Origin of the sequence: Nostocoides veronense, assembly GCF_039531185.1 — a bacterium.
Taxonomy (GTDB): Bacteria; Actinomycetota; Actinomycetes; order Actinomycetales; family Dermatophilaceae; genus Nostocoides_A; species Nostocoides_A veronense.
In genome coordinates this window covers 1-57,193 of the sequence record NZ_BAAAPO010000015.1, presented here as the reverse complement: position 1 = coordinate 57,193, position 57,193 = coordinate 1, and the positions used below count along the sequence as shown (strand labels likewise).

At 66.1% G+C, this 57,193-nt stretch carries 56 protein-coding genes, 1 tRNA gene and 1 pseudogene (1 of these 58 cut by a window edge); 25 read left to right on the top strand and 33 right to left on the bottom strand.

Annotated elements, in window-relative coordinates; all coding sequences use genetic code 11:
- Together ABD225_RS04125 and ABD225_RS18660 are read left to right on the top strand one after the other, a co-directional pair.
- Nucleotides 1-1,076, top strand: partial view of a toll/interleukin-1 receptor domain-containing protein gene (locus ABD225_RS04125; protein ID WP_344081695.1) — the 3' portion only. Its footprint begins 91 nt before the window's first position; the window shows 1,076 of its 1,167 coding nt (coding positions 92-1,167); its start codon lies off the left edge, out of view; it ends in the stop codon at nt 1,074-1,076.
- A gap of 21 nt (nt 1,077-1,097) precedes the next feature.
- On the top strand, nt 1,098-1,307 hold the full coding sequence (locus ABD225_RS18660; protein ID WP_425564330.1) for a helix-turn-helix domain-containing protein: 210 nt from the start codon (nt 1,098-1,100) through the stop codon (nt 1,305-1,307).
- A gap of 279 nt (nt 1,308-1,586) precedes the next feature.
- Here ABD225_RS18660 and ABD225_RS04120 read toward each other — a convergent pair whose 3' ends face one another.
- From ABD225_RS04120 to ABD225_RS04095, 6 genes are all read right to left on the bottom strand, one after another.
- Nucleotides 1,587-2,588 carry a radical SAM protein gene (locus tag ABD225_RS04120; RefSeq protein ID WP_344081692.1) on the bottom strand — a complete coding sequence of 334 codons (1,002 nt, stop codon included), beginning with the start codon at nt 2,586-2,588 and terminating at the stop codon, nt 1,587-1,589.
- The gene (locus ABD225_RS04115) at nt 2,585-3,754 is read right to left on the bottom strand and encodes a Rossmann-fold NAD(P)-binding domain-containing protein (RefSeq protein WP_344081689.1); all 1,170 of its coding nucleotides are present in this window, start codon (nt 3,752-3,754) and stop codon (nt 2,585-2,587) included. The genes ABD225_RS04120 and ABD225_RS04115 overlap by 4 nt, the downstream gene beginning before the upstream one ends.
- A 130-nt stretch (nt 3,755-3,884) precedes the next feature.
- The gene (locus tag ABD225_RS04110) at nt 3,885-4,205 is read right to left on the bottom strand and encodes a cupin domain-containing protein (RefSeq protein ID WP_344082018.1); all 321 of its coding nucleotides are present in this window, start codon (nt 4,203-4,205) and stop codon (nt 3,885-3,887) included.
- A 55-nt stretch (nt 4,206-4,260) separates the two neighbouring features.
- Nucleotides 4,261-6,606, bottom strand: coding sequence for a formylglycine-generating enzyme family protein (locus ABD225_RS04105; protein WP_344081686.1), 2,346 nt, complete (start codon nt 6,604-6,606; stop codon nt 4,261-4,263).
- 292 nt (nt 6,607-6,898) lie between these two features.
- Complete coding sequence (locus ABD225_RS04100; protein WP_344081683.1) at nt 6,899-7,216, bottom strand: hypothetical protein; 318 nt, start codon at nt 7,214-7,216, stop codon at nt 6,899-6,901.
- Nucleotides 7,186-7,623, bottom strand: a complete 438-nt coding sequence (locus ABD225_RS04095; protein ID WP_344081680.1) for a site-specific integrase — start codon at nt 7,621-7,623, stop codon at nt 7,186-7,188. Before ABD225_RS04095 ends, ABD225_RS04100 begins: the two co-directional genes overlap by 31 nt.
- A 275-nt stretch (nt 7,624-7,898) precedes the next feature.
- On the opposite strand from ABD225_RS04095, the gene ABD225_RS04090 reads away from it, so the two are divergent.
- Together ABD225_RS04090 and ABD225_RS04085 are read left to right on the top strand one after the other, a co-directional pair.
- On the top strand, nt 7,899-8,228 hold the full coding sequence (locus ABD225_RS04090; protein WP_344081677.1) for a hypothetical protein: 330 nt from the start codon (nt 7,899-7,901) through the stop codon (nt 8,226-8,228).
- A 156-nt stretch (nt 8,229-8,384) separates the two neighbouring features.
- Entirely contained in the window at nt 8,385-8,945 is a 561-nt protein-coding gene (locus ABD225_RS04085; protein ID WP_344081674.1) for a tyrosine-type recombinase/integrase, read from the top strand.
- Nucleotides 8,946-9,088: 143 nt separating this feature from the next.
- Here the strand turns inward: ABD225_RS04085 and ABD225_RS04080 are convergent.
- The 12 genes from ABD225_RS04080 to ABD225_RS04025 form a co-directional block, all read right to left on the bottom strand.
- Nucleotides 9,089-9,162: transfer RNA gene (locus ABD225_RS04080), tRNA-Pro, on the bottom strand.
- 78 nt (nt 9,163-9,240) lie between these two features.
- Nucleotides 9,241-10,707, bottom strand: a complete 1,467-nt coding sequence (gene der / locus ABD225_RS04075) for a ribosome biogenesis GTPase Der (protein ID WP_344081671.1) — start codon at nt 10,705-10,707, stop codon at nt 9,241-9,243.
- Between the two features lie 46 nt (nt 10,708-10,753).
- On the bottom strand, nt 10,754-11,431 hold the full coding sequence (locus ABD225_RS04070; RefSeq protein ID WP_344081668.1) for a lysophospholipid acyltransferase family protein: 678 nt from the start codon (nt 11,429-11,431) through the stop codon (nt 10,754-10,756).
- Nucleotides 11,428-12,141 (bottom strand): (d)CMP kinase, encoded by a 714-nt coding sequence (cmk, locus tag ABD225_RS04065; protein WP_344081665.1) that lies wholly within the window; start codon nt 12,139-12,141, stop codon nt 11,428-11,430. The genes ABD225_RS04070 and cmk overlap by 4 nt, the downstream gene beginning before the upstream one ends.
- 22 nt (nt 12,142-12,163) lie before the next feature.
- Nucleotides 12,164-13,300, bottom strand: coding sequence for a prephenate dehydrogenase (locus ABD225_RS04060; protein WP_344081663.1), 1,137 nt, complete (start codon nt 13,298-13,300; stop codon nt 12,164-12,166).
- A complete protein-coding gene (locus ABD225_RS04055; RefSeq protein WP_344081661.1) occupies nt 13,297-14,256 on the bottom strand; it encodes a pseudouridine synthase in 960 nt (319 codons plus the stop codon). The genes ABD225_RS04060 and ABD225_RS04055 overlap by 4 nt, the downstream gene beginning before the upstream one ends.
- On the bottom strand, nt 14,253-14,867 hold the full coding sequence (scpB, locus tag ABD225_RS04050) for an SMC-Scp complex subunit ScpB (RefSeq protein ID WP_344081658.1): 615 nt from the start codon (nt 14,865-14,867) through the stop codon (nt 14,253-14,255). Before scpB ends, ABD225_RS04055 begins: the two co-directional genes overlap by 4 nt.
- Nucleotides 14,864-15,754, bottom strand: a complete 891-nt coding sequence (locus ABD225_RS04045; RefSeq protein ID WP_344081655.1) for a segregation and condensation protein A — start codon at nt 15,752-15,754, stop codon at nt 14,864-14,866. The genes scpB and ABD225_RS04045 overlap by 4 nt, the downstream gene beginning before the upstream one ends.
- An 11-nt stretch (nt 15,755-15,765) precedes the next feature.
- A complete protein-coding gene (locus ABD225_RS04040; protein ID WP_344081652.1) occupies nt 15,766-16,656 on the bottom strand; it encodes a ParA family protein in 891 nt (296 codons plus the stop codon).
- A gap of 31 nt (nt 16,657-16,687) precedes the next feature.
- The gene (gene xerD / locus ABD225_RS04035) at nt 16,688-17,623 is read right to left on the bottom strand and encodes a site-specific tyrosine recombinase XerD (RefSeq protein ID WP_344081649.1); all 936 of its coding nucleotides are present in this window, start codon (nt 17,621-17,623) and stop codon (nt 16,688-16,690) included.
- A gap of 27 nt (nt 17,624-17,650) precedes the next feature.
- Nucleotides 17,651-19,315 carry a DUF349 domain-containing protein gene (locus tag ABD225_RS04030; protein ID WP_344081646.1) on the bottom strand — a complete coding sequence of 555 codons (1,665 nt, stop codon included), beginning with the start codon at nt 19,313-19,315 and terminating at the stop codon, nt 17,651-17,653.
- Nucleotides 19,316-19,318: 3 nt separating this feature from the next.
- Nucleotides 19,319-20,125 (bottom strand): peptidylprolyl isomerase, encoded by an 807-nt coding sequence (locus ABD225_RS04025; RefSeq protein WP_344081643.1) that lies wholly within the window; start codon nt 20,123-20,125, stop codon nt 19,319-19,321.
- A gap of 65 nt (nt 20,126-20,190) precedes the next feature.
- Here ABD225_RS04025 and ABD225_RS04020 point away from each other — a divergent pair, with 65 nt between their 5' ends.
- The 3 genes from ABD225_RS04020 to ABD225_RS04010 all read left to right on the top strand — a co-directional run bounded on the left by ABD225_RS04020 (nt 20,191) and on the right by ABD225_RS04010 (nt 23,458).
- A complete protein-coding gene (locus tag ABD225_RS04020; RefSeq protein ID WP_344081640.1) occupies nt 20,191-20,898 on the top strand; it encodes an MBL fold metallo-hydrolase in 708 nt (235 codons plus the stop codon).
- The gene (gene hisS, locus ABD225_RS04015; protein WP_344081637.1) at nt 20,895-22,229 is read left to right on the top strand and encodes a histidine--tRNA ligase; all 1,335 of its coding nucleotides are present in this window, start codon (nt 20,895-20,897) and stop codon (nt 22,227-22,229) included. Before ABD225_RS04020 ends, hisS begins: the two co-directional genes overlap by 4 nt.
- Before the next feature lie 149 nt (nt 22,230-22,378).
- Nucleotides 22,379-23,458, top strand: coding sequence for an IS110 family RNA-guided transposase (locus ABD225_RS04010; RefSeq protein ID WP_344081634.1), 1,080 nt, complete (start codon nt 22,379-22,381; stop codon nt 23,456-23,458).
- 332 nt (nt 23,459-23,790) lie between these two features.
- Here ABD225_RS04010 and ypfJ read toward each other — a convergent pair whose 3' ends face one another.
- Nucleotides 23,791-24,708, bottom strand: a complete 918-nt coding sequence (gene ypfJ / locus ABD225_RS04005; RefSeq protein ID WP_344081631.1) for a KPN_02809 family neutral zinc metallopeptidase — start codon at nt 24,706-24,708, stop codon at nt 23,791-23,793.
- Nucleotides 24,709-24,864: 156 nt separating this feature from the next.
- Here ypfJ and ABD225_RS04000 point away from each other — a divergent pair, with 156 nt between their 5' ends.
- The 8 genes from ABD225_RS04000 to ABD225_RS03965 all read left to right on the top strand — a co-directional run bounded on the left by ABD225_RS04000 (nt 24,865) and on the right by ABD225_RS03965 (nt 33,556).
- Nucleotides 24,865-26,463 (top strand): ABC-F family ATP-binding cassette domain-containing protein, encoded by a 1,599-nt coding sequence (locus ABD225_RS04000; protein ID WP_344081628.1) that lies wholly within the window; start codon nt 24,865-24,867, stop codon nt 26,461-26,463.
- Nucleotides 26,464-26,607: 144 nt separating this feature from the next.
- The gene (locus ABD225_RS03995; RefSeq protein ID WP_344081625.1) at nt 26,608-26,829 is read left to right on the top strand and encodes a type II toxin-antitoxin system Phd/YefM family antitoxin; all 222 of its coding nucleotides are present in this window, start codon (nt 26,608-26,610) and stop codon (nt 26,827-26,829) included.
- A complete protein-coding gene (locus ABD225_RS03990) occupies nt 26,820-27,215 on the top strand; it encodes a type II toxin-antitoxin system VapC family toxin (protein ID WP_344081622.1) in 396 nt (131 codons plus the stop codon). Before ABD225_RS03995 ends, ABD225_RS03990 begins: the two co-directional genes overlap by 10 nt.
- A gap of 76 nt (nt 27,216-27,291) precedes the next feature.
- Nucleotides 27,292-28,962: a nitrite/sulfite reductase gene (locus ABD225_RS03985; RefSeq protein ID WP_425564329.1), complete on the top strand. Its 1,671-nt coding sequence runs from the start codon at nt 27,292-27,294 to the stop codon at nt 28,960-28,962.
- The gene (locus ABD225_RS03980) at nt 28,959-29,681 is read left to right on the top strand and encodes a phosphoadenylyl-sulfate reductase (RefSeq protein WP_344081619.1); all 723 of its coding nucleotides are present in this window, start codon (nt 28,959-28,961) and stop codon (nt 29,679-29,681) included. Before ABD225_RS03985 ends, ABD225_RS03980 begins: the two co-directional genes overlap by 4 nt.
- On the top strand, nt 29,678-30,946 hold the full coding sequence (cobA, locus tag ABD225_RS03975; protein WP_344081617.1) for a uroporphyrinogen-III C-methyltransferase: 1,269 nt from the start codon (nt 29,678-29,680) through the stop codon (nt 30,944-30,946). Before ABD225_RS03980 ends, cobA begins: the two co-directional genes overlap by 4 nt.
- Nucleotides 30,943-31,644, top strand: coding sequence for a sirohydrochlorin chelatase (locus ABD225_RS03970; RefSeq protein WP_344081614.1), 702 nt, complete (start codon nt 30,943-30,945; stop codon nt 31,642-31,644). The genes cobA and ABD225_RS03970 overlap by 4 nt, the downstream gene beginning before the upstream one ends.
- Before the next feature lie 37 nt (nt 31,645-31,681).
- Nucleotides 31,682-33,556, top strand: coding sequence for an ABC transporter ATP-binding protein (locus ABD225_RS03965; RefSeq protein WP_344081612.1), 1,875 nt, complete (start codon nt 31,682-31,684; stop codon nt 33,554-33,556).
- Nucleotides 33,557-33,560: 4 nt separating this feature from the next.
- On the opposite strand, the gene ABD225_RS03960 is transcribed toward ABD225_RS03965, so the two are convergent.
- Nucleotides 33,561-34,349, bottom strand: coding sequence for an SURF1 family cytochrome oxidase biogenesis protein (locus ABD225_RS03960; protein ID WP_344081609.1), 789 nt, complete (start codon nt 34,347-34,349; stop codon nt 33,561-33,563).
- 32 nt (nt 34,350-34,381) lie between these two features.
- On the opposite strand from ABD225_RS03960, the gene moaA reads away from it, so the two are divergent.
- The gene (gene moaA / locus ABD225_RS03955) at nt 34,382-35,422 is read left to right on the top strand and encodes a GTP 3',8-cyclase MoaA (protein WP_425564328.1); all 1,041 of its coding nucleotides are present in this window, start codon (nt 34,382-34,384) and stop codon (nt 35,420-35,422) included.
- Here the strand turns inward: moaA and ABD225_RS03950 are convergent, their stop codons facing one another.
- The gene (locus ABD225_RS03950) at nt 35,423-35,743 is read right to left on the bottom strand and encodes a DUF3099 domain-containing protein (protein ID WP_344081606.1); all 321 of its coding nucleotides are present in this window, start codon (nt 35,741-35,743) and stop codon (nt 35,423-35,425) included.
- A 95-nt stretch (nt 35,744-35,838) separates the two neighbouring features.
- On the opposite strand from ABD225_RS03950, the gene fabG reads away from it, so the two are divergent.
- From fabG to ABD225_RS03935, 3 genes are read left to right on the top strand one after another with little or no spacing between them, the layout of a single operon-like run.
- On the top strand, nt 35,839-36,549 hold the full coding sequence (fabG, locus tag ABD225_RS03945; RefSeq protein WP_344081603.1) for a 3-oxoacyl-ACP reductase FabG: 711 nt from the start codon (nt 35,839-35,841) through the stop codon (nt 36,547-36,549).
- 31 nt (nt 36,550-36,580) lie between these two features.
- On the top strand, nt 36,581-37,339 hold the full coding sequence (gene fabI, locus ABD225_RS03940) for an enoyl-ACP reductase FabI (protein WP_344081600.1): 759 nt from the start codon (nt 36,581-36,583) through the stop codon (nt 37,337-37,339).
- Nucleotides 37,340-37,348: 9 nt separating this feature from the next.
- A complete protein-coding gene (locus tag ABD225_RS03935) occupies nt 37,349-39,544 on the top strand; it encodes a tetratricopeptide repeat protein (RefSeq protein WP_344081597.1) in 2,196 nt (731 codons plus the stop codon).
- Nucleotides 39,545-39,547: 3 nt separating this feature from the next.
- Here ABD225_RS03935 and cphA read toward each other — a convergent pair whose 3' ends face one another.
- From cphA to glgC, 4 genes are read right to left on the bottom strand one after another with little or no spacing between them, the layout of a single operon-like run.
- A complete protein-coding gene (cphA, locus tag ABD225_RS03930) occupies nt 39,548-42,331 on the bottom strand; it encodes a cyanophycin synthetase (RefSeq protein WP_344081594.1) in 2,784 nt (927 codons plus the stop codon).
- A 32-nt stretch (nt 42,332-42,363) separates the two neighbouring features.
- Nucleotides 42,364-43,218, bottom strand: a complete 855-nt coding sequence (locus ABD225_RS03925) for a cyanophycinase (protein WP_344081591.1) — start codon at nt 43,216-43,218, stop codon at nt 42,364-42,366.
- A 47-nt stretch (nt 43,219-43,265) separates the two neighbouring features.
- Complete coding sequence (gene serB, locus ABD225_RS03920) at nt 43,266-43,937, bottom strand: phosphoserine phosphatase SerB (protein ID WP_344081588.1); 672 nt, start codon at nt 43,935-43,937, stop codon at nt 43,266-43,268.
- Between the two features lie 48 nt (nt 43,938-43,985).
- Complete coding sequence (glgC, locus tag ABD225_RS03915) at nt 43,986-45,239, bottom strand: glucose-1-phosphate adenylyltransferase (RefSeq protein ID WP_344081584.1); 1,254 nt, start codon at nt 45,237-45,239, stop codon at nt 43,986-43,988.
- Nucleotides 45,240-45,338: 99 nt separating this feature from the next.
- Here glgC and glgA point away from each other — a divergent pair, with 99 nt between their 5' ends.
- Nucleotides 45,339-46,538, top strand: a complete 1,200-nt coding sequence (gene glgA / locus ABD225_RS03910; protein WP_344081581.1) for a glycogen synthase — start codon at nt 45,339-45,341, stop codon at nt 46,536-46,538.
- Nucleotides 46,539-46,560: 22 nt separating this feature from the next.
- Here glgA and argA read toward each other — a convergent pair whose 3' ends face one another.
- Nucleotides 46,561-47,919 (bottom strand): amino-acid N-acetyltransferase, encoded by a 1,359-nt coding sequence (argA, locus tag ABD225_RS03905; RefSeq protein ID WP_344081578.1) that lies wholly within the window; start codon nt 47,917-47,919, stop codon nt 46,561-46,563.
- Between the two features lie 54 nt (nt 47,920-47,973).
- Between argA and ABD225_RS03900 the strand changes: the two genes are divergently transcribed.
- From ABD225_RS03900 to ABD225_RS03880, 5 genes are all read left to right on the top strand, one after another.
- The gene (locus tag ABD225_RS03900) at nt 47,974-48,792 is read left to right on the top strand and encodes an ABC transporter ATP-binding protein (protein ID WP_344081574.1); all 819 of its coding nucleotides are present in this window, start codon (nt 47,974-47,976) and stop codon (nt 48,790-48,792) included.
- A complete protein-coding gene (locus tag ABD225_RS03895; protein WP_344081571.1) occupies nt 48,792-49,256 on the top strand; it encodes an NfeD family protein in 465 nt (154 codons plus the stop codon). Before ABD225_RS03900 ends, ABD225_RS03895 begins: the two co-directional genes overlap by 1 nt.
- An 88-nt stretch (nt 49,257-49,344) precedes the next feature.
- Nucleotides 49,345-50,523 (top strand): SPFH domain-containing protein, encoded by a 1,179-nt coding sequence (locus ABD225_RS03890; protein WP_344081568.1) that lies wholly within the window; start codon nt 49,345-49,347, stop codon nt 50,521-50,523.
- A gap of 53 nt (nt 50,524-50,576) precedes the next feature.
- Complete coding sequence (locus ABD225_RS03885; protein ID WP_344081565.1) at nt 50,577-51,350, top strand: sulfite exporter TauE/SafE family protein; 774 nt, start codon at nt 50,577-50,579, stop codon at nt 51,348-51,350.
- Between the two features lie 25 nt (nt 51,351-51,375).
- Nucleotides 51,376-52,185, top strand: a complete 810-nt coding sequence (locus ABD225_RS03880) for a TrmH family RNA methyltransferase (protein WP_344081562.1) — start codon at nt 51,376-51,378, stop codon at nt 52,183-52,185.
- A 9-nt stretch (nt 52,186-52,194) separates the two neighbouring features.
- Here the strand turns inward: ABD225_RS03880 and ABD225_RS03875 are convergent, their stop codons facing one another.
- From ABD225_RS03875 to ABD225_RS03845, 7 genes and pseudogenes are all read right to left on the bottom strand, one after another.
- Nucleotides 52,195-52,590: a DUF3037 domain-containing protein gene (locus ABD225_RS03875; protein WP_344081559.1), complete on the bottom strand. Its 396-nt coding sequence runs from the start codon at nt 52,588-52,590 to the stop codon at nt 52,195-52,197.
- On the bottom strand, nt 52,587-53,351 hold the full coding sequence (locus ABD225_RS03870; RefSeq protein ID WP_344081556.1) for a HipA family kinase: 765 nt from the start codon (nt 53,349-53,351) through the stop codon (nt 52,587-52,589). Before ABD225_RS03870 ends, ABD225_RS03875 begins: the two co-directional genes overlap by 4 nt.
- 376 nt (nt 53,352-53,727) lie before the next feature.
- Nucleotides 53,728-54,492 carry a DNA glycosylase AlkZ-like family protein gene (locus tag ABD225_RS03865; RefSeq protein WP_344081553.1) on the bottom strand — a complete coding sequence of 255 codons (765 nt, stop codon included), beginning with the start codon at nt 54,490-54,492 and terminating at the stop codon, nt 53,728-53,730.
- Nucleotides 54,493-54,500: 8 nt separating this feature from the next.
- A pseudogene (locus ABD225_RS03860) lies at nt 54,501-54,884 on the bottom strand (DNA glycosylase AlkZ-like family protein); the annotation flags it as partial.
- Nucleotides 54,885-54,892: 8 nt separating this feature from the next.
- A complete protein-coding gene (locus ABD225_RS03855) occupies nt 54,893-56,416 on the bottom strand; it encodes an ATP-dependent DNA ligase (RefSeq protein ID WP_344081550.1) in 1,524 nt (507 codons plus the stop codon).
- A 46-nt stretch (nt 56,417-56,462) separates the two neighbouring features.
- A complete protein-coding gene (locus ABD225_RS03850; RefSeq protein WP_344081547.1) occupies nt 56,463-56,585 on the bottom strand; it encodes a hypothetical protein in 123 nt (40 codons plus the stop codon).
- Nucleotides 56,579-56,992 carry a CARDB domain-containing protein gene (locus ABD225_RS03845; RefSeq protein ID WP_344081545.1) on the bottom strand — a complete coding sequence of 138 codons (414 nt, stop codon included), beginning with the start codon at nt 56,990-56,992 and terminating at the stop codon, nt 56,579-56,581. Before ABD225_RS03845 ends, ABD225_RS03850 begins: the two co-directional genes overlap by 7 nt.
- Between the last annotated feature and the right edge of the window lie 201 nt (nt 56,993-57,193).

The window sequence follows — 57,193 nt, the reverse complement described above, 5'->3', positions numbered from 1 at the left end:
TAGCCAAAGACATCGAGAAAGAGTACGAGTTGCTCTCGGGCAACACTTTAGAAATCTTTCTTGACGTTGACGACATCAAGTGGGGCGAGGACTGGCAAGACAAGCTAGCCTTCTCAATTAATGGTATCGCCTTCCTAATCCCCGTTCTGACGCCCAACTACTTTACCAGCCAAAACTGCCGCTGGGAGCTCGAAAGCTTCTTGTCGAAGGCACGAGCAATCGGATTACAAGACCTCGTTCTCCCGATCCTTTACGTGGACGTTCCTGAGCTTCACCAAGTGGAACCAATTGATCCGCTTGTTAGAATCATAAAGAAATACAACTGGATGGATTGGCGTGATCACAGACTGGTTGACTGCAACAGTAGCCAATACCGCCAAGCCTGCAACAAGGTTGCGAGTCGTCTGATTGAGATCACGCAATCAGCAGAACTAGTCCAATCGCCAATTGTGCCGGCAGGTGACAATTCGGCAGACGAGGATGATGCTCCGGGCGCCCTTGATAAGATGAGTGAAGCCGAAGACAAGATGTCCACCATGGGCGAGAAGGTGGAACGCATCGGTGCCATAATGGAGCAGCTCGGCCAGACAGTCAGTCCGGTTGGCGAGCAAATCGAACAAGCGAATGACACAACAAAGCCTATTGCTGCGCGCCTTACAATCTTAAAGAAACTGTCATTTGCGATTCGCCCCATAGCTGACGAGATGCTGAATGCGGGTGGCGAATTCGGGAGCGACCTCCGGGCTATGGACGACGGAGTGCAGGAGCTAATCTTCGCGGCCCAGCGTGAGTATGGTGGCCCAGACACGGAGGCCATAGACAGCTTTCTACAGAGCCTTATCGATCTGGGTCACGCCTCCGAAGAAGGGCTGAGTCAGGCAAAGTCACTTGCAGATACAATCCTCCCAGTTGAGAGTTTGTCGCGAGATCTACGGGGCCCCCTCCGCGACGTTCGCAAAGGGCTTATGCTTGCGTATGACGGGCTCCCTATAATTCTCCATTGGCGAGACATGGCCGTGGACGTTCAGTCGGACCGGCCAGGAGCTATCGGACGGAAGCAAGGGCAGGACGACTAACTTAAATCCTCCATTGTCAGGATGGGTATGGCTGTTCCAGTCGCGTCAGTGGCGTCGGTGGTTCCACCTCATCGAGTCCTGGAGAAGGACAAGGATCGGATTATGGAGTTATATCAGGCAGGGAAGACAAGCCTTCAGGTTGCCGAGGTGGTTGGGGTAGCGAAGTCGACAGTGTTACGGGTACTGCATGAACGTGGCGTGTCGATCCGTCCGTGGGGGAGACATCGCTGACTCGCTGAGCTGCCATCTGCTCGATCTGGGCGCTGAGGACCTTGGCAATCCGCTCAACATCAATGTCAGGACGCAGCACACTGCGGACGGATAGGTGGCGCTCATGGTGACGGTGCAAGCTATGTCTGTTCGGGGCAGTGTGACAAGCGGAGACCGGTGCCGAGACTCGGGTATGTTCCAGTGCTCGTTTCAATCGACGGTACGCCCGGCCAGCACAGTGCGGCAGCGCCAGCGAGATGCACCGACTTGATAATGCAAGAAAAGATGACAGACAACTGCCTATCGAGCACGCATTGGCCCTGACGCCATCTCATACATGCCCAAGCAATCAACACTCAAATGGCCGCACTCATGACGTCTCTCATCCTTCACAGAAAAATCCGCTGACTCCCAGCGCTGGCCAACAGAGACGTGCGCCTTTACTGGGCAGTTGAACACTACCCCGTTCGGTGAAATATAGGTATATAAGTGCTGGTCCGCGAAGCAGTTGGCGGCAGTAGACTTCCCCGTCCTGGATAGAAGCCACTTTGCAGTATCCCTCGCGCCCTGACTCGAAACCCTGACGCTCCCCGAACGCAAAATACTAAAGAAATCCTGAAACACCTCCCAAGCGCTCGAGTTGAGCACGCTCCCGCTTGGCCCTTCGCTCCCCGGAGAAAAAGCTGGTTGAAGATTAACATAGTCCACACCAAGTTGAACCAGATTTTCCGCCAGCTCCCGCAATCCGTGGACGTTTCTGTCGTGAGCAACTGTATAGACACCAACATGAGCACTCATGGATCCGCTGATTCTCTTGTCAATTAGCCTTTTCAGAGTGCGCAGCGCATCCTGAGATCTTTCGCGCATCGAATTTCCGACCTGTGCGTCGAAAGAGTCTATCGAAACCGCCACCAAATCGAGTGCTCCAGACTCTACTACCCTATCGAGGCTCTTCCCTCGAATTGTCCCGTTGGTCAATAGCCACACCCGGGGGCGGACGCCTATCGCGACCCAATTTTCAAGGATAAACGGAAGATCCTTACGAAGCAGAGGTTCTCCACCATTGATATGCACACCATCGAAGTGGTCGTTGAGTTTTGCAGCTAGATCGACGCACTGAGCTGTATTCAGCTCCATGGGATGAAACCCGAGCTGCTTATAACTGGCACCTGAAAAGGAGCCATAACAGTACTTGCACTCAATATTGCAGGCTCGAGTGATGTGCCAAAGCGCCCATCGCTCCCTTGCAACAAATGATAACTCTTCCTCTCCATCGAAAAGTATGGAAGTCGCCGTCTTCATTGACCAGTATCCCCTTTCAACAGTCGCTCACACGGATGCACACTGTATAGGCCGTGCGTTATGAGAACCTCCCTCGGATCCTCAGGGCCATGAGAAAGCCCAAGTTCCGAGACCAAATTTCGCAGAATGACTTCTTCAGATACTCCCAAATCGCTGCCCGCTTTGTCGAAACTAGCCCAATCGTAAACCTCGGCTCTAAGCGCTGGCGACGAAGTCAGCGCCCAAGCAAGCCCCTCCATCAGCCGAAAGTTGATCAGATGTGCCACGGGGAAAGGCAAGCTTAGGCCGCGGCCAAAAAAATTCAACGGTCTTCCATCCGCCAACATATTAAAATCCCTACCGTACTCGTCAAAAGCCAGCAAGCCCCAGGGATACTTCTGCGCCTTCATCTCTTGCTTGAGAATGTCTTGAAATTCTACCTCCCCGGAAGATACGCTGACAAGCGTAAGTCTGACCCCGTTCACGTGGCCCCTTTTGTCCAAGATCAGATGAAGATCATCGCGTGCTAGCGACGAAGTGCCGGACGCACCGACGATGATGTCGACGCACTCGAGAACATCTTGAATGCGTGGGTAGCTGATGAACCCCTCAGACCGCGCTGCATTTCTACATTCCTCAAGTGGTTCGACCACCGTTACGTCTGCGCGATATGCAGCACGAAGGCGCCAAGAAAGGGCCCGGCCCAGAATGCCGTATCCAAGTATCATAATCCGCTTACCCAGAAGGCTCGGGGCATCGGTGTATAACAAGTATTCAGAAAGCAGTTCAGCCAATCGAATTGCGAGGAAATGAGGTTCCGCTCGACATTTCTCAATCGCACGAGCACAACTAATAACGGGAATTCTTAAGTCTCCCGCGGTGCTTAGAGCTACGGCACGACGTCTCCCAAACATAGTTTGTTCGACACAGAGTTCTGCGTTCATGTCGAGCTGCAACGTGTGCAATGCCTCAAGAAAGTAGCCACCATCTTCGATCACTACGATCGGTCTGCCGTGGGCAGCAGATGAAGCTCGTTCCCCAACTATGCGTACGAAGTCAGCGCGCCAAGTCGCACCACGGGACGAACTTCGGTCATGGTACGGAACCGGAATGAACTCGACATCAGCGTAGCGCTCCAAATACTCATTAAAGCGCACGACGTCGGGCAGCTCATGGTTGACGTGCACGACTAGTTTCCCTTGGAGCTCCTGACCCATCACCTCGGGACTTATCGCCCAGGTTGGATCAAAACCACCCCAACGCGCGCTAAAGAGGCGAGTGGCGCCGAAGCCACCTTCATTTCCGTGAATCTCCTGCTCAGCTCTCGAGTGCCGGCATCTGAACCTCGTAAGTGTCTTCAGGCACCCAAGCTGGCGCGGAAATCGTGAGGAAGTCTAACTGGCCATCCGTGTCGTTGACGATTTGGTGAACTTCACCCGGCATGATCGCTATTGCCATCCCCGGAGTGGCGCGCCAGCTATTACCATCAATGGTCATCTGCGCCTCCCCCGAGAGAATGTAGTAGGTCTCCTCTGAGACGCGATGTATATGACTCGGCGAGCACTTTCCAGGTGGAATCACCACATGAACTAAAGAGTGCGAGACGGTGCCTCCCAGATGCTGTGGCCTCCCGATCATTTCGTAGATTTCTTCGCCCAGTGGCGCCCGAAACGGCTCGCCACACTCTTCCATTCTAATAACGCGCACTACTACCTCCTCTTATGCCGGTCTCTCCAAGTTCACTGAACTTCAACTCTATTCTACCTCCGTCTTGTGCATCCTGCCAAGGCCCCTCTATCCGAAGGAAGGGGCGCATCCCAACATCGGGATATGGCACGTCGGGGGGCAGTACGCAAGCGCACGTAGGTCCACCTTCACAAAATAGCCAAGAACCCCCTCGAAGCAGGCGATAGACCGACTGTCGATCATCAGTGTCATGCTCCCCGCTGGGTTCATAGATTGAAGCGAAACCCGGTTGCGCCAATGACTCTGACCCCCACGACGTGCTCGTCCACTCCATAACGTTACCGTAAACGTCAGATATACCGAAGGTCGATTGTCCGCTGATGCCAACAGGGATTGGGCGTTTGGGGGAGGAGGGAGTGGCTGGTCCGTGAATTAGTTCCTTGCCTGGGGCGACACCAGTATCCAGGAGGCTCCATTCGCCCATGGTAGGAAGAAATGCAGTGATCTTAACGTCACTAAGTTCAGATAGTACCTGGGTAAGCGCTAGGCAGACTAACTTTGCACCGTTATACGTTAGGCCGACCACAGGGTCATTGCGGTGCTCGGGAACAGGCTGCATCGGTACTGTTGCTTCTGACCAGACTTCGGGTCTGCAGGTGTAAACCTCACGGACAACCTGCTCCGGAAGCAGGTCCACCAGACATGCAAACTGAACCAGGGTTAAAGGCGTTTCCGCGGTCCATGCGCCGCTGACCATGTCGATATCTATGTGCTCAATTGCACCATTTGCTTTTGGGAATCTAACTAAGGCCGCTTGGGGGGGTAGATACTGAAACGCAATAGCCGCTTCACGTGCGAGGAGGGTATCCGTTCGCGCTATCAGCCGACTGAGACTTTCCAACTCGCTTATGTGATTCTCGCTAATCTCTGGGCGAAGGTCCTCAGCCAGTGCGGCCGCAGGCGCAAGTTCGTCCCTAATAAGCTCGTGACTCACGCCGAGTTCTTCAAGCGAAACCAGAAGGTGAAGGCGCAATAGCGCATGGTCAAACCTGTCGGGGACCACCATTGTGTCACCGAATAGTTTCCTGCTATTGGCTGCTAGCCAGTCCCGGTTTTGAGGACCACAAAGCTCGAGAAGTTCACCCATGCTCGCAGGCCGCTCGGTGATGAACGGGAAGAGTTCCGTCCGTTCAAAGGCATCTGACGCTAAACTCCAGGCAATTTCGATGTTACCGGCCCTGTATCTTTGACCATCTTGGGTGAGAAATCCCTTACGCGCAAGAGTGCTCAACACGAGGTCAGCTGCGGCTCCCTTCTCTTTGTCACCGTCCGTTAGAATATCCATTGCCTGATAGTAGGTTATGCCAATTGGTTCGGCCTTGAGGAGCCGCCATGCGAGTTTAGGTATCGCCGTTCTGAACCCGTCTGAAATAGCTGGCGTCATGTTTAGATCGCGAAGATAACCGGATACTTCGTCCTCTGGAACTACTTCGCTTTGAGGTAGATTATCACTTATGAGTTCGCCGGGGGTTTGATTTGCTTTTGTTCGGACGCTGGTAGTAGGGAACTCCAGTGCAACATTGCGGGCGTAGACGATTTGTCTTGCCAATTCTGGGTTAGGTGGCAGGATGGCCGCATAAGTGAAGCCAGGGGGGTTTGCATGACTGCCGGTATACGGGCGACTAGTGATCACGTGTTCGGTATGGTCAAACCATTGATCGAGTGACCGAACAAGTCCTGGTACGGACGATTGAATCTCGGGGGAGAGAAGGTATAGGTGGTCCCACATAAACTTCGGCGGTCGCTTCCATCTTCTTATGTCGCGCAAGCGGAGGCCCATGTACCCTTCCAGCCAATTCGAAAAGGATGCAACCGATACGTCACTTGCGGATGACAGCCAAGCTCCAAAGTCTCCGCGAGCATCCAAAAGAATGGGTATCGCGGAATTTTCTTGGTTCGTGCACAGGGTGTAACTGTGGTGAGCAATGGCGAGGGATTTTCCTCCTTGGCGTGGGGCCGTGAGTATTAGTCTGGGCGTCGTCACCAAGAGTTCGCTTACATAGAAGCGGGCCGGCTTGGTTGTGTCGTATGGGCGCATCGCGTCCGACAAAAGGTCTACGTACAGAGCGATTGCGCTCGTGTGTCGGAACGAGTTGTCGTTCCAAATGCTCGCGGAAAGGGAATCGAGGTGGAGCTTGAGGTCTGTTTCTGGGTCGGTTCCGAAGACGATCTTATCGCGCCCGACGGCATCGCCATGGATTGTTACTTCCCCGTTCTCCGAGTACGCGACATATGTCTGTGCGCCTGGAGGCATTGAGTTTGGGTCTTCGGGGACGCGTTGATTGGAACTCACTTTAGATCATCCAGGCTTCCTGAGTGATCAGGCCGATGGTTTTCGAGGACTGCCCAAAAGCAGTCGTCCTGCATTCCGCTGGCAAGGACCTGCTCTCTCGCCAGGAGCGGCATTAATTGCATCTGCATTGCATGTGCTCGGTTGGGCTGAGGCCTACAGATCAGAACAGTATGCTGCTTCCACGTGGATATATCGTGGCAGGCGATCGTGCGGAAACAACCAAATTCGAGATCGGTTGCGAAAGATTCAGTTCGGAACCGATTTGTAAGTACCGTTGGAATCATGTGGCGAATCAGCCGTTCTTGTAAATGTCTCTTCCGGCTGCATCCCCGTCGACTCGAACTTTTCCTCTCCCCTCGGCATATGCGACTCGAGTCGCAGTGACGTCGACTCCCTCGTTGCGCATCATGCGTTCTAGGGTTCCTGGGGGGAGTGCTCCAAGGATGCGTAGCAGGTCGTCAACGCGGATATCGTTTCCGGGCTTAGTTGACTCAAGCGTCTTCTGAATTTCCGGGTCAGAAGAAGGATTGCTCTTGAACCAGTCTATGATGTGGGACCAGAGAGCGCGGCTGGCCTCTGTCACGGCGATTTTGACGAGGTCGACTCCCAAGTCGGCTGCATTCCCAGTGAGAATTGCTGCGGCTGTTCCGATGATGGACATGGTATTTCACTTTCCTGGGTTTTTTTGTTTTGGTTTTGTGAATAGAGACGATCTAGTCTAGCGAGCGGTACTCTCCGTCTGCGTATTGCACTCTCGCTATACCCCCGTCGCCGCAGCAGCGCACAGTACTGCTTCGCATCCTTCTCGCTGAGATTCAGCACATCCTTCTCCCGCTCGACCGCCCACTCGAACCAGTCCTGAAGGTCGCCCCAGTAGGCCCGGGCGGTGTTGTAGCCGTAGTCGAGCAGCAGCTCTTCGCGCAGATCGAAGAAGCGCTGCCATGCCTCGGGAATGTCGTGCGCGTAGGCAGGCGGGAACATCATCCGGTCCTCGGGGTAGCGGGCGACAGCTCCCATGAGGGGATGGTAGCGCGCACCACTTCGGTGTGGGGGAGTCCTCAGATTGAGGGACATCACAGGTGGCCAGATTCTTGTCTGTCCGGCCGATCTGAGGTCGATGTGCGGCGTGGCCGTGCTGCGTGCGGACGCTCCTCCATCTTGGTCGCTTGTGTTATCACGCTCATGCTTGCAGGCCGTTGACCTGGCCTTTTACGGTCGTTCTTGTCACCTTCGCTTCATCGGAGCCCACCAGGACTCGGGCAGAGGGTGGCGGAAGGAGGCGCTCTCTCGCCATGTCCCAACTCCAGCCCTACTCAGACACCTCACTCTCACCCGGCGCGTCCCTGACCCGTCAAGGCCGCGCCATCTCGCGCATCATCGCCGGTGCCGAGCTGTCCACCGTCCGGGTGGCAGCGGCCGCACACGTCGAAGATGCGCGGATCGATGCCATCGATCACGTCACCAACCGCGCCATGCAGGGCGTCGCTCTTGTGGCGCTGGCAGAAGCACAGCTCGCCAGCGCTGTGCCGCATGCCGCCGGCCGGCTGCAACTCATTGCCAACCAGCACACCATGCTCATGGCTGGCGAGGTCGCCGGCTTCTCGCGGCGGATGCCGTCGTGAGCACGCTTCTCCTTCTTGGCGGTCTCATTCTGGTCGTCGGTCTCGGTCTCTTCATCACCGTCAGGCGACTCGGGTCGGGCGCGATCTTGAGCACTGGCAGCCCGAGCAGTTGCTCACGTTCCGCCAGCACGCCGACGCGGACACGTTCGCGGCTGCGTGGCGGCTCTCGCTGTGCGCTCTGTCCCGGGCCGACGTGCTCGGCCTGCGGTGGTCCGACGTCGACCTAGACGCCGGGCTCGTGACCGTCTCGCAAGGGCGGGTGCAGTTGCGCGTGACGGGCAGCGGTCGCACATCGACGAACCCAAGAGCGAGCAGCGTCGGCGAACGGTCCCGGTCGAGGTGATCCACCCGGGCACGGTGGCTCTCCTGCGCTCACTCATTGCACGGCAGGCCGCCGAACGGCTCAGGGCGGGCGAGGCCTACACAGACAGCGGCCTCGTGGTCGTGGACGCGCTCGGGGTGCCGGTGCGCCCCGAGTGGTACTCGGACACGTTCCGGGGACTGTGCAGCGAGGCAGAGGTGCCCTTGATCCGTCTGCACTCGGTGCGCCACTCGCTCGCGTTCTGGCTGCACAAGGTCGGGGTCTCCCCTGCCGACGCCGCTGCCCTGCTCGGGCACACGGTCGAGGTCCACCTCTCCACCAATCTGCCCGACTCAGGGTCGGCAGGCATCGCGGCAGCAGCCGCAGCCCTCGGGAGGGCCGCAGCGTCGGAGTGAAAGCCGCGCGCTGCGCTCAACTCGGCCGTTTGTGAGAGGTCTTGTGAGAGGGCATAAGGAACGGGCTGTGTTTGGTGAAAGTCAGACACAGCCCGTTCCGGTGTTTCGCAGGTCAGCGGCCTAAGCCGCCTCTCTGCCCAACGTCGGGCTGACAGGATTTGAACCTGCGACCCCTTGACCCCCAGTCAAGTGCGCTACCAAGCTGCGCCACAGCCCGTGGCAATGGCCCTCCGTGAACCGGAAGGCCTCGCATAGCCTACCTCAGCGCCGCGGCGGCGCAGAACCGGCTCGCCCGTCAGCGCTTGCGCTTCTCCCGGACTCGGACCGAGACCTCGATGGGGGTGCCTTCGAAGCCGAACTCCTCACGCAAGCGCCGTTCCAAGAAGCGGCGGTAGCCCGCTTCGAGGAAGCCGGAGGCGAAGAGCACGAAGCGGGGCGGGCGGGTGCCGGCCTGGGTGCCGAACAGGATCCGTGGTTGCTTGCCGCCGCGCACGGGGTGGGGGTGGGCGGCGACGACCTCGCCGAGGAAGGCGTTGAGACGGGCGGTCGGGATGCGCCGGTCCCACGACTCCAGCGCGCCCTCGAGAGCCGGGACGAGCTTGTCCGTATGCCGCCCGGTCCGGGCCGAGATGTTCACCCGCGGCGCCCACGGCACCTGCACCAGCTCGCGCTCAATCTCCCGCTCCAAGTAGTAGCGGCGCTCCTCATCGAGGGTGTCCCACTTGTTGTAGGCGATGACCAGCGCCCGCCCGGCGTCGATGACCTGCTGGACGACGCGAATGTCCTGCTCAGTGATGGAGGTGCCCGCGTCGATCAGGACGACGGCGATTTCGGCCTTCTCCAAGGCGCCCTGCGTGCGCAGCGAGGCGTAGAAGTCCGCGCCCTGCGTCTGGTGGACGCGGCGCCGGATGCCCGCGGTGTCGACGAAGCGCCACGGCACGCCGCCGATCTCGATGACTTCGTCGACCGGGTCGCGGGTGGTGCCCGCCAGGTCGTCGACGACAACCCGCTCGGCGCCGGCCAGTTTGTTCAGCAGCGAGGACTTGCCGACATTCGGGCGCCCGATCAGGGCCACCCGGCGGGGGCCCCCCTCGGCACCCGAGGCCGGGACCTGGGAGCGCTCGGGCAGCAACTCGACCACCCGGTCCAGCACATCACCGGAGCCGCGGCCGTGGAGGGCGGAAACGGCATACGGCTCCCCCAACCCCAGATTCCACAGGGCCATCGCGTCGGCCTCGAAGCGGTCATCATCGACCTTGTTGGCGACGAGAACGACCGGCTTGCCGGAGCGACGCAGCATCCGCACGACCGCCTCGTCGTCGTCCGTCGCCCCGACCTTCGCGTCCACGACAAACATGACGACATCCGCCAAATCGACAGCGACCTCGGCTTGCTCGGCGACCCGCAGGTGGATGCCGGTGGCGTCGATGCTCCACCCGCCTGTGTCGACGATGGTGAAACGGCGGCCCGCCCATTCGGCTTCATACGAGACCCGGTCCCGGGTCACGCCCGGCACGTCCTCGACAACCGCCTCGCGGCGGCGCAGGATGCGATTGACGAGGGTGGACTTGCCGACATTGGGCCGCCCGACGATGGCGACCACGGGCAGCAGTTCGGTGGTCGGACCGTCCTCGCCCGGCAGGCCGTCACCGTCGAGGAGGGCGCGGTCCTCTTCGGTCAGGTCGAAGTCGTCCAGGCCGACCCGCAGGGCGGCATCGAGGGCCTGCTCGTCCGGGCCGGTGGGCGGCGGGGTGCTCGTCATACCTCCAGTGTCCCGTATCCGAAGCCGCGGCCCGACACGCCAGCCGTCAGTCCCACAGGTCGGGCGGCACATCCTCAGGCAGGGGTATGCCGTGCTCCCGGGATGCCGCCGCAACGTGCGCCGCGAGCCCCTCGCGGATCTGGTCCGCGACCAGTTGGACGCGACGGCGCCCCGGCACGCCCTGTGGGATGTCGAACGCCAACGCTTCCCCGAAGTCCACGACCAGCTTCGAGCGCGGCGCCGGCACCGAGTCCGCGAGCGCACCCGTGGCCCGCGTGCCCAGACAAGCCGTGGGTATGACGTCCGCCCCCGACTGGATGGCCAACCAGGCCACTCCTCGCTCGGCATCGGCGAGGTCCCCTCGCCCGCGCGCCCCCTCCGGGAAGATGCCCAGCACTCCCCCACGAGACAGGACGTCGAGCCCGGCATGCAGCCCGGCCCGGGCGCCACGATCCATCGCCAACGGAATCTGGCCCGAGGCCCGCAGGATCGACCCAACCCAGCGCTCAAAGGACTTGTCATAGACGAGGAAGTGCACCGGCCGCGGCGCGAGCCCGACGATCACGGCGCCGTCGAGGAAGCCGGTGTGATTGGCCGCGAGGATCACCGGGCCCGAACGGGGCACATGTGCGGCGCCGACGGAGCGACCGGCATACAGCGTGCGGAAGATCGCCGCACCGACCGGCCGGGCCCAGCCGGCCCGCCACGAGTCGGGGCTGCTCACGCCGGCGAGCCGCCGGCGGCCGCGCACTCCAGGCCGGCGGTCACGATGGCGATGGCTGCCGCGACACTGCCCTCGAAGTCCAGCTCGGAGGTGTCGAGCAGGACCACGCCATCGGCGGCCTGGGTGAACTGCGAGACGGTCGAGTCATCGCGGTCCCGCCGCACGACCTCATCATGGGTGGCCGCGACCGTCGCCGCATCGGCGCTGCCATGCAACTGGGTGCTGCGTCGGGCCAGCCGCGCCGCCTCCGAGGCGGTGAGCAGGATCCGCACAGCGGCATCCGGCGCGACGACCGTCGTGATGTCCCGGCCCTCGGCCACCACGCCGCCGAAGTCGTCGGCGATCAACTCGATCAGGTCGCGTTGCGCCTGTTGCAGGACGGCGCGAACCCCAAGATTGGTCGCGACGGCGGACACAACGCCCGACACCTCGCTGGTGCGGATGGCGTCGGCGACGTCTTCGCCGTCCAGTTCCACGGTGGTCTCCGTGGGATCCACCCCCAGCCCGAGCGGCAAATCCTCCGCCGCCGCGACGACGGCCTCCTGGTCGGCGAGATCGACGCCGGTGCGCAGGCACCACAGCGTGACGGCGCGATACATCGCGCCGGTGTCGAGATAGCCATAGCCGAAGTGCGCGGCCACGGCTTTGGCGACGGAGGACTTGCCGGAGCCGGAGGGGCCATCGATGGCGACGACGACAGGATCGGACATGGCGGCAGCGTAGTGGTCGGGCTCAGGCATGAATGCGCCAGCCACGCCCGGTGAGCCATTGCGCCAATTCGCCGGCGACGGCCGGCAGGACGGAGAGTTCGAGTTGCCCGAAGGGCTGACCGAGGTTGTGCTCGAGGTTGAGCTCTTCGAGGTTGATGCCGGCGTCGCCGACATCCTGGAAGAGCCGCCCGAGCTGGCCAGGTTGGTCCGGGATCAAGACGGTGACGATGCTGTATGCCGCGGGCGCGGCCCCGTGCTTGCCCGGGATCCGCGCGTGGCCGGTATTGCCTTTCGCGATCGCCGTGGCGAGCACCGCCCGCGCGCCGGGAGCCTCGATCCGGCCGTCGGCGCTGGTGCCCGTGGCCAGGTCGTCGAGGGCGGCGACGACCTGTCCGAGGTCGTCGGCGAGGCCCCGCAGCACCTCAGCCACGGCCCGTGCGTTGCCGGTGAGGATCTGCGTCCACAGCACCGGATCGCTCGCTGCGATGCGGGTGACATCGCGAATCCCGGTTCCGGACAGGCCGACGGCGTCCTCGCTGAGGTCGGCGAGCCGAGCGGCGACCAGGCTCGCGGCGACCTGCGGAACATGCGAGACCGCGGCCACCGCGGCGTCATGCTCGGCGGGTGTGAGCAGGCGGACGACCGCACCGGTCGCCTCGGCGATGCCGCGCACCAGCGCGACGGCCTCGTCGCTGCTCGCCTCCCCAGCAGTCACGACCCAGGGGCGCCCCTCGAAAAGGTCGATCCGTGCCGCGATCGCCCCGGACCGCTCTCGACCGGCCATCGGGTGCCCACCGACATACCTCTCCAGGCCCTGCACGCCGGTGGCCACGAGCTCGGCCTGCACGATCTCCTTGACCGACGCGACATCGGTGACCACCGCATTCGGCCACTCGGCCAGCGCGGCCGTGATGACCTGCGCCGTCACATCCGGCGGAGTCGCGACGACGACCAGGTCGACCGGATCGCCCGCCCCGAGGCGGGCACCGCTTAAGTCCGAGGCCAGCGCCTCATTGGTCGGCGAGGCGTCGGCGACGCTGACAACGACCCCGGCCCGCACGAGGGCCATGGCCAAACTGGTGCCGATCAGGCCTGAGCCGATGATGTGCACGCGCTGCGGCAGCACAGGCGCAGGCAGCCGCCGGCGCTCAGCGCTCACAGACCCACCGCGTCATACAGCGCGCTGATCTCCTGGGCACTGAGGGCGCGGAACTTGCCGGCCTTGGTCGCCCCGAGCCGCACCGGACCGAACTCGGTGCGCGCCAGCGCGACGACCGGGTGGCCAACGGCCTCGAGCAGGCGCCGCACGATGTGATTGCGACCCTCGTGCAGCACCACCTCGACGACCGCCTTGCCGGGGAAGGAATCCACGAGCTTGAAGCTGTCGACGCTTGCGGGCCCGTCGTCCAACTCCACCCCGGCGCGCAATTGCTTGCCGAGATCGCGCGGCACCGGGCCGGGAATTTGCGCGACATAGGTCTTCAGCACGCCATAGGACGGGTGGGCCAGCCGGTTGGCGAGCTCACCGTCATTGGTGAGCAGCAGCAGGCCTTCGGTGTCCGCATCGAGCCGACCGACGTGGAAGAGTCGCTCGCGGCGGCCCGCGACATAGTCCCCGACGCACGGCCGGCCGAGATCGTCCTGCATCGTCGTGACGACGCCGAGTGGCTTGTTGAAGGCGAGATAGACCTTCTCCGGGTCGGTCTGGACCCGCACTCCGTCGACATGGATCAGCTGACGCGACGGATCGACCCGCACGCCGAGCTCCGTGACGATCTGCCCGTCGACCTCGACCCGACCCTCGCTGATCAGCTGCTCGCAGGCTCGGCGCGAGCCGATCCCGCACGCGGCGAGCAGCTTTTGCAGTCGGATGCCCTCCGGATCGTGCACATCGATCTGCGGCCGTGCCGGCTCCTTGGGTATGCGGGTCGGCTGGCTCTTCTTGGTCGTCCCGGCATGCTGTGGTCCCCGCCGCCGCCCGGGTATGCCGCCCGTCCCGCCGCTCGGCCCTCCGGACCGGCCACCGCGCGCACCGCGGCCACCGGCGCCGCTGCTGCCGCCGCGACCACCGCCGCCACTGCTGCTACCGCCGCCGCGGGGCTTCGGGGGCGTCATGCGCGTCCCTGTTCGGCGAGTTCGTCCAAGACATCCACCTCGGGCAGATAGGGGGCCAATGCGGGCAGCTCGGCCAGATCACGCAGGCCGAGTCGTTCGAGGAAGTATCCCGTGGTGCCATAGAGCAAGGCACCGGACTCCGGCTCCGACCCAACCTCTTCGATCAGGCCGCGGGCAAGCAGAGTGCGCACGACGCCATCGACATTGACCCCACGTACCGCTCCGATCCGTCCCCGGGAAATCGGTTGGCGGTAGGCCACGACGGCCAAGGTCTCCAGGGAGGCCTGCGTCAGCTTGGCGGTCGCGCCCTCGAGGATGAAGCGCTCGACGGCCGCGGCATACTCTGGGCGGCTGTAGATCCGCCAGCCGCCGGCGACCTCGCGCAGGGCGAAGCCGCGGTCCGCATACTCCTGCTCCAAGGTGGCGAGGTGGCCCAGCACCTGCTCGAGCGTCACCTCCAGGGCGGTCGCGAGGGCGACCGGGGTCACTGGCTCGTCGGTGACCATGAGGATGGCCTCGATGGCCGCCTTCGCACCGCCGGGCATGGCGTCGATGTCCAAAGCCAGCGGTCCGTCGTCGGTCTCCTCCGGAGGCACCGGGTCCTGCGTCATGACTGGTCCTTCCTCGCCGGTTCGGCGGGGATGTCGTCGAATTCGTCGCTCACGGAGATCTCGCCCTCATCGCTGCCTGTCCAGCGAATCGTCAACTCCCCCAAGGCTTCTGCTTGCTCGAAGGCGATGCTCGCCTCGCGATAAAGCTCCAGCACCGCGAGGAAGCGCGCTACGATGACCAGGGTCGACTCGGCATCGGCGACCAGGGTGCGGAAGGTCGCCACCTGGGCGCGTCGCAGCCGCATGCCGATGATGGCCGCCTGTTCTTGGACGCTGACGGCTGGGGCGTGCAAGTGGTCGAGTCCGACCGTCGGCGCGGCCTTGGGGGTCAGGGCCCGGGCCGCGACCATCGCCAATTGTTCGGGGGTGATGCCAAGGACGAGTTCGGGCAGCAGGGCGGCATACCGCGGGTCGATGCCGGCCCGACGGGCCACCATGGCGCGGTTGACCGCGAGACGCTCCTCGAAGTCGTGGGCGATGTGCTTGAAAGCGCGATATTGCAGCAGCCGGGCGAAAAGCAGGTCCCGAGCCTCGATGAGCGCGAGATCCTCCTCGTCCTCGGGATCCAATTGCGGCAGCAGCCGGGCCGCCTTCAGATCCAGCAAGGTCGCCGCGACCAGCAGGAACTCGCTGGCCTGATCGAGATCCCAGTCGCCGCCCTCGCGCATCGTGCGCAGGTGCGCGAGGAACTCATCGGTGACCTTGGCCAGCGCGATCTCGGTGATATCGAGTTTGTGTTTGGCGATCAGGCCGAGCAGCAGATCGAAGGGTCCCTCGAAATTGTCGAGGTGCACCGAGAAAGAGTTCTGCGGAGCTCGGCGCGTGATGACCCCGCCCGGCACGGCCTGCGCGTCATAGGCCTGCGTGGGCAGGAGGGACTGGCTCACCGGCGCGGCCTCTAGGGGGCGCTGCCGCGGGCGATCAACTCGCGGGCGAGTTGACGGTAGGCATTGGCGCCCGAGTGTGCGCTGGCATAGCTCGTGATGGGTTCGGCCGCCAGGGTCGCGTCCGGGAACTTCACCGTCCGGGAGATGACGGTATGCAGCACCTGGTCCCCGAAGTGGGCCACCACCGACTCCACGACCTCGCGCGAGTGCAGGGTGCGCCCGTCATACATCGTCGCGAGGATGCCGTCGATCTGCAGGCGAGGATTGAGCCGGTCGATGATCTTTTCGATCGTCTCCACGAGCAGGGCGACGCCGCGCATCGCGAAATATTCGGTCTCCAGCGGGATGAGCACGCCGTGCGCGGCCGTCAGGGCGTTGACGGTGAGCAGCCCGAGCGAGGGCTGGCAGTCGATGAGGATGACGTCGTAGTCGTCCATGACCGGGCGCAGCACGCGGGTCAGGACTTGCTCGCGGGCGACCTCGCCGACGAGCTGGACCTCGGCCGCGGAGAGGTCGATATTCGCGGGGACGATGTCGATATTGGGCGTGCGCGTGTGCTGGATGACTTCGCGGATGTCGTGCCCGCGCTCGATCAGCAGGTTGTAGATCGTGACGTCGAGGTCGTTGCTGTTGACGCCCAAGCCAACCGAGAGCGCGCCTTGCGGGTCGAAGTCGACGAGCAAGACCTTGCGGCCATATTCGGCCAGCGCCGCGCCGAGGTTGATCGTCGTCGTCGTCTTGCCAACGCCGCCCTTTTGGTTGCACAAGGCGATGACGCGGGCCGGACCGTGGCTGGTCAGCGGCGCAGGCGCGGGGAAGGCGGGAAGCCGGCGCCCGGTCGGACCGTACTGGCCGATCTCGGCGTCCTCGGTGCCGGGCAGATGCTGCTCGGTTTGCTCCACCCGGTGACCTTATCAACTAGGCCGCTCGCGCTCAGCGGGCGCGTGGGTGGCTCCCGGCATACACCTCCCGCAACTGGGCGATCGTCACCTTGGTGTAGATCTGCGTGGTTGTGACCGAGGCGTGGCCGAGCAGTTCCTGGACGATCCGCACGTCCGCGCCGCCCTCCAGCAGATGGGTGGCGAAGGAGTGCCGGAGGGTATGCGGAGAGATCGCCTCCCCCAGGCCGGCCCGGTCGGCGGCGGCCTTGAGCAGGCCCCAGATGCCTTGCCGGGTCAGCCGGCCGCCGCGCTGGTTGAGGAAGAGGGCAGGGGTGCCGCGGCCCTGGACCGCGAGGGCCGGACGTGCGCGGGTGCGATAGGCGTCGAGGGCGACGGCGGCATACGACCCAAGCGGAACGATCCGTTCCTTCTCGCCCTTGCCGCGCAGCCGCAGGATCTCCCCGTCCCGGTCCAGGTCGTCCACATCAAGAGTGACGACCTCGGAGACGCGGGCGCCCGCGCCATACAGGACCTCCAGGACCGCCCGGTCGCGCAGGGCGGCCGGGGTGTCCCCCACGGCGGCCGCGTCGAGGAGGGCCTCGACCTGATCCAGCGGGATGGCTTTGGGCAGGCGCAGTGCGGCGCGCGGAGGGACGATGGGCTTGGCCGGGTCAGCGCTCAGGTCCCCCTCGATCGCGAGGAAGCGGTGGAAGGCGCGGACCGCGATCAGCGCGCGGGCGGAGGAGGAGGCGGCGAGCGGCGGGTGGTCCTCGTCGCCGGTGCGCAAAGCCGCGAGGTGATCGCTGACGTGGGCGCTGGTCACGTGGGCGGGGTCGGTGATGCCCAGGGCGTTCAGGCGTGCCACATAGCGCGACACATCGCGCTGATACGCGGCGAGGGTATGCCGACTGAGCCCGCGCTCGACGTCGAGGTGGGTCAGCCAGTCCCGCAGGGCCCGATCCAGCGGGTCTGTTGTCGCACCTAGCATGACTGGACCCGGCGGGGCGAGGTGGGCTTAGCCGAACTCGGCCAGACCGCCGCGAGCTTGGTCGAGCCAGGCGCGCTGTGCATCCAACTTGGCCTGCACGTCGGCGATCTTCTTGGCATTGCCCTTGGCCTGGGCATCGGCGAGATCGGTCTCCAGTTTGGCGACCGAAGCCTCCAACTGGGTGGCGAGCGACTGGGCTCGGGCGGTGACTTCCGGATTGGTCCGGCGCCACTTCTTGTCCTCGGCCTCGCGGATCGCGGCCTCGATGCGGCGCAGGCCCTTTTCGGTGCGCTCGATGTCGGCGCGCGGCACCTTGCCGGCGGCCTCCCAACGGTCTTGGATGCCGCGCAGTGCGGACTTCGCCGACTCCAGATTGGTCACCGGAAGCAGCTTCTCGGCTTCGGCGAGCAGGCCCAGCTTGACATCGAGGTTCTTGCGGAATTCCTCGTCCTCGGCCGCAACGACCTGGTCCTTGGCCGCGAAGAAGCTGTCCTGGGCGGCCTTGAAACGGGCCCAAAGGGCGTCGTCCTCGGACCGCGAGGCACGCCCCGCGACGCGCCACTGGTCCATCAGCCGCTTGAAGGCGCCTGCTGTCGGGGCCCAGTCGGTGCTGGTCGAGAGCTTCTCGGCCTCGGCGACCAGCTTCTCCTTCGCGCCCTTGGCGGCGCCGCGGGTCGCCTCGACCTCGGCGAAGTGGCTGCGCCGGGCCTTGTCGAAGGAGTTGCGCGCCTTGGAGAAGCGCTGCCACAAGGCCGCCTCGGACTCCTTGTCCAACCGGGCGCCCGAGCGCTGCTGCTCCTTCCACGAGTCCAGGAGGGAGCGCATGGTGGCACTTGAGGTCTTCCACTGGACCTTCTCCAGCGGCTGCGCGGCAATCGCCTCAGCCTCGCTGACCAGTCCTTCGCGCACGGTCAGCGCTTCGGCTCGGGCGGCAGCGCGGGCGGCGGATTCGGTTTCGCGGCGGACGCTGATCTGGGACTCGACACCCTCGACAAGGGTGTTCAAGGCGGCGAGGTCGCCGACGACATTGGCCTCGCCGATGTGCGTCCGCAGGCCCGATAGGCCCTCGGCGAGATCCTTGCTCGTGACCTCCGGCAGTCCGGCGCGTTGGTGCAGCAGGTCGGCGGCGGCATACAACTCGTCATACTTCCGGGCGAAGTACTGCAGTGCGTCGTCCGCCCCCGCGCCGGGATAGGACCCGACGGCCCGCTCGCCCTCGCCATCGCGGACATAGACCGTGCCGTCCTCGCCGACGCGGCCGAAGCGCGCCGAATCCGACGGGGTGTGGGCCTGGACCACGGACGCGGCCGGTGGCTTGGGTCGGGCCGCGAACATCTTCGGGCTGGGCGCCGCGGGGGCGGCGGCCGGTGGTGGGGCCTGGGCCTCGGACGCCTGCGCGACCGGCTCCTCGTCGGGCGCTTCCTGCGCGACCGGCTCCTCGTCGGGCGCTTCCTCGGCCACCGGCTCGGCAGAGTTCACATCGGCCTCGGGTGCTGCCTCGGGCTCCTCAACAACGAAATCGGTGACCGATGCCTCGGCCGTCGGCTGTGCAGCGGCGCCCTCGACCGTGTCCTCTGCCAGTGCCGCGGTGGATGATTCCGCCTCGACGGCGGGCTCTGCGGGCGCGGTCAGCTCGACCTCTGGGGTCGGGTCGGTCGGCTCGGCACCCGGGGTGCTCGGGTTGTCGGTCACTGCTCAGCCCTTCGTTTCGGTCGTCACCGAGAGCGTACTGATCGGCAGCGCCGGCGCGACGCCGTCCGTTCCAACCCCGCCCGCGGCGATCTTGTCCACAATATCCATCCCCGCCGTGACGGTTCCGAATATGGAGTAGCCGCCGCCATCGGTCGGCAGGTCGGAATCCTTGTAGACGATGAAGTATTGACCGCCATTGCTGTTCGGGTCATCGGTTCGTGCCATGGCGACCGTGCCTCGCGGATACGTGCCGTCAGCCGGCGGGTTCTCGATCCCGTAGCCGTACCCAGGATTGCCCGAACCGCCTCCGGTGGGGTCGCCGCACTGCAGAACGAAGATGCCTTGCACCGTGAGCCGGTGGCAGGGCGCATCCTTCCAATAGCCGACCTGCGCTAGTTGGACGAAGGACGCCACGGTCTTGGGTGCCTTGGCCCCGTCCAGCGTGAGTTCGATTGTGCCGCAGTTGGTTTCCAGCTGGGCGACGACGGTCTTGCCCGTCACAGCGCTCACCTCATCCGCGCTCGGCGCGCTCAGCTTGCCCTCGGTATTCGGCACCGCGGGAGGAGCCGTGCAGCCGGCCGCGAGCGAGGCAGGGGCCGCTGAGGTCGAGGAGGACGAGGCGCCAGCGGACTTGTCGTCCTTGCCCAGTTTTCCGGCCAGCAGAATGAAGCCGCCGATGACCGCAAGCAGCGCGACCACCACCGCCGCGACCTGCGCATTCCTCTTACGTTCCGCCTCTTGGCGCACCAGATTGGCCTGCTGACGTTCATACCGCCGCTTGGCCCGAGCGCGCTCCTGCTCCTTCGTCACGCGCCACAGTGTATGGAGCCGCGCGGGCACGACCGCGCGATAACCGCCGGATAGGGTCGGGCCTCGTGTTCATGTTGAGCTTCCCGGCGGCCGCCTTCGCGACCAATTGCTATGTCATCGCCACAGCCCCCGGTCAGGAGTGCCTGGTCGTCGATCCGGGCATCGGGGTGCTCGATAGCCTGCAAGCGGTCTTCGCCGAACACCGATTGCGTCCCGCCGCCGTGCTCCTGACCCACGGCCACCTGGACCACGTCTATTCCGTCACTCCGGTATGCGGTGGCGAGGCTCCCGCGGTGCTTCCGGCATACATCCACGAGCAGGACCGCTATCGCCTCCAGGACCCGATCCGCTTGCTCGACCCCATGCTCGTGTTGGCCTTTGAGCAGCAGTTCGGCGCGAAGGCGACGTGGAGCGAGCCGAGCGAGGTCGTCACGGTCGGAGATGACGAGCGAGTCAGCATTGCCGGGATCGACCTGCGCACCCTGCATGCCCCCGGCCACACCGAGGGCTCAGTGATGTTCGGGATCGAGGCGGTGCCGGGCGGCATACCCGAGGGCCTGGATCGCACGATGCTCACCGGTGACGTCCTGTTCGCCGGCGCGATCGGGCGCACCGACCTGCATGGCGGCAGCGACGTGGCGATGCAGAACTCGCTGCGCGAAGTGGTCTATCCGCTGCCCGACTCCACCCTGCTGCTGCCCGGCCACGGCCCGGCGACCACGATGGAAAGGGAGCGCGCCACCAATCCGTATTTGCGAGGATTGCGCCCGTGAGCAAGATCGCCCCGATTTCCGGTTTCCCGGAGTACTCCCCCGCCCAGCGCATCGTCGAACAACGCTTCCTCGACGTCATCCGGGAGACCTTCGAGCTTCACGGTTTCGCCTCGATCGAGACCCGCTCCATCGAGCCGGTCGAGCGGCTTGCGAGCCAGGGCGAAGACGCGGATAAGGAAATTTATGGCGTGCAGCGCCTGGCCGACGGCGCGAGCGACGCGAAGTGGGGGCTGCACTTCGACCTGACCGTGCCCTTTGCGCGCTATGTCCTCGAGAATGCCGGGACCCTGGAATTTCCGTTCCGCCGCTATCAGATCCAGAAGTCGTGGCGCGGCGAGCGGCCCCAGGAAGGGCGGTATCGGGAGTTCACGCAAGCGGACATCGATGTCGTCGATGTCGGGGCGTTGGCGCCGCACTTCGAGGCCGAGATGCCGCTGGTGATCGCCGATGTCTTCGCGAAGTTCCCAATCGGTGAGTTCGTCATCCGGGTCAACAACCGCAAGCTCGCCAATGGCTTCTATGCCGGGCTGGGCATCAAGGACTTGCAGGGCACGCTGCGCGCGGTCGACAAGCTGGACAAGATTGGTGCTGAGGCGGTACGTGCGCTGCTCCTGGAGCGTGGCCTGACGGCCGAGCAGGCCGACGGCTGCCTGCGGCTGGCGCAGATCAGTAGCGTCGACACCTCCTTCGTTGAGCAGGTTCGCACGCTCGGCGTGTCGAATCCGATGCTCGACGAGGGGCTGGAGTCGCTGGCGCAGGTCGTCGAGTTCGCTGCCGCGAATGCGCCGGGCAAGGTGGTGGCCGATCTGAAGATCGCCCGCGGCCTCGACTACTACACGGGCACCGTCTATGAGGTGCAATTGGTCGGGCGCGAGGATTGGGGCACCGTGAGCGCGGGCGGCCGCTATGACGCCCTCGCCTCCGACGGCCGCACGACATACCCCGGGGTCGGCATCTCGATCGGGGTCACCCGCATCCTCGGGCTGCTCTTCGGCGCCGGCGAACTCAGCGCCTCCCGCTCCACCCCGGCGGCCGTGCTCGTCGCCGTCAACGACGAGGCCGGGCGGGCCAACTCCACGGCCATCGCGACCGCGCTGCGGGCCCGCGGCATACCCTGCGAGGTCGCGCCGAAGGCGGACAAATTCGGCAAGCAGATCCGGTATGCCGACCGCCGCGGCATCCCTTACGTCTGGTTCCCCCGCGACGACGGCGACCAGGTCAAGGACATCCGCTCCGGCGATCAGGTCGCCGCCGACCCGGCCACCTGGTCCCCGCCCCCTGCCGACCTGCGCCCCGCCGTGCTGGCGGCCGGGGTCGGCGGGGTCGACTAACCTCTGCTAGACGGTATGGGGGTGCCCCCGGGTTGGGGGTTGCGGGCCGGGGCCTCGCGCACAACGCTCGTGGGTTACCGAGCGGAGGGTTTCTCGGCTCGGCCTATCCGACAATGTGGGAGGCCCCGGTGAGTGGTCATCGTACGAGTGTGGGTTTGGATGTGCATGCGCGGTCGGTGGTAGCGGCGGCGTTGGATGGTGCGACGGGTCAGGTGTGGCAGGCCCGGTTCGGCGGGCCGCATGAGGTGGATCCGTTGCTGGCGTGGCTGGGCGAGCTCCCGGGGCCGGTGGCGACGGTGTATGAGTCGGGTCCGACGGGGTTCGGGTTGTATCGGGCGTTGACGGCGGCCGGGGTGACGGCGTCGGTGGCGGCCTCGTCGAAGTTGTTACGGGCTCCGGGTGATCGGGTCAAGACCGATCGTCGGGATGCGTTGTTGCTGGCGCGGATGCTGCATTTGGGTGAGGTGACGCAGGTCGTGGTGCCCAGTGTCGCGGTCGAGGATGCCCGGGAGTTGGTGCGGGCTCGTGAGGACGTGCGCGGGGTGTTGCAGGCGGGGCGGCAGCGGCTCTCGAAGATGCTGTTACGGCAGGGGCTGCTGTATCCGGGGGCGACGACCTGGACGGTCGCGCATGATCTGTGGCTGCGTCAGCAGTGGCGTGAGTTCCAGCGCTCGGGCGGGCCGGGGCTCGCGGCGGCCTTCGAGGACGCGTACACCGGGATGATGCAGGCTAAACAGCGTCGTGACGCGTTGGATGTCCGGATCCGCCAGGCCGCGCTAGAAGGCGAGTTTTCAGACCTGGTGACCCGCCTGTGTTGCCTGCGCGGGATCGACCTGATCACCGGGCTGGCGCTCGTGGTCGAGATCGGGGACTGGGACCGGTTGACCGGTGCCCGGATCGGGTCGTATCTCGGGCTCGTGCCCAGCGAGTACTCCAGCGGCGCCTCGCGTGCTCAGGGCGGGATCACCAAGACCGGGAACAGCCACGCCCGCCGGCTGCTGGTGGAGGCGGCGTGGCACCACAAGAAGCCGTACCGGCCCGGTCCAGCGCTCCAAGCCCGCTGGGCCAAAGCACCCGGCCCGGTGGTCGCCCGAGCTGACCAGGCGAACCGACGCCTCAATGGTCGCTGGGCAGCATTCGAGGCGCGGAAGAAGAAGCGCACCACCGCGGTCGTCGCGGTCGCCCGTGAACTCGCCGGACACGCCTGGGCGTTGGCCGTCATGGACTAACGTCCGCCACGCGTTTCGTTCTCGCCCAACCCGATCCGGGAACCCGGTAGCGCCGGGAGCACCCCACGATTCTGCTCTGAGCAGCCCCCGCGGCCACGCTCGCTCTTAGACCCGTGGCAAGGCTCCCTTCGAAGCACCGTCCTGCGGTAACCAACCCGCGCATATCAGACTGACAGCGCCGTCGACAGACACGCCGACCCCCCGGACCCAGCCCGAGAACGAATAGAGCGCCGCCGAGCAGCCAGCCCGGCGGCGCTCACCCCTGCCCCTTGACAAACACACCCCCCATATCAGCAGAGGCTTCGTGGGAGCCCGGCGGGCCGACGCGTCACTCAGAGCTTGTCGACGGTCTGGGTGTTGGGGTCGTTGACGCTGAAGGTGTTGCACTTGTTGATGTCGGAGGCCTTCATGCCCTGGATGAACCAGCGCTGACGGGCCTCGGACGAGCCGTGCGTCCAGTTCTCGGGCGTCACGCGGCCCTGGGTCTTGGCCTGGATGTTGTCGTCACCGACGGACTCAGCAGCCGACAGGGCGTCGCGAATGTCGGTCTCGGTCAGCGGCTTCAGGAAGGTGTTACCCTGCGCGTCCTTGGTGGTGGAGGCGTGCTGCGCCCACATGCCGCCGAAGCAGTCCGCCATCAACTCGATGCGCACGGCACCGGAGTCCTCGCCCTTCGGGTCCTGCTGGGCGCGGCCGAGCAAGCCGAGGACGTTCTGGATGTGGTGGCCGTATTCGTGCGCGACGACATACTCCTGAGCGAGCGGGCCCGTTGAGGAGCCGAACTGCTGCTCGAGGATGTCAAAGAAGCTCGCGTCGATGTAGATCGACTCATCGAGCGGGCAGTAGAACGGCCCGACCTGGTTTGAGGCGGTGCCACACGCCGACTGGGTGGCCTGGGTGTAGATGATGGTCTTCGGCTCGCGGAACTGTTTGCCGTAGCGGGGCAATTCCTCCGACCAGAAGGCTTCGGCCGAGTTGACGGTGCCGACGATGCGGCACTCGACATATTTGTTGGCGTCCGCGCCGGTCTTGCACTGTTCCTTGATCGCGCTGGAGTTGACGTCTTGCGCCCCGGTGTCCTGGGTGGTCCCGCCCGGGAGTTGGCTCGGATCGCCGCCGAGCAGCATCGTCAAGATCGCGATGATCAGGCCGAGGATGCCACCGCCGACGACCATGCCGCCGCGGCCACCGCCGCCCCCGCCACCGCCGACCGAGGAGGTGTCCAGTTGGACGTTCTCGTTGAAACTCATGCAGGGTGACCTTTCGCGGCCCGGGAGCCGGTTCGGCCCCATGGTGATGGCGCTCTAGACTAACTGGCTGGGTGCTCAGCGTGTTCCCTGACGCACCCCAATCGACCCCGTTTGTTATGCGGCGCGCCCGCGTGCCCGCCGCCCGAGGAGTATGCCGTGATCGCCGTCAGCGAGCTTGAGCTGCGCGTCGGCTCCCGACTCCTGTTGGACGAGGCGACCTTCCGCATCAATCCTGGTGACCGGGTCGGCCTCGTGGGGCGCAATGGCGCCGGCAAGACGACGCTGTCCAAGGTGCTGGCGGGGGAGTCCCTGCCGGCCGCCGGGACCTTCACGTCGTCTGGGTCTGTTGGCTACCTGCCGCAGGATCCGCGGACAGGCGATCTGACGGTCACCGGGCGGGACCGCATACTTTCCGCCCGCGGGCTCGACGCCATCGTGCGCGATCTGCGCAAGGCCGAGTTCGCGATGGCGGCCGCCACCGAGGAGGCACGGGAGAAGGCGATGCGCCGCTACTCCCGCCTGGATGCTGAGTTCACCGCTGCCGGTGGGTATGCCGCGGAGTCCGAGGCCGCGTCCATCGCGGCTGCACTTGGGCTCTCGGAGCAGCAACTCGATCAGGAAATCGGGACGCTGTCCGGTGGCCAGCGGCGCCGAATCGAGTTGGCGCGCATTCTCTTTTCCGGTGCCTCGACTCTGCTGCTGGATGAGCCGACAAACCACCTGGATGCCGATTCCATCATCTGGCTGCGCGACTATCTCAAGGGTTATCCCGGCGGACTGGTCGTCATTTCGCACGATGTCGACCTGCTGCAGGTCGTCGTCAATCGGGTCTTTCACCTCGATGCGAATCGGGCGGTTATCGACATCTATAACGTCGGGTGGAAGGCCTACCTCGAGCAGCGCGAGACCGACGAGAAGCGGCGCAAGCGTGAGTACGCGAACGCGCAGAAGAAGGCGTCTGCTCTGTTGGAGCAGGCCGAGAAGATGCGCGCGAAGGCGACCAAGGCCACTGCGGCCCAGAACATGATCCGGCGCGCTGAGCGCATGCTCGCCGGGGTCGAGGGGGAGCGGACGCACGACCGCGTCGCGAAACTGCGTTTCCCCGAACCGTCGCCGTGCGGTCGCACGCCATTACGCGCCTCGGGGCTCTCACGGTCATATGGCTCAACGGAGGTCTTCACCGATGTCGACCTGGCCATCGACCGCGGGTCGAAGGTCGTCGTCCTCGGGCTCAATGGCGCAGGAAAGACGACCCTCCTGCGGATTCTGGCCGGCATCGACGAGCCAGACACCGGCCAGGTCGAGCCCGGGCATGGGCTGAAGATCGGCTACTACGCGCAGGAGCATGAGAACCTCGACCTCTCGCGCACCGTGCTCGCCAATATGAAGTCCGCCGCCCCTGACCTCGGCGAGACCGAGGTCCGCAAGGTGCTGGGCTCGTTCCTCTTCGTCGGCGATGACGTCGAGAAGCCGGCTCGCGTATTGTCGGGCGGCGAGAAGACGCGCTTGTCGCTGGCTCTGCTTGTCGTGTCATCCGCGAATGTGCTGCTACTGGACGAGCCAACGAACAACCTCGACCCGGCCTCCCGCGAAGAGATCCTGGGGGCGTTGTCGACCTACAAGGGCGCCGTCGTCCTGGTCACCCACGACGAAGGCGCCGTTGTCGCCCTCTCGCCCGAGCGCATCCTGCTCCTCCCCGATGGCGTCGAGGACCTCTACGGCCCCGACTACCTCGACCTCATCGCCCTGGCGTGAGCGCGATCACTCTAATTTCGTGGCACGGCACGTGTCCGCATAAACACCGCGGTTGATCTCAGCCTGATTTCCCAGGAGCGAGGGTAAAGCCAATCTCGCAAATCGCGGTTGACCAACGCTACCTGGTCAACCAGACTAGGGTGCGTGACCACGCATACCGTCCAATCGGCCAAGACCCACCTATCTCGGTTGCTCCACGAGGTTGAGCTGGGTGGCGAGGTGACGATCTTGCGGGGTGAGGTGCCGGTGGCCCGACTGGTGCCGATAGCGGCTCCGCCTCACCGGAAGTTCGGAAATATGCAGTTCGAGGTCCCGGATGATTTCGATGCACCATTGAGCGAAGATGAGCTGTCCGAGTGGGAGTGAACTACCTGCTTGACACGCATGTGCTGCTCTGGCTACTCGGCGCGCCGCATCGCGTTCCGGTGGCCGTCCGTGAACACCTAGCTAACCCCAACGACACGCTCCTTGTTTCCGCGGTGTCTGCGCTGGAAATCGCGACAAAGACCCGCGTTGGCAAGCTAGATGACCTAGGCCTGGTCGCGTCGTGGCCACGTCGCATCCGGGAGATCGGGGCGACGGAGCTAGCCATAACCAGTATCCACGCCCTCACCGCGGGCTCAATGCCGTGGGCGCATCGCGATCCATTCGACAGGCTCCTCGCTGCTCAAGCCATTCACGAAGGAGCCACACTGGTCACGGCGGATCAGGCCTTCCGTGGGCTACCCGCACCGCGGACGCTGAAGTGGTGATGGCCTCAAGGACACAGGACCGTCCACATAATGTCGCGTTATTGAATCCATAACGCGACCGAGTATTCTTCTCGGCGTGACCGAGACGATCAAGCGGCCGACGCGGACGCAGCAGACGGGGGCGTGGGCGGACGGGGACCGCACGCCGCTCAACGGCAACGAAGTGCTCAAGCAGGCCGACGACGCCCTCAATGTGCGCCAGCGCATCATCGACATCTACTCCAAGCAGGGCTTCGCCAGCATCCCGGGGGATGACCTGCGAGGCCGGTTCCGGTGGATGGGGCTCTATACCCAGCGCAAGGAGGGCATCGACGGCGGCCAGACGGCGACACTGGAGCCCGAGGAGTTGGACGCCGAATACTTCATGATGCGCGTCCGCAGCGACGGCGGCATCCTCTCCACCGAGCAACTGCGCACCATCGGCCAGATCAGCACCGACTTCGGCCGCGACACCGCGGACATCTCGGACCGCCAGAACATCCAATTGCACTGGATCGGCATCGAGGACGTCCCGGAGATCTGGGATCGGCTGGAGCGGGTGGGACTGCATACCCTCGAAGCCTGCGGCGACGCGCCCCGCGTCATCATCGGCTCACCCGTCGCCGGCATCGCGGCGGACGAGATCGTCGACGGCACCTGGGCGATCGAGCAGATCCGCAGCAAGTACATCGGCAGCCCCGAGTTCTCCAACCTGCCACGCAAGTTCAAGACCGCCATTTCCGGCTCGCCTGCCATGGACGTTGTCCACGAGATCAACGACGTCTCGTTCGTGGGCGTTAACCACCCCGAGTTGGGGCCGGGCTTCGACCTGTGGGTCGGCGGCGGACTCTCGGTGGCACCGATGTTCGCCAAGCGGCTCGGCGCCTTCGTCCGGCTGGAGCAGGTCCCCGACGTTTGGGCCGGCGTCATCGGCATCTTCCGCGACTATGGCTACCGCCGCCTCCGCAACCGCGCCCGCCTGAAGTTCCTCATGGCCGATATCGGCCCGGAGAAGTTCCGCGACATCCTCGAGACCGAGTACCTCGGCTACAGCCTGCCCGACGGCCCCGAGCCAGTCACCCCGCCGGACGGCCACCGCGATCACGTCGGGGTGCACAAGCAGAAGGACGGCAAGGTCTGGATCGGCACGGCTCCGATCGCCGGCCGGGTCAGCGGCACCATCCTGCGGGAGGTCGCCGACCTCGCCGAGCGGTATGGCAGCACCCGCATCCGCCTCACGCCGCACCAAAAGTTGCTCGTCCTCGACATCGAGGAAGCCGATGCGACGGCGATCATCGAGGAGCTCGCGGCATACGACCTGATCGCGAAGCCGAGCGTTTATCGCCGAAATGTGCTGGCCTGCACCGGGATCGAGTATTGCAAGCTCGGCCTCACCGACACCAAGGACCGGGCCCGCAAGGTCGTCGTCGAATTGGAGCGCCGCCGCCCGGAGATGGACGTCCCCTTCGGCATTCACGTCAACGGTTGCCCCAACGCGTGCGCGCGCACCCAGGTCGGCGATATCGGCCTCAAGGGCATGGTCCAGCGCGACGAGAACGACGAACTTCAGGAGGTCTTCCAGGTCCATCTGGGCGGCGGCTTGGGCGTCCAGCCCTCCCTCGCCCGCAAGACCCGCGCGCTGAAGGTTGCCGCCGAAGACCTGCCCGACTACATCGACCGCGTCGCCGGCCGATATCTCGAACAGCGCTCTGCCGGTGAAAGTTTCGCGGTCTGGGCGCACCGAGCAGACGAGGAGGACTTGCGGTGAGCGCCATACCCACCGAAAACCTCACGCACGAGATCGAGACCTTTCTCACCCGGGAGCGGGAGGCCACGACCTACGAGGACAAGGTCGCTCTTGGACGCGAGGTGCTCGCCTGGGCCCACCACACCTATGGCGATTCGCTCACCATCGCCAGCTCGATGGGCGATGAGATCCTGCTCCATCTGGCGGGCACCACGGCGCCTGGCTTCGACGTCTTCTTCCTCGACACCGGCTATCACTTCGCCGAGACCCTCGGCACGCGGGATGCGTATGAAGTGATGCTGCCGCTGCGGATCCGCACGGTCCATCCGCGCGAAAGCGTTGCGCGCCAAGACATTCGTTTTGGTGAGCGGCTCCACGCACGCAATCCAGACCTGTGCTGCCGGATGCGCAAGGTCGCGCCGCTCAACGCCGCGCTCGAGGGGTATGCCGCGTGGGTTACCGGCGTCCGCCGCGCCGACGCCGCGACCCGCACCGACGCGCAGCTCATCGAGTGGGACGCCAAGCGCTCCATGATCAAGATCAATCCAGTGGTCGGCTGGTCTCACGATGAGGTGGATCGGTATGCCGCGGAGCACGGAGTCTTCCTGAATCCGTTGCGGGAGCTGGGCTTTGCCTCGATTGGTTGCGCTCCCTGCACCCGTCCTGTGGGCGTGGGCGAGGACCCTCGAGCCGGACGGTGGGCCAATTCCGACAAGGTCGAATGCGGGTTGCACATATGAGCGCGCCGGACTATCCCATCACTCTCGATGTCACTGGTCGACGGGTGCTCGTCGTCGGGGCCGGACCGGTTGCCGAGCGTCGAGTCCGCCGGTTGCTCACGGCGGGCGCCTTGGTCGATGTCATCGCACCGCGCGCGACGGAAGGCATCACTGAACTGTCCGCGAGCGGCGAAATCGACTGGTTCGACCGCGAGTTCGATATCGCAGATCTCGTCACGCCCAAGCGAGCCTGGTTGGTGCACACCGCCACCGGCATCTCCGGCGTGGATGACTGGGTCGGGAATGCCGCTGCGGCAGAAGCGATCTGGTGCGTCCGCGCTGCAGACTCCGAGAAGTCCGCAGCGTGGATGCCGGCCGTCGGAGTCGGCAGGGGAGACGCCGACGGCCTCCAGGTTGCGGTGACCGGTGGGGGAGACCCCCGCCGATCCACTGCCCTGCGGGACGCCATCCTCATCGGTATGGAGACGGGCGAGCTGCCGGTTGCCCGGGTTCGTGGCACTGCCGCCGCGACGACGCCGACGCAGGGGCGGGTTGCCCTGGTCGGCGGCGGCCCTGGCGCTGACGACCTCATCACCGTCCGGGGACGCCGCCTGCTGGCCCAGGCGGATGTCGTCGTCACCGACCGGCTGGGCGCGACGGGCCTCCTATCTCAACTGCCCGAGCGCACCAAGGTGATCAACGTCGGCAAGACGCCCCGCCACCACCCGGTGCCACAGTTCGACATCAACGAGATCCTCGTCCGCGAAGCTAAGGAGGGCCAACTCGTCGTTCGGCTCAAAGGCGGCGATCCCTTCATTCTCGGGCGCGGCGGCGAGGAGATGCTGCACTGTGCGGCACACGGCATACCCGTCGAGGTGGTGCCCGGCGTGACCTCCGCGGTGTCGGTCCCCGCGGCCGCCGGCATCCCCGTGACCCAGCGCGGCATCACGGCGTCCTTCGTCATGGCCTCAGCGCATGACGGGCCGGAACACGTTCTCGCAGCGGCACGTTCGGCCGCTCCGGACGCAACCCTCGTGCTGCTGATGGGCGTCAGCCGGCTCGCGGATACCGCCACTGGCCTGATCGCCGCCGGTCGTGCCCCGCAGACCCCGGTGGCCCTGATCGAATCCGGCTGGACGCCGCGCCAGCGCACGACGACCACGACCCTCGAACGCGCCGCCGCCGACGCCGAGGCGGCCCTGGTCCGGTCACCGGCGGTCATCGTCATCGGCGAGGTCGTCGCCGTCCGCGACGAGTTGCTCGCCCTCGGCGTCGCGAACCTGTGACCGCGGAGACGGCCCCCGCGGGCCAGGATGTTGTGCTGCTCGCCCACGGCTCGCCGGACCCGAGGCACGCGCGCGACGTCGCGGCGCTGCGGGGTCGCGTGGCGGCGGCTGCGCCGCATCTGAGGGTGCGGGCGGCATACCTCGACCACCACGGGCCGAGCGTTGGCGAGACAGCCCGTGACCTGGCCGGGCACGACGGCGAAATCACCCTCGTCCCTGTGCTCCTGACCCGCGCGTTCCACGCTCGGGTGGACATCCCTGCCGCCGCAACAGAACTCAGCGAGGGGTCGGGTCGATGCGTCCGGATCACCGATGCGCTCGGCCCTGACCCGTTGCTGGCCCGCGCGCTGGAAGAACTTCTGGCGCAGCGCAGCGAGTGCCAGGTCGTGGTCTTCCTCGCCGGCTCCTCCCGTCATGACGCCGTGGACGACCTCATCCGCTCCCTCACGATGAGCCTGACGCCGGAGCGCGCCTACGCGTTCGCCACACTCGACGACTACCTCCCCCTGCCGGCAGCGCTGAAGGGGCTCGGTCGGGCCGCGGACACCATCGCTGTCAGCGCGATGATCGCCGACGGTGTGCTGCGCGATCGGATGGTGCGCCGGAGCGCAGAGCACGGCATACCCTTCGCCGACGGCGTGCTGGCCCAGACCGATGCCCTCACCGAACTGGTGCTGCGGCGGATCGAGCGCGGCTGAGGGAATCGCTGTCGGCCCCGAGGGGTTGACTAGCCCTATGAGCGCGAGTCCCTGGCAGGTGATGCACAGCCTCACGCGCGACGGGAGCGTGGCTGACACCAAACTGCCGGCAGGCACGGCGAAGCGGGTGCTGGCATATGCCCGCCCCATGCGGGCGGTGATCGCGGCCTTCCTCGTGCTGGTCGTCGCGGACGCCCTATTCGTCGTGGCGGCACCGCTTCTGCTGGCCCGGCTCGTCGACCACGGAGTCATCCCCGGCGACCGGAGTGTCGTCACCACGCTGGCGCTGCTCGTCGCCGCCATCGCTGTGCTCGATGCCGTCGTCACCGTCGTCTCTCGGTGGTATTCCGCCCGCATCGGCGAGGGCTTGATCTTCGCCCTGCGCAGTGAAGTCTTCAGTCACGTTGTGCGACAACCGATTGCGTTCTATACCCGCGCGCAGACAGGCGCCCTGGTCAGTCGCGTCAACAATGACGTCATCGGGGCGCAGCAGGCCTTCACCTCGGTGCTGTCCAGCGTCGTCGGCAACCTCGTCTCCCTCACCCTCATCCTCGCCGCGATGATCGTGCTGTCGTGGAAGCTCACGCTTGCGGCGCTGCTGCTCGTGCCCTTTTTCCTGCTGCCGGCGAAATGGATGGGCCGCCGCCTCGCCGCTCTTTCGCACGAGCAGATGAATCTCAACGCCGAGATGGGCACCCACATGACCGAGCGCTTCAATGTCGGCGGCGCCCTGCTCGTCAAGCTCTTCGGCGACCTCGATCGGGAGGATCGGGAGTATGCCGAACGGGCCGCCCGGGTGCGCGATATCGGGATCAAGATCGCGATGAACCGCACCGTGCTCTTCGTCGCCCTGAGCTTCATAGCCTCGCTGGCGACGGCGATGGTCTATGGCGTCGGCGGCCTGATGGCCATCGACAAAACCCTGACGGTCGGCACCCTGATCGCTCTCGCGGCGCTGCTGGCCCGCCTCTATGGGCCGCTCACCACCTTGAGCAATGTACGCGTCGACATCATGACCGCGCTGGTGTCCTTCAGCCGCGTCTTCGAGATCCTCGACCTGCGGCCGTCAATTCAGGAGGCCCCCGACGCGCGGCCTCTACCCGGTGGCGCTGTTGCGGTAGACGTCGAGAAGGTCTCCTTCGGCTATCCCGGGGCCGACGAAGTCTCGCTGCGATCCCTGGAGACCTCCGCGGCCGGTGACCGGACCCGCGGCGCAACGGTCCTGCGTGACATCACCTTCCGTGCCGAGCCCGGTGAGCTCGTCGCGCTCGTCGGTCCCTCCGGCGCCGGGAAGACCACGATCACGAATCTCCTCGCCCGCCTCTACGACCCGACATCTGGCTTCGTGCGCCTGCAGGGGATCGACCTGCGCGACGCGACGCTCGCCTCGGTCACCGCCTCCGTGGGCGTCGTCACGCAGGAGAGCCATCTCTTCCACGACACCATCCGCGCCAATCTGCTGTATGCCCGCCCCGACGCCACCGAGGCCGAGATGCGCGACGCCCTCCGCGCCGCGCAGATCCTGCCGCTGATCGATTCCCTGCCGCAGGGGCTAGACACCGTCGTCGGCGACCGCGGCTACCGCCTCTCAGGCGGCGAGAAGCAGCGCGTCGCCATCGCGCGACTGCTGCTCAAAGGCCCGGGCCTGCTCGTCCTCGATGAGGCCACGGCTCACCTGGACAGCGAGTCCGAGCTAGCGGTTCAGAAAGCTCTAGATACCGCCCTGCACGGCCGCACGGCGATCGTCATCGCCCACCGCCTGTCCACCATCCGCCGGGCCGATCAGATCCTCGTCGTCGCCGACGGTCGCATCGTCGAGCGTGGCCGTCACCACGAATTGCTCGCCGCCGACGGACTGTATGCGGACCTGTACCGCACCCAGTTCCTCGACGACGCGCCGGTGCCGGGCTAAGCAGCTATTCGTCCTCTTCGTCCCAGATCCGGGTCTTCTTGACCTTGGGCGGCCGCGGGGTGCTGGCGGTCGCGTCCCCCTCACGGCGCAGCCCAAAGAAGATCAGGATGAAGCCCAAGGGCACCGTCATCCACCATTGATAGGCATAGGCCTGATGCGCTCCCAGGCTGCGGTCGGGCCTGCCGAGTGGCGCCGGCGCCGGGGGCGCCGTGGTCGTGCCGGTCACCCCGTCCCGCTCCAACTGCACATACCCGCCCAGCAGCGGGAGTCCCAGCGCTTTCGAGGCATCCGCCAGGCTGATGCTCGCGATCTGGCCCGGTGTCGTGGCCTTGTCCCGAGACTTCTCGCCCGGCCGCACCCATCCGGTCAGCGTCACGTCGCCGGCCGGTGGCGGTGCGTATGCCGGCACGTCCGCAGCCCCCTTCTCGCCCAACGGAATCCAGCCGCGATCGATGAGCACGACGGAACCGGTGTCGAGGGTGAAGGGGGCCAGCACGTCATACCCCACATCCCCGTCAAGCGTTCGTCCGCGGACGACAAGCCGCTCGGCACCATAGCTGCCGCGGGCCGACACCTTGGTCCACTCCTGCCCGATCGGCAGCGGGCTCGCGGACAGCACGGACTGCGCCGGGACTGGTGCCGCGTTGTAGTGCGCCGAGATCCGCTCGTTGCGCTCGACCTTCGCCAGGTGGCGGCCGTACTGCCAGTGCCCGAGGTGATAGGCCGCGACGGCATACAGGCACGCCAGGAGGAGGGCGCCCAGCCAGCGAGGAGTCAGCAGGCGGCGGAGCACCTGGCAACCGTAACAACTTAGAGTGGGACGTTATGACCGACCTGCCCATGCCGAGCGTGCGTCCGCCGGCGCCGCCCGGACCGGCGGACGGGCCCCTCGTGGACACCTTCGGGCGCATCGCGAAAGACCTGCGGGTGTCGGTCACCGATCGGTGCAATCTGCGCTGCACCTATTGCATGCCGGCCGAGGGCCTGCCGTGGCTGCCCAAGCCGGAGATGTTGACCGATGACGAATTGATCCGGCTGATCGCCTTGTTCGTTCGCCTTGGTGTTCGTCAGATTCGCCTGACCGGCGGAGAGCCGATGCTGCGCAAGTCGCTCGTGTCCTTGGTGGCACGCATCGCCGAGCTCGATCCCCGACCCACCATTGCCATGACGACCAATGGCATCGGCCTGGACCGGCTGGCCGCCCCGTTGCGAGCGGCCGGGCTGGACCGGGTCAATGTTTCGCTGGACACGATCGATCCGCAGGAGTTCATCACCTTGACACGGCGAGACCGGCTCGCCGATGTCGAGGCAGGCCTGAAGGCGGCGCACGACGCTGGCCTGACGCCGGTGAAGGTCAACGCCGTGGCCATGCGTGACGTCAATGACACCGATGTCGCCGACCTGCTGGCCTGGTGCATGGACCGCAATTACGAACTGCGCTTCATCGAGCAGATGCCGCTGGACGCCGGCCATGAATGGCAACACAGCACGATGGTGACGGCCAGTGAGATCCGGGCCGAATTGGCCAAGCGCTACCGGCTGACCCCCCTCGATGGGCGAGGGAGTGCTCCGGCGGAGCGCTTCCTGGTCGACGGCGGTCCGCATACGGTCGGGATCATCGCGAGCGTTAGCGCGCCCTTCTGCGCCGCCTGCGATCGGGTGCGCCTGACGGCCGACGGGCAATTGCGCAACTGCCTCTTTGCCAACTCCGAGTCCGACCTGCGCACGCCACTGCGCGCTGGTGCCACGGATGACGACCTTGAAGGCATCATTCGCGGCGAAATGTGGCGCAAAGCCCGTGGTCATGGCATCGGCAGCCCCGACTTCCACCAGCCCGACCGGCCGATGAGCGCGATCGGCGGCTGATCACTCGGGGTGGTGTACGACATACCCCTCGAGGGTCTCGGCATCCTGGGCGATCACGGGGGTCACGGGCGTGACCTCCTGCAGCACCCCCGGGCCGCGCGGCTTGACCGCATTCGCGAAGACCACCGCGACATAGGGCAGGATCACCGCGCCCGCGACGGCCGTCCACCGCAGCCAGCCCGTCAACACGACGGCCAGGATGAAACACGCAGTCCTGATCGCCATCGTGATGAGGTACTTGCGGATGCGGGCACTCTGCTCGGCGGCCAGGCTCTCGTGGGCCGTCGTCACCGACTGCGCCGGTGCCGAATGCCTGCTCACCGCACCAGCCTAAGACACGGCGGCGTGGGCATCACCGGTCGTCGTCCACTAGGTTCAGGGGTGACCCGCACCACCCGACGCACGAAAGGCCGACTATGACCGCGCGCAACGTCCTGGTGACCGGAGGCAACCGAGGAATCGGCAAATCGATCGCGCAGGCGATGGCCGCGGCCGGCCACAATGTGGTCATCACAACCCGCTCCGGCGACGCGCCCGAGGGTATGCAGTCGGTCCAGGGCGATGTCACCGACACCGCCTCCGTCGACGCCGCCTTCACCGCGGCCGAGGCCCTCTTCGGAGGGCCTGTCGAGGTGGTCGTGGCCAATGCCGGCATCACCAAGGATGGCCTGCTCATGCGGATGAGCGATGCCGACTTCGACGCTGTCCTCGACACGAACCTCGCGGGCTCCTTCCGGTGCGCCCGCCGCGCCAGCGCCGGGATGATCAAGAAGCGCTTCGGCCGGCTGATCTTCATCAGCAGCGTGGTGGGGCTGTATGGCGGGCCCGGTCAGACCAACTACAGCGCCAGCAAGTCGGGCCTGGTGGGCTTGGCCCGATCGATCACCCGCGAACTTGGTGGGCGGGGGATCACGGCAAATGTCGTGGCCCCCGGTTTCATCGAAACCGATATGACGGCCGAACTGCCCGAGGACCGGCAAAAGGCCTACAAGGCGGCCATCCCTGCGGGTCGCTTCGCGACGCCGGACGAGGTCGCGGCCGCCGTGCTCTTCCTCGCCTCCGACGAAGCGGCCTATATCTCCGGCGCCGTCATCCCGGTCGACGGCGGCCTCGGCATGGGCCACTGACCGGCATACCACCAAGGGAAAGGACGACCCGATGTTGCTCGAGGGCAAAACCCTGCTGATCACCGGCGTGTTGATGGACTCCTCCATCGCCTTCCATGTCGCCAAATTGGCCCAAGAACAGGGCGCCAAGGTGGTGCTCACGTCGTTCGGTCGGACGATGAAAATCACGCAGACGATCGCGAAGCGGCTGCCCGAGACCCCGCCCGTCATCGAACTCGATGTCAGCAACCAGGAACATCTGGACTCCCTCGCGCAGCGCCTGGGGGAGCACACCGACCGGCTCGACGGGGTGGTGCACTCCATTGGCTTCGCGCCCCAAGGTGCCTTCAACTTCCTCGAGGGCACCTGGGAGGATGTCGCCACCGCACTCCAGATCAGCGCCTACAGCCTGAAATCCCTTGGTGTGGCGTGTCTTCCGTTGATGACGGGCGGTGGCTCCATCGTCGGCCTGACCTTCGATGCGAAGTTTGCCTGGCCCGTCTATGACTGGATGGGCGTCGCCAAGGCGGCCTTCGAGTCGACGAACCGCTATCTCGCCCGCGACCTCGGACCTAAGGGCATCCGCTGCAATCTCGTCGCGGCCGGCCCCATCCGGACCACCGCGGCCAAGTCGATTCCCGGTTTCGAGCGCTTCGAGCAGATCTGGGACGAGCGCGCCCCGCTGGGCTGGAATGTCAACGACCCGGTGCCTGCCGCCCAGGCCTGCGCCGCGCTGCTCAGCGACTGGTTCCCCGCCACGACCGGCGAGATCATCCACGTGGACGGCGGCGTCCACGCGATGGGCCAGTAGCCCGCCCCCATGACCGAACCCGTCGGTGCCACGGAGGTCCGCCTCCTGGAGGGCCCAAACCTCTACTTCACCAAGCCCGCCGTCAAGGTGATGCTGAGTATGCCGGGCTACCTCGACGCGCCGGCCGCGACCGTCAAGGCGGTGGCTGACGGCTTGGGCATGCGGGCGCGGGTGGGGGAGCCGGGCTCGGTACAGCGGCAGGCGTTCCTCGGCCGGATCGCGCAACAGGTGATCCGCTCGGTCGCCAAGGCCGCGGGCACGACCCGGGTCGGGGTCCGGGTCCGGCCGGGTGCCGGGCCGGCCGATGTTGTTGTGGCCGCCGTATGGCGCCGGCGAGCCCGCGCGTGGATTCTCGGCGATTCGTTGGGCCCCGTTCTGGCCCAACTGCTTTCGGGTGCTGACCCTGGTCCGCTGCTCGCTGGGGTGGCTGCGGAGATGGCGGCGGCGCCGGCCAGCCGGCCGGCCACCGCCATCACACCGAAGATCCCGGTCGCGTCCATCACGGGCACCAATGGCAAGACGACGACCACCCGACTGCTCGCGCATATGTGTATGACGGCCGGCTTGAAAACCGCGTGGTCGTCCACCGACGGCGTCGTCGTCATGGGGGAGGTCGTGACGCCGGGCGACTATTCCGGTCCAGCCGGGGCGCGGGGGGTCTTGGAGACCCCGGGGCTGCAGATCGGCGTCCTCGAAATGGCGCGAGGCGGTCTCCTGCTCAAGGGCATGGGCGTCACGCACAATGACGTCTCGGTCGTCACCAATGTCTCTGCGGACCACCTTGGGCTGCAAGGCATCGACACCCTCGACCAACTCGCCGAAGTCAAGGCGATCGTCACGACGGTGACCAAGCCCGACGGCTGGACCGTCCTCAATGGTGAAGACCCGCGCGTTTGGGCGATGCACGCTCGATCCATGGGCCGTCCATGGGCGTTCGCTTTGGACCCCACGACGCCCGCCCTGCGTGAGGCCGTCGACGCCGGCGGCCGCGGCATCACCCTCATTGACGGCGATGTCACGATCCTGATGCCGGGTGGCCGGACGCAAAAAGTCTTGCCGCTCACCGACATTCCCGCCACTCTGTCTGGTCTGTCGGTTCACAATATTGCTAACGTCCTCGCGGCCACGGCCGCCGGCATTGGGCTCGGGCTGCCCCTCGGTGCCGTCACTGACGCGCTGCGCGACTTCAATCCGGACGACCGGCTCAACCCCGGCCGAATGAATATCTACTCCCTGCCGGTCGACGGCGGGAGCGCATCGGTCATCCTCGACCTCGCCCACAATGAGGCCGGGCTCGCGGCATTGCTCGACGTCGCGCGCGGTCTCACGGCGCCCGGCGGACGCGTCTTCTTGGCCTTGGGGACGGCCGGCGACCGGACCGACGACATCCTGCACGCGCTCGGACAGATCGCCGGCCAACGCGCGGACCACGTCGTCATCGCGCACAAGGAGCACTACCTGCGCGGCCGCTCGACCGAGGAATTCGAGACGCATTTCGGCGCCGGGCTGGCGCTCGCCGGGATCGGCGAGGCGCCGAGTCACCCGAGTGAACTGGCCGCGCTGGAGAGCCTTGAGGGTCACGTGGCGCCCGGCGATGTCATCGCGATGATGACCCATGAACAGCGGGCCGAGATGCTCGCCTGGCTCACCGACCGGGGGGCGAGCGCGGACGAAGCGGGCGACATACGCCGCAAAGTCGTTGCCGCGCAAGGCAAGCACGAGCGCGAGGCCGACTTCGACGCCCTCTGGGCGCTCCCCGACGCTGAGCGGATTCCCTGGGCCCAACAGTTATACGAAGAGCTGCCCGGCGACGCGCGAGCGGCATACGAACTGGCCAGCGCACTGGATGCCGAGGGCGATGAAGCGGACGCCGTGCCGCTCTATGAAGCGGCGCTCGGGGCCGGCCTGCCGGAGCCGCACCGGCACCGTGCTCGGGTCCAGCTCGCCTCCAGCCTGCGCAATCTCGGCCGCCCCATCGAGGCGATCGCTCTCCTCGACCAGTTGGCCAGCGAACGACCCGAAAGCGCCGCGATCCTGGCCTTCCGCGCCCTCGCTCGAGTCGACGCGGGACAGTACAGACCGGTGGTCGCCGACCTCATCGACGCGCTATTGGCGCGTGCCGCCGACGAGGACAGCAACCGCTATCGCGCCGCCCTCACGCGCTACGCCGAGGGCCTGCGCGACGCCGACCCGCCCGAGGCATGAGCGTCAGCCGGCGCTGATCACCAGGTCGGGGTCACCCGGCTCGTTGCCGCCGGAGCCAGCCTGCGCGGACTGCGTGATGGACTCCAGCTCCGAGACGACCTTTGCGTGGTTGTCGACGCAGAGCACGACGATGTCGCCAGGGTTGGCACGGGCCACGCAGTGCCGGACGGCATCGACCTCGTTGAGGACCGTCTCGACGACACGCACGCGGGTGCCCGCGACAGCTTGTGCCTCCTGGACCCCCTCGGTGATCAGGGCAGCGGACTCGCCCGGCTTGCGACCACGCAGGCGCTCATCCTCGCGGACCACGATGACATCGAAGAAGGAGGCGGCCGTTCGGCCGAGCGCCCGCAAGTCCTCATCGCGCCGGTCGCCGGCGGTCGCAATCATGCCGATTCGGCTGATCTTGCCCCACTCCGAGGTGGCGGCCTTCTGATCGGCATACCGATCGACGAACTGGCCGAGCACCTCCATGCCGGGGGCGTTGTGGCAGTAGTCGACGATGACCTCTATGCCTCGCACATTGATCAGGTTCATGCGCCCGGGGGAGAGGTAGTAGCTGGTGTTGAAGGTCCGCAGGCCCTGCCGGATTTCGTGTAGGCCGATCCCTGCGGCGAAGGCGGCGCCGGCCGCGGCCATGGCATTGGCGACATTGAACAGGGCGGTGCCGCCGAAGGTCGCGGGCAGCAAGTGTGTCCACGCCAACTGCATGGATCGGGTGCCGTGCTTGATGACGATCATGTCGCCGCGGTCGGTCTGTTCCAGCACGACCGCGCGCCCGCCCCGCCGCAGGCGGGCATCGATGAAGGCCCGCTCGCGCGAGTCGGCGGGCTTGAGGGAGTACCAAACGACCGACCCGGAGCAGCGGTCACGCATCGCCCGCACATGCGGATCGTCGGCATTGAGGACGGCAAAACCATTGCGCGGCACCGCTTCCACGATGACGGCCTTGACATCCGCGAGCTGTTCGAGGGTGTCGATGCCCTTCATGCCCAAGTGGTCCGGCGCGATATTGGTGACGACCGCGATGTCATTGCGGTCATAGCCCAGGCCCTCGCGCAGGATGCCGCCGCGGGCGACCTCCATGATGGCGACCTCGACCCGCGGGTTCTGCAGCACCATGCGGGCCGAACGGGGACCGGAGGCATCGGACTTGATGACCAGCCGCTCGTCGATGACGATGCCGTCGGTCGAGGTCATGCCGACCTTTTTGCCGGTCTCCTTGAAGATGTGCGCGATCATCCGCGAGGTCGTTGTCTTGCCATTGGTGCCCGTCACCGCGATGATCGGCACCCGCGACTGCGAACCCGGCGGGAAGAGCAGATCGACGACCGGCTTGGCAATGAACTGCGGTTCGCCGACGGTCGGGTGGGTGTGCATCCGGAAACCGGGCGCCGCATTCACTTCACAGATCGCGCCCCCGGTTTCGCGGACCGGCTGGGTGATATCGGGGCAGATGAAGTCGATGCCGGCGACATCGAGACCGATCATCCGCGCTGCCTCTTCGGCGATCTCGACATTGTCCGGGTGCGCATCGAAGGTGCGGTCCACGGAGATCCCGCCAGTCGACATATTCCCGGTCAGGGCGAGCTTGATCATCTGATCCTTGGGCGGCACATCGGTCATCGCGAAGCCCTGCTCACGGACCAACTCGATGGCCGCCGCGTCCGTCTTGATCCGGGTGAGCACCTTTTCGTGGCCCACGCCTCGGCGCGGGTCGGCATTGGTGATCGCGACCAGTTCGTCGACCGTATGCTGCCCGTCCCCGATGACATGGGCCGGGACCCGCTCCGCAATGGCCCGCATCCGTCCGCCGACGATCAGGCAGCGATAGTCCTTGCCGGTGATAAAGGACTCGACGATGACATAGCCGCCGCGCGATTCTTCCTTGGCAATGGCGAAGGCCGCACGGACCTCGTCATCGCTCATCAAGTTCAGACCGACACCGCGGCCGTGATTGCCGTCAAGCGGCTTGACGACGACGGGGAAGCCGATGCGCCGCGCGCCCTCGACAGCGCCCGCCTCGGTGCGGAAGGTCTCTTGCTTCGGCACCGGCAGCCCGGCGGAGCCGAGCAGCCGGATCGTCATGTCCTTGTCCGAGGCGATGTCGACGGCCAAGGCGCCCGTCTTGGAGGTCATCGTCGCGCGGATGCGCTGGGCATAGACGCCCTGCCCGAGTTGCACGAAGGAGGCCGAGTTCAAGCGGATGAAGGGGATGTCCCGGCTGATTGCCTCTTCGAGGATCGCGGCCGTCGACGGGCCGAAGGCCGTCCGCTGCGCGCTGCGCAAGAAGGTCTCGAACTCCTCCTGCCAGACGAACGAGTCGTCGGGCGCGATGAGGTCGTTGATCAACCGCACCGCCAGCCGCCCCGCCGACAGGCCGACGCCCTCGTCGGTGTAGCCGTAGACGACGTTGTAGACACCTGGGCGCCCCTTGACCATGCGGGTCTTCCCGCGGCGCTGGTCGTGTCCGGCCTCTTGCTGCAATTGCAGAGCGATGTGTTCGGCGACGTGGCCGAGCCAGGTGCCCTCCGCTAAGCGTTCGCCGAAGCCGCCTTGGTGACCTCGTGAGCACGAGTGGTTCGCGACGCCGGGGAGCAATTGCAGCAAGCCATCAACGAAACCAGGGATGGTGTTGCTCGGATAATCCTCTAGCACACCAAGATCCATCACCATGTGGATCGACGGCTGATACGACCAGACGTTCCCGCCGCGATAGACGCGCTCCTCCACGATGCGCAGATCGGGAGCGATTGGGCCGGAGGGGGTGGGCCGTTCGGTGCTCATCGGCATACTCCTGATGCTGCGGGGACTGGGGGCTAGGGACGAGACGATGCGGCCACGGTCACCGTGATGCCGCTATCGGGGTGTTGCTCGACGAACTCGGTGAGGACCAACTTCGCCAGGTCGAAGGTCGAGCCCGCCGGCAGCGAGTGCACGACTGCCCCGGACACGAGCAGCGGTGCGCCGGAACGGGCTTCGGGCGCGTCGGTGATCGCGCGTCGGCAGTCCAGGACGTATGCCGCCCCACGACCGATCACCGTGAAACTCTCGTTGTCGGTGACCTCGATCGCCGTGTCCTCATCGATGCCGATGCCGATCAGGTTCGGGCTGCTCGCGACGATCGACATGAGCCGACCGTAGCGCTGCCGCTGGGCGAAATGCTGATCAACGATGACCCCTTCAAGCAGGGCCAATCCTTGGCTCAATTGCGTCGAACGCTGCCGGGGTGTGACCCCCTCATCGCCCAGCGAAATCATGAACTCGCTCATGATCGACGCACCGGCGGACGTGCCGCCGATGACGGCCCCACGTTGGTGGGCGCGTCGGATGGCTTCTCCCGCAGCGGTTCCCGCGAAGACCTGAGCGAGCTTGAGCTGGTTGCCACCGCTCATGAAAACGCCCGTGGCGGCATTGATGCGGTTCGCGAGGGCGGGATCGTCGGCCGCGATCCGGTCAGCCGGATTGATGACATCCAAGGTTTTGCAGCCGTGGCGGGTGAAGACCTCGCTGTAGGACGCGATCACCTCGGCCTGGAAGGAGGAGGCCGTCGGGATGATGACGATCGTCGACGCCTTGCCGCCCGCCAGCTTGACGAAGCGCTTGAGGATCTTGGCCTTGCCGACCCGATCCTCGGCCCCGCCGATGATCAGCAGCTTGGTGGGAGAAAGCATTGGCACAGCGTAGTCACCCGCCATCCTCTCGCGCGCTCGACCCACGCTCAGCCGCGAGCCAGTTCGAGCAGTGGCAGGAGGTCGTCGAGCCGGGGGCCGGGCAGTGCGATATCGGCGCGTTCTGCGACGACCGGCTTGGCCGCGAAGGCAACGCTCAAACCCGCGAGCGCGAGCATGTCCAGGTCGTTGGCCCCGTCCCCAATCGCGATCGTCGCGCTCAGGGGAATGTCCTCCACGGCGGCGAACTGGCGCAGGGCAACCGCTTTGCCGGCCCGGTCGATGATTGGTCCGTCGACCTCGCCGGTGAGCAGGCCGTCGCGGACCGCCAGTCGGTTGGCGCGTACATGGCGAATCCCGAGGGTCGCGGCGAGCGGATCGATCACCTCGTGGAAGCCGCCGGACACCAGCGCCACGACATGGCCGTGTTCGGCGGCCCAGCGCAGCAACTCGGGGACGCCGGGGGTCAGGGTGACCTCCTTGCGCACCTCGGCGAGGACCGCGACCGGCAGCCCGGCCAGCGTCGCCACGCGGGCGCGCAAGGAGGCCGCGAAGTCGAGTTCCCCGCGCATGGCGGCGGCCGTGACGGCCGCAACCTCGGCCTCGGTGCCCGCGCGGCGTGCGATGAGTTCGATGACTTCCTGGCCGATGAAGGTCGAGTCGACGTCACTGCATACGAGCAGGCGGGGGTATGCCGCGAGGGCGGCGAAGGGGTCAGTCACGACCCAACCGTAGGCGGACCGGCATACCCGAGCGAAGTCGGGCGCAGCTCACGGGACGACCTTCTGGCCCTTTCCGACGACGACGAGTCCGGTGTCGGTCACAGTGAAGCCGCGGGCCCGGTCGTGGTCGAGGTCGAAGCCGATCGAGGTGCCCTCCGGGACGACGACATCCTTGTCGAGGATCGTCTTGCGGATCTGGCAGCTGCGGCCGATGTCGACGCCATCCATGATCACGGAGTCGGCGATTTCGGTGTAGCTGTGCACCGTGACCTTCGGCCCCACGACTGAGCCAGTGATCCGAGCGCCGGAGATAACGGTGCCGGGGGAGACGATGGAGTTCAACGCCTCGCCGAATCGGTTGTGGTGGCCATGGACGAACTTGGCCGGGGGCAGCGCGCCATAGCTGGTGAACAGCGGCCAGTCGTAGTTGTAGAGGTTGAAGACCGGGTGCACGCTGACCAGGTCCATATTCGCCTCGTAATAGGACTCCAGGGTCCCGACATCGCGCCAGTAGCCGCGGTCGCGATCGGTGGCGCCGTCGACCTCGTTCTTCTTGAAGTCGTAGACATAGCCGCCGCCCTGGGAGACGAAGGCCGGGACGATGTCGCCGCCCATGTCGTGCTTGCTGCCCTCGAGATCGTGGTCCTTGGTCACGGCATCGACGAGGACGTCGGCATCGAAGACGTAGTTGCCCATGGAGGCCAGCACCTCGTGCGGGGCATCGGGCAGGCCGACCGCATCGGTGGGCTTCTCGCGGAAGCGGTGGATTTTGACCGGGTTGTCTGGGTCGACCTCAATGACGCCGAATTGGTCGGCATACGAGATGGGCTGACGGATCGCCGCAACCGTGACGCCAGCACCAGTCTCCCGGTGTTGGTCGATCATCTGGCTGAAGTCCATGCGATAGACGTGGTCAGCACCCAGCACCGCGACGATGTCCGGCCGCTCGTCCTTGATGGTGTTCAGGGATTGGTAGATCGCGTCGGCACTGCCGAGATACCAGTCCTTGCCGCTGCGTTGCTGCGCCGGGATCGGGGCGACGTAGTTGCCCAATTGCGTTGACAGACGCCAGGTTTTGGAGATGTGCCGGTCAAGGCTGTGCGACTTGTACTGGGTCAGCACAACGATCTGCCGATAGCCGGAGTTGACGACATTCGACAGGGCGAAATCGATGAGCCGGTAGATACCGCCGAACGGAACGGCCGGCTTGGCGCGATCTGCTGTCAGCGGCATCAGCCGCTTCCCCTCCCCGCCGGCGAGGATGATTGCGAGAACCTTCGGACCCTTGCCTCCAGATGCCATAGAACGACCGTAGTGCCCGGACAACCTGTCCGGCGAGGTCCGTCCCATCCCTCGTCGCACCGATAGCCGAAAAGCCGCGCTGAGGACTAGGTTTCCCAGATGCGCGTCGACATTCTGAGCAAGGAGTACCCACCGGCGATCTATGGAGGCGCGGGGGTGCATGTGGCCGAACTGGTCCGCGCGCTGCGCAACCGTGGTGACATGGAGGTGCGCGTGCACTGCTTCGGCGCGCCGCGCGAGGAGGAGGGGACGTTCGCGTATGCCGATCTGCCCGAGCTGAGTTCGTCGAATGCAGCAATCCAGACGATGGGCGTCGACCTCGCAATGGTCGCCGGCACCGAAGGTGCCGATCTCGTCCATTCACACACCTGGTACGCAAACTTCGGTGGCCATGTCGCCTCACTGCTCGGGGGTATGCCGCACGTCATCTCCGCACACAGCCTGGAGCCGATGCGCCCGTGGAAGGCCGAGCAACTCGGCGGTGGTTACCGCGTCTCATCGTGGGTCGAGAAGACGGCCTATGAGGCGGCGGCCGCCGTCATCGCCGTCAGTGCCGGCATGCGCGAGGACATCCTCAAGAGCTATCCGTCGATCGACCCGGCAAAGGTCAAGGTCGTCCACAACGGGATCGACTCGCAGCTGTGGCAGCCCAATCACGACCTAGACACCGTGCGCAGCCATGGCGTGGATCCGGACAAGCCGTCCGTGATCTTCGTCGGGCGCATCACTCGCCAGAAAGGCCTGCCGTATTTCCTGCGCGCGGCTGCCGACCTGCCGCCTGACGTTCAATTGGTGCTCCTGGCGGGGGCACCGGATACTCCCGAGATCAAGGCCGAGGTCGAGGCGCTCATCGACGACTTGCGCGCCAAGCGCGGCGACGGGGTCGTCTGGATTCCGGAGATGCTTCCGCGGGCGCAGGTGACCGCAATGCTTTCTGCGGCAACGGTTTTCGCGTGCCCCTCGGTGTATGAGCCGCTTGGCATCGTCAACCTGGAGGCGATGGCGTGCGAGTTGCCCGTCGTCGCGACGGCCACCGGCGGCATTCCCGAGGTCGTCGTGGACGGCGAGACCGGCTGGCTGGTTTCGATCGAGCAGGTGCAGGACGGAACTGGCACGCCGATCGACCCGGACAAATTTGTCGCTGACCTCTCAGCCGCCCTCAACGAGGCGGTCAGCGATCCCGAGCGGGCGCGCGAGTTCGGACTGGCCGGGCGTCGCCGCGCGGTCGACTCGTTCTCGTGGGCCAGCATCGGAGACCGGACGCTCGAGGTCTACCAGTCCGTCCTCGACGGCGCCTGATCGCCCGCCGCCTCGCGTTTGCCTAGGGTCGCTCGAGAAGCAGGACCTTGGAGGCGCGGGTCACGTCATACGACCGGGCCTTGTCCGCGGGCAGATCGCCCACGGTGCCCGGGTGGAAGCCGTGTTCGAGGAACCAATGCGGCGTTGCCGTCGTCAGCGCGAACAGGCGTGAGTAGCCGCGCGATCGGGCGGTTGTGCGGGCCCGGCGCAGCAGCGCCGCGGCGAGATCGCGGCGCCGGTATGCCGGATGCACCACGACACACGCGAACTCGGCGCACCGGTCGTCCGGGTAGTCGACAAAGGCATTGCAGGCGATGACCATTCCGTCGCGCACGATGACGGAGAAGGTCTCGATGTCGAGCTCCAATTGGTCCCGGCTGCGGGGGCGCAGGATTCCGGACGCCTCCAAGGGCGCGATCAGTTCGGCGATGGCGCGGGCGTCCTCCACTGTTGCGGGCCGGATCGACTCGTAATCGTCCTCGTCGGCGATCATCAGCCCGGCACCGTCACGCGTATACAGCTCGCGCAGCAGGGGCGAGTGCCCCTCGGTCCCGATCAAGTGGACGCGCCCGACGCCGCCGGTGACGGCCGCGATCCCGGCACGCAGGCAGTTACGGTCCTCGGCGCCCAACTCCGCGACCGTCTGGCGCACCAGGGGTTCGGCCGCCGAGAGCGAGAGTTGCCCGGAGTCGCCGCTACCCAGGGCCGCGCGCCACCGGCCGGGCTCGGTGTCCATGACGAAGATCAGTTTGTCGGCGCCAAGCCCGATCGCGACCGACTCGGCGATATCGGCATTACGCAGGTTGAAGGTTTCACCGGTGGGGGAGTAGCCGATCGGCGAGAGCAGCACGATCTGGTCTTGCGCAACGGCCTGGCGGATCGAGGCGATATCGATGCGCCGCACTTCACCGGTCAGGTGGTGATCGACGCCATCGCGCACCCCGACCGGGCGCGCCGTCACCCAGGAGCCACCGACAACCCGCGGCTGCGACTCCTCGCGCACCGTCACCGACCGGCTGGCCGACAGCCGCGCCTCGAGATCCATCCGCAGCACCCCGACCGCTGCCTTGACGGCCTCCATGGTCGCCGAATCAGTGACCCGCACATCGCCGTTGTATGCCGGGGAGATTCCCCGGATGGCCAGCTCCCGGTCGATCTGTGGCCGGGCTCCGTGGACCAAGACCAGTCGGACTCCGAGGCTGTGCAGCAGGGCGATATCGCCGAGCAGCCGGTCGATGTCGTCGCGGGCGCAAATCTCGCCGGGGATGACAATGACCACGGTCCGTCCGTGGTGGGCGTGGACATAGGGCGCCGCCCCGCGCAGGGCCGCGACGAAGGTCTCGCCGTCGAGGTCCGCACGGTTGTTAGGCGAGCTGTTCACGAGCGTGACTCTAATGATGTCCGCGGCGGCAACCGTGCCGGGTAGGGTCGAGTCATGAGTGACGTGCTGGCCTTCGCGGGCGTGAGCGTCGTGCGCGGCGGCAAGGCACTCGTGCGCGAGATCGATTGGGAAGTCGAAGAGGGTCAACGCTGGGTGGTGCTCGGCCCCAATGGCGCTGGCAAGACGACGTTGATCCAGTTGGCCGCCGGCCGCATGCATCCGAGCGATGGCGTTGCCGGGATTCTTGGCGAGGTGCTGGGAGCGGTCGATGTCTTCGAGCTGCGTCCCCGGATCGGGCTCGCGTCCGCATCGCTCGCTGAGCGCATCCCGGGGGGCGAGCGGGTGCGCGATGTTGTGGTGACCGCGTCTTATGGCGTCGTCGGACGCTGGCGCGAGAGTTACGAACGCATGGATGAGGGTCGGGCGCTCGACCTGCTGAAGGCCCTCGGCGCCGACCACCTCGCGGATCGCACCTATGGCACCTTGTCCGAGGGTGAGCGCAAGCGCGTGCAGATCGCCCGGGCCTTGATGACCGACCCGGAATTGCTCCTGCTCGATGAGCCGGGCGCCGGTTTGGATCTCGGCGGCCGGGAGGATCTGGTCGCCCGGCTCGGGGAGATCGCCGGGGATGTCGAGGCGCCGGCCTTGATCCTCATCACGCATCACGTCGAAGAAATCCCGCCGAACTTCACCGACGTGTTGCTGCTGCGCGATGGCGCGGTCGTCGCGCAGGGACCGATCGAAATCACCTTGACGGCCGACAATCTGTCGAAGACCTTCGGTATGCCGCTGGTGCTGGAGCAGCACGGCGAGCGATATTCAGCGCGCGCCCGGCCCGAGGAATATCGCGGACAGCATCGCCAGGAGGCGTAATGGACTGGCTCAATGACAACGCCTGGCTGGGCTGGCTAGGCCTCGCGATCGCGCTGGCGGCCATTGAGGTCGCAACGGTCGACTTCGTCTTCGTCATGCTCGCGGGTGGCGCGCTCGCCGGCAGCCTCGCCGCATCACTCGGCGCGCCTTTCCCCGCCCAGGTCATCATCGCCGCCGTGGTCGGGGCCTTGCTCGTCTTTCTTGTCCGGCCGATCGTGCGCTCGCGCTTCCTCGACGGCGTGACCGATCACGGGATCGGGCCGTCCTCGCTCGTCGGTCGCAGCGCGGTGGTCGTCCAGCCGGTTACGGAGTATGACGGCCGGGTGCGTCTCGGGGGCGAGATCTGGTCCGCGCGGATCGCCGCCGGCGGGCGGGTCTGCGAGGCCGGCGAAGAGGTGCGGGTGGTCGCGATCCACGGCGCCACCGCCATCGTCAGTGGCGAGCGCGCGATCGCGGACAGCTGACGGGAACCGGACGCACGGCATACGACTCGAAGAACCATCAGGGGGGCAGCCACCGGGCTGCCGCAAACAACACGAAAGTGAGCACCACATGGAACCGGGCTTGATCGTCCTCTTCCTCTTCCTCGTCCTGGCGGTGATCGTCGTCGTCCGCACGGTGCGCATCGTGCCGCAGCAGACTTCGCTGATCATCGAGCGGCTCGGTCGCTACTCGCGAACCTTGGAGGGCGGCATCCACTTCCTGGTGCCCTTCGTTGACAAGGTGCGCGCCAACATCGACCTTCGCGAGCAGGTCGTCAGCTTCCCGCCGCAGCCGGTGATCACCAGCGACAACCTCGTGGTCAATATCGACACCGTCATCTACTACTCGGTGATCGACGCCAAGTCGGCGGTCTATGAGATCGCGAACTTCATCCAGGGCATCGAGCAGCTGACCGTCACCACGCTGCGCAATGTCATCGGCTCGCTCGACCTGGAACAGACCTTGACCAGCCGCGACCAGATCAACGGTCAGTTGCGCGGCGTCCTCGATGAGGCGACCGGCAAGTGGGGCATCCGGGTCAACCGTGTTGAGCTGAAGGCGATCGACCCGCCGATGTCGGTGCAGGAGTCGATGGAAAAGCAGATGAAGGCCGAGCGGGACCGCCGCGCAGCCATCCTGAACGCTGAGGGCGTCAAGGCCAGCCAGATCCTGACCGCCGAGGGCGAGAAGCAGAGCCAGATCCTGCGCGCCGAGGGGTCGGCGCAGGCCCGCATCCTCGAAGCCCAAGGTCAGGCGCGAGCCATTCAGCAAGTCTTCGACGCCATTCACCGGGGCAAGCCGACCCAAAAGTTGCTGGCCTACCAGTACCTCCAGGTCCTGCCGCAGCTGGCCCGCGGTGACTCGAACAAGATGTGGATCGTTCCCTCGGAGCTGACCGACGCGCTGCGGGGCATCGGCAACACCCTCGGCGGGAATGTCTCCAGCGGCGGCAGCACCGACGACGACGAATGGGTGGACCCGGGCGAAGAACTGACCAACCCCTTCGCCGGCACCGAACTCGAGGATGCGACCAAGGCGCTGGAGGAGGCTCGCGGCCAGGCTGGCCGGGTGGAGAACGAAGCCAATGAGCACGCGTCCCCCGCGCCGCGGGTGCAGCCGGAGTCGACGACCCCGGCGCTGCCTGCCCCACCCGTCGCCGAGGTGCCGCCGGTGCCAACCCAGCCGATGCAGTTCCCGTATGGCGAGCCGGCACCCGCCCCGCGCGCGGAGCAGCCGCCCCAGGGCTGACCGCGTACCGGCTGCTCCGGGCTTCACGACACCCGTCCACATAGTGTGGGCGGGTGTCGTGGTTGGACGGGCTGTGCATCGTGCTCGCGGGGCTGGGTGCGGGGACGATCAACACGATTGTGGGCTCGGGCTCGCTGATCACCTTTCCCACGCTGCTGCTGCTCGGCGTTGCGCCGATCACCGCGAACATCTCGAACAACATCGGGATGCTGGGCGGCGGTATGACGGGGACCTGGGGTTATCGCCGGGAACTGCGGGGGCGGTGGGCTCCCTTGATACGCCTGCTGCCGTACTCCGTGCTCGGAGCGCTTGCTGGGGCGATGTTGCTGCTGGTGCTGCCGGCCAAGGCTTTTGCGGCGATCGTGCCGGTGTTGATCGGGTTTGGGCTGCTCATGGTGATTTTCGGGCCTCGGGTGAACCGGTGGGCCGCCGCCCGTCATCACGAGTCCGGCGCGGCGCCTTCCTGGCAAGCTGGTGCGTTGATCGTTGGGCTGCTGCTGGCGGCGGCGTATGGCGGCTACTTCGGGGCCGCGCAGGGTGTCATTCTGATGGGCCTGCTGTCGACGCTGGCACAAGGCAGCCTGCAGGAACTGAACGCCTGGAAGAACGTCCTGGCCACGGTGGCCAATGGGACGGCCGCGGCGGTTTTTCTGGTTGCCGCCCCGGAGCATGTGGATTGGCTGATCGCCTCGTTGATCGGCCTCGGCACCTTCCTCGGCGGCTTCGTCGGCGCGGGCGTCGGACGTCGGCTACCGGCCTCCGTGCTGCGCACGATCATCATCGTGATCGGCGTGCTCGGCATCGTGAAGATCGTCTTCTTTCCCTGAACGAGGCGTCGCCTACAGTCATCGGGTGCCTGAGCAGATCGAGTTCCTCGACGATCCCCGCCTGCAGGACTATGTCGGGCTGACGGATATGGCGCTGCGCACGCGCTACGAGCCGGCGGGTGGATTGTTCATCGCGGAGTCGGAGAAGGTCATCCGGCGCGCGCTCGCTGCGGGGCACCGGCCGCGCTCCTATCTGATGGCCGAGCGTTGGCTGACGGACCTGGGCGACCTTGTCGCAGAGGCGGAAGCGGACGGCATACCCGTCTTCACGGGATCGGCGGCGACCATCGAGGCACTGACCGGCTTCCATCTGCATCGTGGCGCGCTCGCGTCGATGCACCGGCTGCCGCTGCGCTCGGTCGATTCGGTGGTTGCGGGAGCGCGGCGCATTTTCGTCCTGGAGGACATCGTCGATCACACGAATGTTGGGGCGATCTTCCGCTCTGCCGCGGCGCTGGGCGTTGACGCGGTGCTGGTGACGCCACGCTGCGCCGACCCGCTCTATCGCCGCGCGATCCGGGTGTCGATGGGCACGGTCTTTCAGGTGCCGTGGACGCGCATGGATCCCTGGCCGGCGGGGCTTGAGACGCTGCGGGCGAACGGGCTGTCGACGGCTGCGCTTGCCCTGAGCCCGCAGGCGGTGACGCTGGACGAACTCTCGGCTGCGGCTCCCGACCGGTTGGCGCTCGTGCTCGGGACCGAGGGGGACGGCTTGTCGAGGCGAACGATCGCGGGGGTCGACACCGTGGTGCGCATCCCGATGGCCGGTGGCGTGGACTCGCTGAATGTGGCGGCAGCAGCGGCACTCGCGGCCTGGGAGCTGCGGGTGCGCTGAGCCGTCGGCTCAGGCGTGGCCGAGGGTGGCCGGTCGGACCAAACAGGTGAGGAGTTGATCAAGCGCGGCGGCTGGGTCGTCCGTCAGGCCGCCGTGCCGAGGTCCGGGTTGCACCATGGTGCTCCGAGGGGCGGCGAGCCAGCCGAACCGGCGGCCCGGGGATGAAAGGCTGGGGCGGCCGCGGCCGGTGACCCCACGGCATACGTCCTCCACCACGGTGAGCGAGTCCGCGATTGCCTCGAGATCCACGCCGGGGGAGAAGGCGCGCAGCCGGTCGGCGTCGAGGTGGAAGCCGGCGGCGAGATAGTCGACGGCATCGGCAAAGAGCACGACGCCCACGTTGATGAATTCCTCGCGGTCGACGCGCGGGACGACACGGAGGGTGACGTATTGGTAGGGGATCACGCGCCACCGCCGGGGAGCCAGACGTGCGGGGCTTCGAGGCGGGAGCGGAGGTGCTCGACATATGCCGCCCGCACGGAACCTTCGTCCGCCAAGGACTCTGTGGTTTCCAGCCAGTCGCCGGGAACCGCGCTGACTATCTGCTCGACCAGGGCCGCCGCGATGGGCGCGAGGCGTTCGTGGACAGGACCGATGGGGGCCGCAATGTCCGCGAGGACGTGCTGCGAGGCATCGAACGGCTGGGCCGCGAACCGGGATGCGTCCGGGGTCTTGCGTGGCCACGCGTGATGAAAGTAGAGCGCGGCCCCGTGGTCGATGGCGTGAACATGCTTGTGCCACAACAATAAATTTGGATTAGACCAGGTCCGGTCGACATTGGCTGTCAGCGCGTCGAGCCAGAGGATCTCGGATGCGGTCTCTGGAGCCGGGGGCCGAGCGCCGTCATACCCAAAGGCACCGGGCAGAAAGTCGACCCCGAGATTGCTGCCGATGCTCGCGGTGAGCAGGTCTTGGACCTCTTCGTCCGCTTCATATTTGGCGATCGCCGAGGGCAGGTCGATCCGGACCAGCCGCGGGGTCGAGATGCCGAGGCCGCGGGCCAACTCACCGACAATCACTTCCGCCACGAGCACCTTGAGCCCCTGGCCGGCGCCCCGGAACTTCACGACATACGTGCCGAGGTCGTCGGCCTCAACGATGCCCGGCAGGCTCCCGCCCTCACGCAGCGGCGTCACATAGCGCGTGGCGCCAACCTCGTCGAGCATGGCTCACAGCCTATGCGCCGCCCCTCGCCAACCATCTCTGCCGGGGCTGGGCCCGGGAGAGTGATCAGGAGGGGTGCCCGGCGTAAGTGGGGCCCGAGGCGGCGCGATAACGCACCAGCCTCGGGCCCGGGCCAGCGGAGCGGAGGGGGTCGGATCCGCTGGCAGCCTCGCCGCGGGGGGCGAGGACCCTTGTGCACCGACGCACGGTGACGCGTGATCGAGCAGACATCTGATCGGCGCCCGATGCCAGTCGTCGGTATTCGGGACACGCTCCACGATCGCTTTGTTCAACCCAGTTGATGGGCTGCCACGGGGCGCGGCCACGTTCGAGGCTAAATGCGGAGGACGCGCATTGGGGCTTTACAACCCGGCGGATTCAAGGATGCCGCGTGACCTCGACCGACGCGATGTGCAGATCCATCGCCGCCTCAAGGGCGGCTATCGGCTCCGCAAGGTGGGCCTTCGTGGGGCGCCGCGCCCCGGAAAAGGCCGTGACGGTCAAGACCCTCTTGCTGGTCCCGCCGATCCGCCAATATCCCGCGAGGCGACCCTGATCAAGGACGGGGGCGAGCAGTTGGCCGTTTTGTTGCTTCCACAGGATGTCGTAGTGGGCCGGGTCGACGAAGCGGGCGCGGGCTGGCGGATCGAAGCCGCACAGCAATGCATCGAACTCGGGCAGCAGGGCTGTTTCGGGGATGCTCGCGGGTCCGGGCACGTCACCCACCAAGGACCAATAGATCCGTCCGTCCGGACCGGTCGCGTCGGTCAGCCGGTCCGCCAGGCGGGCAATCGCTCCGTTCACGGCCGTCAGCCCGAGTCCGGACCACCAGGCGATGTCCTGGCGGCTGCTGGGGCCGTATGCGGTCAGATGCCGCTCGACGATCGCGGTGGCGGTGGCCTGCGGATCGGCGATCCAGGCGTCGCGAGTCTCGCGCGCCGCCGGACCGAGCACGGCGCCGGCGGCGCGATAGCCGGGGCACCCTGCCCAGACCACGTGCCCTTGAGCGGGCGTCGCACAAGTCCCCCGTGCCCGAAGGCGAAATACCGCCCGGCCCCGTTCTCCAGTCGGTGTTCGGCCCGCGGGTCGTGTTCGCCGATCCAGGCGGTCAAGTAGCGAAATAGGTCTGCGGGAGAACGCCATTCGTCGGTGGCGAAGTCTTCGAGGCTGTCCCACGCCTGTCGTGGCGTGGTCTCGACAAGACGCAGGGTGCGGGCGACGAGAGCCGCCTGCCCCAGGCGCGTCGCGGCGTCGAGCATGGGGTGGTCTTGGGCCGTTGAGGTATGCACGGTCCCGCGCAGGGTTGAGCCGCGCACGAGGCCGAAGCCCTCGTATGCCGCGCTCACCGTCTCGTGGCTCACACCCGGCAGGCGTGCCGCGAGGGCGAGGAAAGGCGCTCGGGCATTCTGGCTCTGAATCGGACCGATCCGCGCGATCGTGGCCAGCACCTCGGTCACCGTGGGCGTGGACGACGGCGGGTTGGGGAACTGCCGGGCGAGGGTCTGCTGGGCCAGGTCGTCCCAGGTCAGCGGCATACCCGTGGTCACCAGCCTCGGATCGCGCGGACGGTGTCGAGGGTGTCGGCCTGATCGGCGCTCTTGTCCTCGCGATAGCGCAGCACGCGGGCGAAACGCAGCGCCATCCCGCCGGGATAGCGGCTGCTCTTCTGGATGGCGTCGAAGGCGATCTCGACGACCTGCTCCGGTCGGACATAGACGGTGTAGGAGTCGCGGTGGGTCTCCAACTCCTGGAAGCGCTCGGTCTGCCAGGCCAGCATGGCGTCGGTCATGCCCTTGAAGGTCTTGCCGAGCATGACGAACTCGCCGGTCGCCGAATCGCGCGCTCCGAGATGGATATTCGACAAGGTGCCACGCCGTCGGCCGCTGCCCCACTCCACGGCGAGGACCACGAGATCGAGGGTATGTCGTGGCTTGACCTTGACCCAGCCGCTCCCGCGCCGGCCGGCGGCATACGGGCTGCTCGGGTCTTTGACGATGACGCCCTCGTGTCCGGCGGCCACCTGGTCGGCAAAGAAGGCGCTGGCTTCGGTGGGGGAGTCGGTCGCGATGCGGGTCATGCGGGCGTGCTCCGGCACCAGCGCATCAAGGCGGGCGATCCGCTCCGACAGCGGATGGTCGAGCAGATCTTCCCCGTCGAGATGGAGCAGGTCGAAGAAGCTGGTAACGAGTGGAGTGCTCGACCGCAGGCTGTCGGGATCGGCGCTGGAGGCGGTCCGGGAACCGGTGACTTGGAAGGGCTCGGGGCGACCATCGGGGCGCGTGGCCACCGTCTCACCGTCCAGGACGATGCGGTCGGCCGGCAGGGCCGCGACCAACTCCACAACCTCCGGGAGGCGGTCGGTGATCTCATCGAGCGACCTGGTGAAGAGACGCACTTCGGTCCCGGCCTTGTGCGCCTGGAGTCGGATACCGTCGATTTTGCGTTCGATGATGCGCTCGGCGTCCCCGGTCATGGCCTCGATGACCTCCGGCGCGCTCCCGGCCAGCATGGGCCGCAGCGGGCGAAGCACCTCGAGCCCGATCCGCTCCAAGGCGTCGGTGCCTCCGGCCAGCGCCGCTTCGGCGACCGGCGCGGCATACCCCGCGAGCATCACGGCACGCTGGACTGCGGCCAGTGGAACACCGGCGGCCTTGGCGATGGCGGCGAGCATGACGCCGTCCTGAGCGCCTTGACGCACCCCGCCGAGCATCAGCCCGCGAAGATATTCCTGCTCGGGCGCGGTGGCTCGGCTGAGCAGGTGCGCCAGCTCGGTGCGTCGCACGCTTGTGGAGCCCGCGCCAGCGGCGGCGGCGAGGACCTCGAAGGCCGCGTCGACGTCACGAACCGTCAGAGTCCTCTCGGTTGCTGGCTCCGGCAGCGCGCTCAGACTGCGCCAGCCCACCCCGAGGCGGCGCTGAGGCACGACATTGGAGAGATATGCCGCCACGAGCGCGACATCCTCAGGGCCCGCGTCGGTAAGCAATTGCGCAACCAACCCGATTTTGGCGTTGCGCGCGGGCGTGGCCACCAGGGCCGCGGAGGTCTCGACGAGTCGGGCGAGCTGCATACCCATGATTGTGGACGGGCCCACCGACAATGGGAGCGGACGAGCGTCAGGCGCGGGTCAGATTCAGCCACCCGGAGTAGTTGTTGTCGTCGCGCAGATCACCCTGCGTCGCGACCTCGGCAAAGAAGCCCAAGCCTTCCGGGTTGCACACGATGGTGTACGTCAGCACGAGGTCAATCGAGCTAAAGGCCGCAAGTTCGTTGGTCGTCGTGAGAACAACTTCGTTATCGGAGGGGTAGTCACGGTCCAGCCACTGGGCAGGGCCGAGGTGTCGACCGTGCAGTCCGGCGGCAACTGGGTATAGACGGTGATCGGGCCGTTGACGCCGTATGTTGCCCGGTCGCCCTGGTTAGTGACGGGGTAGGTTACGACCACTGACGAACCCTGCGTGAAGGTGGTCGACGGCGAGGTCGCGGCGATGATCAGGTCGGGTGTAGGGACGTAGGTCGGCTGCAGGGTTGTGGTCGTGGAGTTGTTGGACGTGTCGGTTTCGCCGCCCGCTGCGCCCGGGATGCTGGCGGTGAGGTTCAATGGCTGGGTCATATGCGTGAACTGGTAGACGCCGACCTCGATCATGGACGTTAGGCCCCCGCCCGCAGCGATAGGGACGGCCGCGTTGTAGCTGAAGAGGAATCCGGCGGTTGTCTCCTCCACCAGGGTCCAGTTGGGATCACTGATGGTGGCGGTCGGCTCTACTCCATCGGCATGAGGGTGATGCTCCTATTCCGTGTCAAGGTCTGTTCATGCGGCGGTGAGCCAGGCGCGGTAGCGGGCGGC

Bases quoted from the DNA above. Each gene is read 5' to 3' on its own strand.
- ABD225_RS18660 (WP_425564330.1), top strand. From the start codon at position 1,098: ATGGGTATGGCTGTTCCAGTCGCGTCAGTGGCGTCGGTGGTTCCACCT.
- ABD225_RS04120 (WP_344081692.1), bottom strand. From the start codon at position 2,588: ATGAAGACGGCGACTTCCATACTTTTCGATGGAGAGGAAGAGTTATCA.
- ABD225_RS04110 (WP_344082018.1), bottom strand. From the start codon at position 4,205: ATGATCGGGAGGCCACAGCATCTGGGAGGCACCGTCTCGCACTCTTTA.
- ABD225_RS04095 (WP_344081680.1), bottom strand. From the start codon at position 7,623: ATGGGAGCTGTCGCCCGCTACCCCGAGGACCGGATGATGTTCCCGCCT.
- ABD225_RS04090 (WP_344081677.1), top strand. From the start codon at position 7,899: ATGTCCCAACTCCAGCCCTACTCAGACACCTCACTCTCACCCGGCGCG.
- der (WP_344081671.1), bottom strand. From the start codon at position 10,707: ATGACGAGCACCCCGCCGCCCACCGGCCCGGACGAGCAGGCCCTCGAT.
- cmk (WP_344081665.1), bottom strand. From the start codon at position 12,141: ATGTCCGATCCTGTCGTCGTCGCCATCGATGGCCCCTCCGGCTCCGGC.
- ABD225_RS04055 (WP_344081661.1), bottom strand. From the start codon at position 14,256: ATGACGCCCCCGAAGCCCCGCGGCGGCGGTAGCAGCAGTGGCGGCGGT.
- scpB (WP_344081658.1), bottom strand. From the start codon at position 14,867: ATGACGCAGGACCCGGTGCCTCCGGAGGAGACCGACGACGGACCGCTG.
- xerD (WP_344081649.1), bottom strand. From the start codon at position 17,623: ATGCTAGGTGCGACAACAGACCCGCTGGATCGGGCCCTGCGGGACTGG.
- ypfJ (WP_344081631.1), bottom strand. From the start codon at position 24,708: ATGAGTTTCAACGAGAACGTCCAACTGGACACCTCCTCGGTCGGCGGT.
- cobA (WP_344081617.1), top strand. From the start codon at position 29,678: ATGAGCGCGCCGGACTATCCCATCACTCTCGATGTCACTGGTCGACGG.
- ABD225_RS03965 (WP_344081612.1), top strand. From the start codon at position 31,682: ATGAGCGCGAGTCCCTGGCAGGTGATGCACAGCCTCACGCGCGACGGG.
- moaA (WP_425564328.1), top strand. From the start codon at position 34,382: ATGACCGACCTGCCCATGCCGAGCGTGCGTCCGCCGGCGCCGCCCGGA.
- fabG (WP_344081603.1), top strand. From the start codon at position 35,839: ATGACCGCGCGCAACGTCCTGGTGACCGGAGGCAACCGAGGAATCGGC.
- fabI (WP_344081600.1), top strand. From the start codon at position 36,581: ATGTTGCTCGAGGGCAAAACCCTGCTGATCACCGGCGTGTTGATGGAC.
- ABD225_RS03935 (WP_344081597.1), top strand. From the start codon at position 37,349: ATGACCGAACCCGTCGGTGCCACGGAGGTCCGCCTCCTGGAGGGCCCA.
- cphA (WP_344081594.1), bottom strand. From the start codon at position 42,331: ATGAGCACCGAACGGCCCACCCCCTCCGGCCCAATCGCTCCCGATCTG.
- ABD225_RS03925 (WP_344081591.1), bottom strand. From the start codon at position 43,218: ATGCTTTCTCCCACCAAGCTGCTGATCATCGGCGGGGCCGAGGATCGG.
- glgC (WP_344081584.1), bottom strand. From the start codon at position 45,239: ATGGCATCTGGAGGCAAGGGTCCGAAGGTTCTCGCAATCATCCTCGCC.
- glgA (WP_344081581.1), top strand. From the start codon at position 45,339: ATGCGCGTCGACATTCTGAGCAAGGAGTACCCACCGGCGATCTATGGA.
- ABD225_RS03900 (WP_344081574.1), top strand. From the start codon at position 47,974: ATGAGTGACGTGCTGGCCTTCGCGGGCGTGAGCGTCGTGCGCGGCGGC.
- ABD225_RS03895 (WP_344081571.1), top strand. From the start codon at position 48,792: ATGGACTGGCTCAATGACAACGCCTGGCTGGGCTGGCTAGGCCTCGCG.
- ABD225_RS03890 (WP_344081568.1), top strand. From the start codon at position 49,345: ATGGAACCGGGCTTGATCGTCCTCTTCCTCTTCCTCGTCCTGGCGGTG.
- ABD225_RS03870 (WP_344081556.1), bottom strand. From the start codon at position 53,351: ATGCTCGACGAGGTTGGCGCCACGCGCTATGTGACGCCGCTGCGTGAG.
- ABD225_RS03865 (WP_344081553.1), bottom strand. From the start codon at position 54,492: ATGGCGTTCTCCCGCAGACCTATTTCGCTACTTGACCGCCTGGATCGG.
- ABD225_RS03855 (WP_344081550.1), bottom strand. From the start codon at position 56,416: ATGCAGCTCGCCCGACTCGTCGAGACCTCCGCGGCCCTGGTGGCCACG.
- ABD225_RS03845 (WP_344081545.1), bottom strand. From the start codon at position 56,992: ATGATCGAGGTCGGCGTCTACCAGTTCACGCATATGACCCAGCCATTG.